Source organism: Paraburkholderia sp. GAS448 (genome assembly GCF_050435685.1).
Taxonomy (GTDB): Bacteria; Pseudomonadota; Gammaproteobacteria; order Burkholderiales; family Burkholderiaceae; genus Paraburkholderia.
This window is the reverse complement of the sequence record NZ_JBNDKT010000020.1, coordinates 1-57671: the sequence shown is the minus strand read 5'-3', so window position 1 is coordinate 57671 and position 57671 is coordinate 1. Positions and strand designations below refer to the sequence as shown.

The 57671-nt window shown below is 59.1% G+C and carries 46 protein-coding genes and 1 pseudogene (1 of these 47 running past the window's edge); 30 read left to right on the top strand and 17 right to left on the bottom strand.

Features of this window, described 5'->3' with window-relative positions:
* From P3T23_RS29660 to P3T23_RS29645, 4 genes are all read left to right on the top strand, one after another.
* Positions 1-376: the 3' end of a WD40/YVTN/BNR-like repeat-containing protein gene (locus tag P3T23_RS29660; protein ID WP_429319654.1), read on the top strand. Its footprint begins 785 nt before the window's first position; the window shows 376 of its 1161 coding nt (coding positions 786-1161); its start codon lies beyond the left edge, outside the window; its stop codon occupies positions 374-376.
* Positions 376-2793, top strand: a complete 2418-nt coding sequence (locus P3T23_RS29655) for an efflux RND transporter permease subunit (RefSeq protein ID WP_429319653.1) — start codon at positions 376-378, stop codon at positions 2791-2793. Before P3T23_RS29660 ends, P3T23_RS29655 begins: the two co-directional genes overlap by 1 nt.
* 448 nt (positions 2794-3241) lie before the next feature.
* Complete coding sequence (locus P3T23_RS29650) at positions 3242-3751, top strand: nuclear transport factor 2 family protein (RefSeq protein WP_429319652.1); 510 nt, start codon at positions 3242-3244, stop codon at positions 3749-3751.
* Positions 3752-3806: 55 nt separating this feature from the next.
* Positions 3807-4532, top strand: coding sequence for an SDR family NAD(P)-dependent oxidoreductase (locus P3T23_RS29645; protein ID WP_429319651.1), 726 nt, complete (start codon positions 3807-3809; stop codon positions 4530-4532).
* 335 nt (positions 4533-4867) lie between these two features.
* Here P3T23_RS29645 and P3T23_RS29640 read toward each other — a convergent pair whose 3' ends face one another.
* Positions 4868-6088 (bottom strand): TetR/AcrR family transcriptional regulator, encoded by a 1221-nt coding sequence (locus tag P3T23_RS29640; RefSeq protein WP_429319650.1) that lies wholly within the window; start codon positions 6086-6088, stop codon positions 4868-4870.
* A gap of 905 nt (positions 6089-6993) precedes the next feature.
* On the opposite strand from P3T23_RS29640, the gene P3T23_RS29635 reads away from it, so the two are divergent.
* The 12 genes from P3T23_RS29635 to P3T23_RS29580 all read left to right on the top strand — a co-directional run bounded on the left by P3T23_RS29635 (position 6994) and on the right by P3T23_RS29580 (position 20660).
* On the top strand, positions 6994-7752 hold the full coding sequence (locus P3T23_RS29635; protein WP_429319649.1) for an SDR family NAD(P)-dependent oxidoreductase: 759 nt from the start codon (positions 6994-6996) through the stop codon (positions 7750-7752).
* 650 nt (positions 7753-8402) lie between these two features.
* Positions 8403-9539, top strand: a complete 1137-nt coding sequence (locus P3T23_RS29630) for a serine hydrolase domain-containing protein (RefSeq protein WP_429319648.1) — start codon at positions 8403-8405, stop codon at positions 9537-9539.
* 102 nt (positions 9540-9641) lie between these two features.
* Positions 9642-10757, top strand: a complete 1116-nt coding sequence (locus P3T23_RS29625; RefSeq protein WP_429319647.1) for a zinc-binding dehydrogenase — start codon at positions 9642-9644, stop codon at positions 10755-10757.
* 316 nt (positions 10758-11073) lie between these two features.
* Positions 11074-11868, top strand: a complete 795-nt coding sequence (locus P3T23_RS29620; protein WP_429319646.1) for an enoyl-CoA hydratase-related protein — start codon at positions 11074-11076, stop codon at positions 11866-11868.
* 123 nt (positions 11869-11991) lie between these two features.
* A complete protein-coding gene (locus tag P3T23_RS29615; RefSeq protein ID WP_429319645.1) occupies positions 11992-14100 on the top strand; it encodes a 3-hydroxyacyl-CoA dehydrogenase NAD-binding domain-containing protein in 2109 nt (702 codons plus the stop codon).
* Between the two features lie 68 nt (positions 14101-14168).
* On the top strand, positions 14169-14954 hold the full coding sequence (locus P3T23_RS29610) for an SDR family oxidoreductase (protein ID WP_429319644.1): 786 nt from the start codon (positions 14169-14171) through the stop codon (positions 14952-14954).
* A gap of 30 nt (positions 14955-14984) precedes the next feature.
* Positions 14985-15776 carry an enoyl-CoA hydratase/isomerase family protein gene (locus tag P3T23_RS29605; protein WP_429319643.1) on the top strand — a complete coding sequence of 264 codons (792 nt, stop codon included), beginning with the start codon at positions 14985-14987 and terminating at the stop codon, positions 15774-15776.
* Between the two features lie 72 nt (positions 15777-15848).
* Positions 15849-16991: an acyl-CoA dehydrogenase family protein gene (locus P3T23_RS29600; protein WP_429319642.1), complete on the top strand. Its 1143-nt coding sequence runs from the start codon at positions 15849-15851 to the stop codon at positions 16989-16991.
* Positions 16992-17002: 11 nt separating this feature from the next.
* A complete protein-coding gene (locus P3T23_RS29595; protein WP_429319641.1) occupies positions 17003-18262 on the top strand; it encodes an acyl-CoA dehydrogenase family protein in 1260 nt (419 codons plus the stop codon).
* Positions 18263-18298: 36 nt separating this feature from the next.
* Entirely contained in the window at positions 18299-19069 is a 771-nt protein-coding gene (locus P3T23_RS29590; RefSeq protein ID WP_429319640.1) for an SDR family NAD(P)-dependent oxidoreductase, read from the top strand.
* A gap of 139 nt (positions 19070-19208) precedes the next feature.
* The gene (locus P3T23_RS29585; RefSeq protein WP_429319737.1) at positions 19209-20357 is read left to right on the top strand and encodes an acyl-CoA dehydrogenase family protein; all 1149 of its coding nucleotides are present in this window, start codon (positions 19209-19211) and stop codon (positions 20355-20357) included.
* 120 nt (positions 20358-20477) lie between these two features.
* Positions 20478-20660, top strand: coding sequence for a hypothetical protein (locus P3T23_RS29580; RefSeq protein ID WP_429319639.1), 183 nt, complete (start codon positions 20478-20480; stop codon positions 20658-20660).
* Between the two features lie 245 nt (positions 20661-20905).
* On the opposite strand, the gene P3T23_RS29575 is transcribed toward P3T23_RS29580, so the two are convergent.
* Both P3T23_RS29575 and P3T23_RS29570 read right to left on the bottom strand, forming a co-directional pair.
* Positions 20906-22267: an MFS transporter gene (locus tag P3T23_RS29575; RefSeq protein WP_429319638.1), complete on the bottom strand. Its 1362-nt coding sequence runs from the start codon at positions 22265-22267 to the stop codon at positions 20906-20908.
* Between the two features lie 320 nt (positions 22268-22587).
* Positions 22588-23694 (bottom strand): porin, encoded by a 1107-nt coding sequence (locus tag P3T23_RS29570; protein ID WP_429319637.1) that lies wholly within the window; start codon positions 23692-23694, stop codon positions 22588-22590.
* Positions 23695-24608: 914 nt separating this feature from the next.
* On the opposite strand from P3T23_RS29570, the gene P3T23_RS29565 reads away from it, so the two are divergent.
* Complete coding sequence (locus tag P3T23_RS29565) at positions 24609-25634, top strand: AraC family transcriptional regulator (RefSeq protein WP_429319636.1); 1026 nt, start codon at positions 24609-24611, stop codon at positions 25632-25634.
* A 19-nt stretch (positions 25635-25653) separates the two neighbouring features.
* On the opposite strand, the gene P3T23_RS29560 is transcribed toward P3T23_RS29565, so the two are convergent.
* From P3T23_RS29560 to P3T23_RS29510, 11 genes are all read right to left on the bottom strand, one after another.
* Positions 25654-26580: a 3-hydroxyacyl-CoA dehydrogenase gene (locus P3T23_RS29560; RefSeq protein ID WP_429319635.1), complete on the bottom strand. Its 927-nt coding sequence runs from the start codon at positions 26578-26580 to the stop codon at positions 25654-25656.
* 62 nt (positions 26581-26642) lie between these two features.
* Positions 26643-27524 (bottom strand): alpha/beta fold hydrolase, encoded by an 882-nt coding sequence (locus tag P3T23_RS29555; protein ID WP_429319634.1) that lies wholly within the window; start codon positions 27522-27524, stop codon positions 26643-26645.
* Between the two features lie 50 nt (positions 27525-27574).
* The gene (locus P3T23_RS29550) at positions 27575-28081 is read right to left on the bottom strand and encodes a 2,4'-dihydroxyacetophenone dioxygenase family protein (protein ID WP_429319633.1); all 507 of its coding nucleotides are present in this window, start codon (positions 28079-28081) and stop codon (positions 27575-27577) included.
* Between the two features lie 285 nt (positions 28082-28366).
* Positions 28367-29302, bottom strand: a complete 936-nt coding sequence (locus P3T23_RS29545) for an electron transfer flavoprotein subunit alpha/FixB family protein (protein ID WP_429319632.1) — start codon at positions 29300-29302, stop codon at positions 28367-28369.
* 133 nt (positions 29303-29435) lie between these two features.
* Positions 29436-30185, bottom strand: coding sequence for an electron transfer flavoprotein subunit beta/FixA family protein (locus P3T23_RS29540; protein ID WP_429319631.1), 750 nt, complete (start codon positions 30183-30185; stop codon positions 29436-29438).
* Positions 30186-30442: 257 nt separating this feature from the next.
* The gene (locus tag P3T23_RS29535) at positions 30443-31651 is read right to left on the bottom strand and encodes a CaiB/BaiF CoA transferase family protein (protein WP_429319630.1); all 1209 of its coding nucleotides are present in this window, start codon (positions 31649-31651) and stop codon (positions 30443-30445) included.
* Between the two features lie 144 nt (positions 31652-31795).
* The gene (locus P3T23_RS29530; protein ID WP_429319629.1) at positions 31796-32926 is read right to left on the bottom strand and encodes an acyl-CoA dehydrogenase family protein; all 1131 of its coding nucleotides are present in this window, start codon (positions 32924-32926) and stop codon (positions 31796-31798) included.
* Positions 32927-32939: 13 nt separating this feature from the next.
* On the bottom strand, positions 32940-34148 hold the full coding sequence (locus P3T23_RS29525) for an acyl-CoA dehydrogenase family protein (RefSeq protein WP_429319628.1): 1209 nt from the start codon (positions 34146-34148) through the stop codon (positions 32940-32942).
* A 13-nt stretch (positions 34149-34161) separates the two neighbouring features.
* The gene (locus P3T23_RS29520) at positions 34162-35343 is read right to left on the bottom strand and encodes an acetyl-CoA C-acyltransferase (RefSeq protein ID WP_429319627.1); all 1182 of its coding nucleotides are present in this window, start codon (positions 35341-35343) and stop codon (positions 34162-34164) included.
* 28 nt (positions 35344-35371) lie between these two features.
* On the bottom strand, positions 35372-37492 hold the full coding sequence (locus P3T23_RS29515) for a 3-hydroxyacyl-CoA dehydrogenase NAD-binding domain-containing protein (protein ID WP_429319626.1): 2121 nt from the start codon (positions 37490-37492) through the stop codon (positions 35372-35374).
* Between the two features lie 229 nt (positions 37493-37721).
* Entirely contained in the window at positions 37722-38633 is a 912-nt protein-coding gene (locus P3T23_RS29510; protein WP_429319625.1) for a LysR family transcriptional regulator, read from the bottom strand.
* 116 nt (positions 38634-38749) lie between these two features.
* Here P3T23_RS29510 and P3T23_RS29505 point away from each other — a divergent pair, with 116 nt between their 5' ends.
* The 4 genes from P3T23_RS29505 to P3T23_RS29490 all read left to right on the top strand — a co-directional run bounded on the left by P3T23_RS29505 (position 38750) and on the right by P3T23_RS29490 (position 44272).
* The gene (locus tag P3T23_RS29505) at positions 38750-38908 is read left to right on the top strand and encodes a hypothetical protein (protein WP_429319624.1); all 159 of its coding nucleotides are present in this window, start codon (positions 38750-38752) and stop codon (positions 38906-38908) included.
* Between the two features lie 263 nt (positions 38909-39171).
* Positions 39172-39993 carry an SDR family oxidoreductase gene (locus P3T23_RS29500; RefSeq protein ID WP_429319623.1) on the top strand — a complete coding sequence of 274 codons (822 nt, stop codon included), beginning with the start codon at positions 39172-39174 and terminating at the stop codon, positions 39991-39993.
* 480 nt (positions 39994-40473) lie between these two features.
* The gene (locus tag P3T23_RS29495) at positions 40474-42627 is read left to right on the top strand and encodes a sigma 54-interacting transcriptional regulator (RefSeq protein ID WP_429319622.1); all 2154 of its coding nucleotides are present in this window, start codon (positions 40474-40476) and stop codon (positions 42625-42627) included.
* Between the two features lie 229 nt (positions 42628-42856).
* Positions 42857-44272 (top strand): aldehyde dehydrogenase family protein, encoded by a 1416-nt coding sequence (locus tag P3T23_RS29490; RefSeq protein WP_429319621.1) that lies wholly within the window; start codon positions 42857-42859, stop codon positions 44270-44272.
* Between the two features lie 92 nt (positions 44273-44364).
* On the opposite strand, the gene P3T23_RS29485 is transcribed toward P3T23_RS29490, so the two are convergent.
* Both P3T23_RS29485 and P3T23_RS29480 read right to left on the bottom strand, forming a co-directional pair.
* On the bottom strand, positions 44365-46116 hold the full coding sequence (locus P3T23_RS29485; protein WP_429319620.1) for an aldehyde dehydrogenase family protein: 1752 nt from the start codon (positions 46114-46116) through the stop codon (positions 44365-44367).
* 92 nt (positions 46117-46208) lie between these two features.
* A complete protein-coding gene (locus tag P3T23_RS29480) occupies positions 46209-46802 on the bottom strand; it encodes a TetR/AcrR family transcriptional regulator (protein WP_429319619.1) in 594 nt (197 codons plus the stop codon).
* 410 nt (positions 46803-47212) lie between these two features.
* On the opposite strand from P3T23_RS29480, the gene P3T23_RS29475 reads away from it, so the two are divergent.
* The 8 genes from P3T23_RS29475 to P3T23_RS29440 all read left to right on the top strand — a co-directional run bounded on the left by P3T23_RS29475 (position 47213) and on the right by P3T23_RS29440 (position 55751).
* Complete coding sequence (locus P3T23_RS29475) at positions 47213-47719, top strand: 2,4'-dihydroxyacetophenone dioxygenase family protein (protein ID WP_429319618.1); 507 nt, start codon at positions 47213-47215, stop codon at positions 47717-47719.
* 296 nt (positions 47720-48015) lie between these two features.
* Positions 48016-49665: a fatty acid--CoA ligase gene (locus P3T23_RS29470; protein ID WP_429319617.1), complete on the top strand. Its 1650-nt coding sequence runs from the start codon at positions 48016-48018 to the stop codon at positions 49663-49665.
* Between the two features lie 25 nt (positions 49666-49690).
* Positions 49691-50155 (top strand): MaoC family dehydratase, encoded by a 465-nt coding sequence (locus tag P3T23_RS29465; RefSeq protein WP_429319616.1) that lies wholly within the window; start codon positions 49691-49693, stop codon positions 50153-50155.
* Positions 50156-50203: 48 nt separating this feature from the next.
* Positions 50204-51910 carry an alpha/beta fold hydrolase gene (locus P3T23_RS29460; protein WP_429319615.1) on the top strand — a complete coding sequence of 569 codons (1707 nt, stop codon included), beginning with the start codon at positions 50204-50206 and terminating at the stop codon, positions 51908-51910.
* A 259-nt stretch (positions 51911-52169) separates the two neighbouring features.
* The gene (phaZ, locus tag P3T23_RS29455) at positions 52170-53003 is read left to right on the top strand and encodes a poly(3-hydroxyalkanoate) depolymerase (RefSeq protein ID WP_429319614.1); all 834 of its coding nucleotides are present in this window, start codon (positions 52170-52172) and stop codon (positions 53001-53003) included.
* 83 nt (positions 53004-53086) lie between these two features.
* Positions 53087-54289, top strand: a complete 1203-nt coding sequence (locus tag P3T23_RS29450; protein ID WP_429319613.1) for a DUF445 domain-containing protein — start codon at positions 53087-53089, stop codon at positions 54287-54289.
* 343 nt (positions 54290-54632) lie between these two features.
* On the top strand, positions 54633-54950 hold the full coding sequence (locus tag P3T23_RS29445) for a DUF4148 domain-containing protein (RefSeq protein WP_429319612.1): 318 nt from the start codon (positions 54633-54635) through the stop codon (positions 54948-54950).
* 423 nt (positions 54951-55373) lie between these two features.
* On the top strand, positions 55374-55751 hold the full coding sequence (locus P3T23_RS29440) for a copper resistance CopC family protein (protein WP_429319611.1): 378 nt from the start codon (positions 55374-55376) through the stop codon (positions 55749-55751).
* 197 nt (positions 55752-55948) lie between these two features.
* Here P3T23_RS29440 and P3T23_RS29435 read toward each other — a convergent pair whose 3' ends face one another.
* Positions 55949-56692, bottom strand: a complete 744-nt coding sequence (locus P3T23_RS29435) for a hypothetical protein (protein WP_429319610.1) — start codon at positions 56690-56692, stop codon at positions 55949-55951.
* Between the two features lie 716 nt (positions 56693-57408).
* Here P3T23_RS29435 and P3T23_RS29430 point away from each other — a divergent pair.
* A pseudogene (locus P3T23_RS29430) lies at positions 57409-57671 on the top strand (metallophosphoesterase); the annotation flags it as partial.

Here is a 57671-nt window from a genome sequence, read left to right as displayed (position 1 = left end):
CCCGGGGTACAAAGGAAGTTTCTTCCATATTGTGGGTAACGAGCGCTTTTTGTTGGCAATTGGGCTGAATGGGACGGCATTTCGCAGCGTTGACGGCGGTCAAAAATGGGAGGCGGTGAATACGGGCGTGCGAACCAATCTGACGTCCGCCGCTCTGTCTGTCGATGACAAAGTCGTCGTGCTCACAGGGGAGAGCGGTCAGGTGATCTATAGCACAGACGACGCCCGGACCTTTGGCCCGCTGCACGTAGACAAGCCAATGCTGTTTGCCGATGTCGTGGCCGGCAGTGGCGACTGGTTTGTATTCGCGGGCTATCAGGGTATCGAGCGTAAGAAATTTCGCCCAGTGCAGAATTTGACCGGAGGTAAGGTGTGATGGCCGCAGTTTTCAGACCGGGTTCGATGTCCGTAATTAGTGATCCAGACAGATTTGATAGCCGATCCGGCATCTTGCTGGAGCGATTGATTTTTAATAATCGCCGTTTGGTCGTTATCCTCTGTGTGCTGTTGACCTTGTTTCTGGGCTACGAGGCAATCAGGATCAGAGTCAATGCGAGCTTTGAGAACATGCTGCCTCAGTCACAGCCATACATCAAGAATTACCTCGAGAACCGGACCTCGTTGGCGAGCCTTGGTAATGCAATTCGCATTGACGTCGAAAACACCAGGGGCGATATCTACGACCCGCACTATCTTCAGGTGCTGCAACGTGTCAATGACGCGGCCTATCTCATGCCGGGTGTCGATCGTGCTTTCATGAAATCGCTGTGGACGCCATCGGTACGGTGGACAGATTTCACGGAGGAGGGTTTCACAGGCGGCCCCGTGATGCCGGGCGATTTCAATGGTTCGAAAGAAATGAGCCGCAGGCTGCAATTCAATGTCGCGCGTGCGGGGTTGATCGGAAGCCTGGTTGCCAACGACCAGCGATCGAGCACGGTATTCGTGCCACTATTGGACACTGATCCGCAGACCGGCAAGCCTCTCGACTACGCGAGAATATCGCATTACCTTGAGGATAAGATCCGCGTCAATCAAACCGACTCAGTCCATATTCACGTCGTTGGTTTCGCGAAGCTTGTGGGGGACATGATCGATGGTCTCACGCAGGTGATGACCTATTTTGCAGCTTCGCTAGTCATAGCGGGCGTAATCATCCTGTTCTATACACGATGCATGCGAAGCACGGTGCTTATACTTTCGTGTTCGCTGATGGCCGTGCTCTGGCAACTGGGGCTAACTCGTCTGTTCGGCTTCGATCTCGATCCCTATTCGATACTTGTGCCGTTCCTGGTATTTGCAATTGGTGTATCGCATGGTGCGCAGAAGATGAACGGCATCATGCTCGACATAGGGGCGGGTACGCACAAATATGTTGCCGCCCGATATACGTTTCGGCGCCTATTCCTCGCCGGGCTTACCGCCCTGGTTGCCGATGCGGTAAGTTTCGCGGTACTCGCCGTCATTGATATCCCTGTCATACGGAATCTGGCGATCACCGCGAGCGTGGGTGTTGCGGTGCTCGTCGTCACCAATCTCGTACTGCTGCCGGTGTTGCTGTCGTTCACAGGCGTGAGCCCCGTTGCGGTGCGGCGCCTGATGCAGCGGTCGGAAGAGTCGAGCGGATCACCCTGGATCGAGAAATTGACCTGCTTTACGCAAAGGCGATACGCCACGTGTGCGTTGTTGGTCGCAGCATGCCTGGGCGCGGGCGCGTACGCGATCAGCCAGCACCTCAGAGTTGGTGACGTGGATGCCGGGGCGCCGGAGCTACGCGCGGATTCACGTTATAACCACGACGACGCTTTCTTCACGAAGCACTATGGGCTGTCGAGCGATCAGTTCGTTGTTATCGTCAAGACTCCTCCTGGCGGTGTCGGAACATATCGGACCCTAATCGAGGAGGACCGTCTGGAGCAGGTGCTTCGCGGGCTGCCATCCGTGCAGACGGTCGTCTCAGCATCGAACCTGGTACGCTTCGCGACCGCTGGCAACTACGAGGGCTCGCCGAAATGGCTCACGATCAACCGTGACCCATCAGTGGTTGCGCCGGCAATCAATATCGTGTCGGACAGCAATCCAGAATTGATTAACAAGGAATGGTCCGTCGGAACGGTGATTGCGTATCTAACGGATCACAAGGCGGAGACCCTGAGAAAGGTGGTCGAGGCGGTCGAGAGTTTCAGTCATACCCACAATGACAGCCAGCTCAAGTTCCTGCTCGGAGCGGGATCGGCGGGCATCGAAGCGGCGACGAACATCACCGTGGAAAAAGCCAACAGAAACATGTTGTACCTCGTCTACGGTGCGGTCATCGTTCTTTGTATGGTGACGTTTCGCGATTGGCGCGCGGTACTGGTCGCGATCATTCCACTGGCGTTGACGTCGATTATGTGCGAGGCGTTAATGGTGATGCTGAACATCGGTACAAAGGTTGCAACCTTGCCCGTGATCGCCCTCGGAGTCGGCATCGGTGTGGATTATGCACTTTACCTGCTAAGCGTTCAGTTGGCGCAGCAGCGCGCAGGCCTTCCGTTGAGAGAAGCGTACGCGAATGCGGTCGGGTTCACGGGCAGGGTGGTCGCGCTAGTCGGCATCACGCTTGCAACAGGGGTTGGCATATGGAGCTTGTCGCCAATCAAGTTTCAAGCCGATATGGGTATTTTGCTGGCGTTCATGTTTATATGGAACATGATTGGCGCGTTGATTCTCATTCCCGCACTATCACACTTTCTGCTAGTTCGCGTGTCACCGATTGAACGTGTGGCCTCGCTGCCAGGGGGAAGGGCATGACGGACATGGGTGACAAGGTCGTAATCGTCACTGGGGCAGCCAGTGGGCAAGGTGCCAAGGTTGCACTCACGGATATCAACGAGACTGGCGCCGCTCTAGCGGCAGATCTGGGAAGTGCCGGTCACTTTGTTCGCCATCCACGCAGGGGCACCCCGATAGTGCGTAGTCGTTTCGTAGCTACTGCAGGGCGTTGCTGATGCCGATCATTCGAAAAAAATGTCGAATCCATGGCAGCGCATCCGGCTCCTGGTCGAGTTCGGCCTGAACACCAGCGCCTGCATTGCCGCATAACTGAGGGGCCGTGGCCGGATGATGCGCGGTGCTCGACGGGTTGCCCGCTGACAGGCTGAAGCGAATGGTCGGTATAGATTTGGAATGCTCCAGATTCGGCGCGGGTTTGGTTTCCTATTGCTTGAATTAAGAAGCAGTTTAGACAACGGAGGCTGTGATGATTGATAACCGACTTGAGATTCTGTTGGACAAGCAGGCAATAACTGAGGTAATGCATCGCTATTGCCGCGGATTGGATAGGTTCGACATCGACTTGCTCCGAAGTGTCTTCTGGCCAGATGGCCAGGACTTCCATGGTGCGTTCGACGGGAGCGCATCGGACTTCTGTGCGTTCGTCGAAAGCAATGCGGGAGAGGGCTCGGTGATCAAGGTGACGCAGCATTCGTTGTCTAATGTGTTGATTGAACATGCTGGACAAACGGCACATGCCGAGAGCTATTTTCTTGCATACCATAGATTGGAGGGCGAAACCGCCGAGGACGAGTTTGTGGGTGGGCGATACGTCGATCTCTTCGAGAAGCGCGGAGACGAATGGCGTATAAAGATTCGGCGGACAATTTACGACTGGGCACGCAAAGAGCCGGCGACTGAGCGTTTGTGGGATCGATGGCCAGCCGCCTATGTCTTCGGCACCCGCAATCGTCAAGATCCGGTGTACTCACGTTAAACATTTGAATCGCTCAACACGGAGCGCCAACCCAGATTAACCATAGGAGCGGACAATGGGTACACTAAGTGGAAAAGTTGCGATTATCACGGGCGGCAGTCGCGGACAGGGAGCAGCTGAGGCGCGTCTATTCGCTAGCGAAGGGGCCCGTGTGGTCATCACCGATGTCAATGACGCCGGCCGCGAATTGGCGGCGGAGATAGGTGAATTGGCTTTTTTCAAACATCATGACGTAAGCGACGAAGCAAGCTGGGCCGATACAGTTGCTGAGACGCTGCAGCGATTCGGTCGCGTCGATATTCTTGTCAACAATGCAGGACTCTATGAGCCGGCCACTCTTACGGACACGACCCGGGAGCTATGGGATCTTGTCTACCGGGTGAATCAGCTAGGCGTTTTCCTTGGGATGAAGGCGGTTGCCAATGCTATGGCCGAGGGCGGTGGCGGATCGATTGTAAATGTTTCATCGCAGGCGGGGATCTCTAAAGGGCCTGGAATGTTCGCTTATGGGAGTTCCAAGTGGGCCGTTCGCGGCATGTCGCAATACGCCGCACTCGACTATGCACCCCTTAAAATACGCGTTAACGCAATATTCCCTGGTGCTATTGATACACCGATGCTCCTCAAGAACCCCCCGGAGTTCATGGAGATGGTTAAGGCCAATATTCCGATGAAACGGCTCGGCACGCCGCTTGAGATTGCGAATGCCGCGCTTTTCCTCGCCTCTGACGCATCGAGCTATATGACCGGTTCCGAGATCGCTGTCAACGGAGGATTATGAAGCCTCTCGGAACGGGTGGTAGCTTGGCAATGCTTTTCCAATGCAGCCAACGCCTTTCAAGCAGAGCCGGAGTTGGATCGCCCCGTTCCCTTTCGTAATCGTCCGAAATGCACATAGGCGGATTGTCGACCGGCTTGTGAGTCGACAATCCGTTTGGCATAGGTGTCTATAACAACTGGTTGCGGCTTCTTCGAATCCAGGAATTTATCGGCCAGGTGTAGTCATTGACCCGGCGTCTTGATTGGACGATAACCGCTCTGCGCGGCGAGCCTGAGGACATTTTCGAATACGGTCAACGTGTAGAAGAGGTGAGGGACGCGACGACGTCAATGGAATCAGAGCGTCCTGTAAGACGCCTGCTCGCTATTCAAGCTGGTCTTGTGTGGGCGAAGTCCGAGAAGCAAGAGCCGACTGATTTCGGCCGCAACGTCTGACACTGAGCGTTTGCCATTGTCTTTCGACGATATCAAGTAGTTGAAGGAACCTGCGGATGCCTGCTTGACGGGTTCAAAGTCCAGGCGTCTCAAGCTCCCGTCCCTGACGCCACGCTCGGCCAGTTTCACTGACCTGGCCCACAACTCGCCCGCGCGCCGAACAATCTCCTTTTGAAGCTGCTTGGACAACATTTCAGCACCGGTGCTCATCCAAAGAGGGGAAATGTCTTCAAGCTGGGCTTCCACGTTCAATTCGATCGCTATTACCGTGCATTCGAGGCCCGTCGAACCGTTCTCCGCCACCGACATGATCTGCTCATAGATATTGAAAGCACGCTCATAACAATAGGCAACGAGAGCTGGCTTGCTTTGGAAGTAGTGGTAAACGACGCCCTTCGTGGCGCCTAGTTCTAGTGCGACGTCGTCCAAAGAAACGCCATCTATTCCTCGACTATTGAAAAGCCGCGACGCTACCAGAGCGAGCAACTCACGACGATCGTCCCAATCAGAAACATGCGGATTTTGGATCACGTCCTGGATACGCTGTCGCGACGGCAGGACCTCCATCCCTTCAGACGCCATTCCATCTGTTATGAGGTCGGGAATGGCATTTGCCATACGACCCGCAAAGTCCTCGTCGGGGGCACTTATCCATAAGAGAGATAACGTTGACCACGACAAAATGCCCAATATGGCCTGGCATACAACTTCGACGTCGCAATTTCTGATGGACTTGTCCTTGATTCCCTCCCTGATCAGTAGCGCCAACGCCTCAACGTTTTCTGACCGCAAATTCTCGACCAAGTCCTGCTGGGTTTGCGAAAGAAAGGCAAGTTCGGTCAGGACAGCCCGGGGTTGGTTAATGCTCGAATCAAGCGCCAGGCGAAGAAATGTTACGACCTTACCTAAACCATTTGCATTCGCTTGCGCAGCGCGATCGAGATCCTCGCGAAGCAACGCGATGCTTCGCGAGTAACATTGATACACAAGATCCTGCCGATCGATGCAATAGTTATAAAGGGCAGCTCGGCCGAGCCCAACACGGCGGGCGATCGCCGTTAGGCTGGCCCCTGCAACTCCAGAACGGTTAAATTCCACCGTCGCTTCATCGAGGACAGCCATATGTCGCGCTGCACGCGCCGCGTCTGCTAATGACCGCATCACATTTCCAGACCAAGAATCGCGACCGGATGAATGAAGTTGGTCGACCCCGTCACAAGGCTATTGAAGAACCGGTACAGCCAATTACCTTGCATTTCGCGGTCGAAGTGTTTTTCAAATGCTGTAGAAGACGCGAACCTGGATCGATGAAAATGCCAATTGACTTCGATCAAATCACAGGGGGATGTCCACGCCCGAGACCTCCGAACACAGAAAACCTACCATATGTTCTGCTCCCTGGAATCCATCTTCGGCCCTAAGGGTGCAGCCACACAATCGCGCGAAGGGTTGCTTGATCCGGGCCGCTCGTGGGTTAAAGCGAAAAAACTTTACCGCCTCTTGTCAGGCTATTTTGCGTGGTTCGCACACTGTTGACAAGGAACTTTTAATCACCGGAACTGCGGTAATAGCGCACCGACCGTCGATCTGCTGCGGCATGTGGTGCTTTCGGGTAAATGCTGTACCGGGGAGAGGGCGCCATGGCATTTGCGACGCGTGTGACCAGCAACTAGTCTTCGTCGCCGCTTGTCGCGACTCCGCCGATGGAGAGTTCCTACGCGGGTACCCTACGAGCTCTAAACCGAATCGTTCTGGACGCTTCGGTATCTCTACGGTGATGCACCAAAAGCCATTGCCGCTCACTCACTCGGCTTCGGCCGTGTAAGGCGAGTCAGGAACCCCTTCTACTCAACACCCTGCATCGATGCCTTCCCTATTCCGGTACCTCGCTTCGGGGCTGCAACTCGATAAAATAAACATCCTATGTAGTCACGAACATTGACAGCACGGTATGTTGCGACTATCCTGAAGTTGAAGGCTGTTTAGACCGTCTGGATCTTATTTAGAGCTTGGAGCAAGGGAAAATCATGAAGATTGTGGAGACTGCCGTCGTCACAGGCGGAGCGTCGGGTCTCGGTCGTGCCACGGCCGAGCGCCTTGTTCAGGCCGGAGCAAAGGTGGTAATCGTGGATTTACCAGGGTCGGAGGGGGCGGTCGTCGCGTCGGAGATCGGGGCAGTGGCATTCGTGGCGGCCGATGTCACCTCTGAGAGTCAAATGGAAGCTGCATTCACAGCGGCCGAGGAGTTTGGTCCGGTCCGGGCGACGGTTCACTGCGCAGGTCGTGGTGGAGCATTGCGGACGCTTGATAAGGAAGGGCGGCCGGGATCACTGGAGACTTACGCTGCGATTGTGACGACCAATCTCGTCGGAAGTTTCAATGTTCTCCGTCTTGCTGCGGCCAGCATGGCAAAAGCAGATCCGATCGACGGGGAACGAGGTGTCATTGTTCTGACGGCTTCGGTGGCGGCCTACGAAGGCCAAATTGGCCAGATCCCTTATGCATCTGCCAAGGCGGGCATTGTCGGAATGACGCTCGTCGCGGCACGCGACCTGGCGAATCGGGCAATCCGGGTATGCAGTATTGCTCCCGGCATCTTCGATACGCCGATGCTGGCGCGCGTTGCTCCGCAAGTACGGGAAGCGCTCGGGCAATCCGTACCGCACCCTGCTCGACTGGGCCGGCCCGAGGAGTATGCATCGCTTGCGGAACATATCATCGCGAATTCGATGCTGAATGGCGAAACCATTCGTTTGGACGGGGCGCTTCGAATGGCGCCACGGTAGTCCGGGTTGGCGACCCGGGAGGAAGCACGATCTCGACCGTGAAGCATTGGATGTCTACTCACTTGAGAGCGGCCGTCGAGCAATCTCCGCAGTCGAAAGTGGGGTTTTCGACGCAGAGATAGGTCGCTTCTGAATGAAAAACTATCTACTGAACTATTCGTAAATGCATGACATGAGATTACGACCATGGATACAGGCAAAAGATCCCTGCGTTCGCAGGTTGATAAATGGCTTGCGCTTGCACCTACGCGGGTAAGTCCCTTGCGTGTCGCCCGATTTGGGCGCACAGCCAAAGGTGTGCGCTATGTGTGCGTCGAGGTGGTGAGGCTCGCTGGTCCCCTGACCATCGCTTTCTTTCACCACGAGGACGGAAACTGGCGCGTGTTCCCGCCCGAGAGCGGCCGTTACGGAAAGAGAAATGCTTAGGCACAGATCCGCGAGGCATGGGTAAGCACTTCGAGTTCATGCCTCGCAATCGTGGCTTTTGATCCGCCGTGAGCAACGCACGAGGGTTTCAACGGGGCGTCAGGAAACTATTTGATTCCCAGTAGAAAAGCGAATTGATGGTCGTGCATTGAACGAATGAACAGGATGGCGCCTATCAAACGCTATCCTCCAGAAAACCAGATTACATCTTAAGGTGGACACGAATGAATTCGCCTATCGTTGATATACACGGATTTTGTTCTCCGAAATTTGACCGCGTCCAGGAGGTGTTCGTCGAGAACTTCCGCGAACATGGGGAACTAGGCGCTGACTTCGCACTGATAGTCGGAGGAGAAGTGGTTGTCGATATGTGGGCTGGGCATCGGGACGTGGCGCGCCAGCAGCCGTGGGAGCGCAACACGATAACGAATGTCTGGTCTACAACCAAGGGTGTGATGGCGGCGTGTTTTGCAATTCTGGTTGATCGCGGTCTCATGTCGTACGACGACGAGGTGCGGCAGTATTGGCCGGAGTTCGCTGAAGCAGGAAAGTCCAAGGTGACGATCGGAATGCTGCTTGCGCATCAGGCAGGGCTGAGTGGTTTCACGACGCCCGCCACGATAGATGATCTCTTGTCTGGAGAGGTGGCTGCACAGCGGCTGGCTGCTCAGGCACCCATTTGGGAGCCCGGGACCACGGCGGGCTATCACGGCATGACTCTCGGGATTCTTGCTACCGCGCTTTTCTCCCGGATTGAGGGGCGGTCGATCAAGCAGTTCGTTGCGGAGGAGTTTGCTGCTGAGTTTGACCTGGACATTTCGATCGGTGTGCCGCCGAAAGACGAGGATCGTGTGGCTGAAATGTTACCTGTGCCAGATTTGAATGGGTTAAAACTGGATCCTGAAAATCGCGCCCAGCAGGCAGCGTTCACGAATCCATTTACCCCCGCCTCTCTTTCAAACGATGTCGCCTGGCGTGCTGCCGATCTGCCGTCTGCGAACGGGTACAGCAACGCGGGCGCGCTGGCTCGTTTGTACGATCTGCTTCTGCGGCAGCGCAAAGACGGAAAGGTGCTAGTACGACGTGCAGCGGTGGAACAGGCGGCGCGCAGTCGATTCGAAGGTACGGACCTGGTCAAGGGTAGCTATACGCGGTGGGGCGCGGGATTCTGGTTGAATCCCGGACGGCTGTATGGACCGAATCTTGAAGCATTTGGACACAGCGGTTGGGGTGGGTCGTTCGCATTCGCCGATCCAGTGGCTGACCTGGCGGTTGGTTACACCATGAATCGTATGAGCGACCAATTTGACCTCGACCCGCGTCGACGTGGATTGATCGATGCACTCTATGCCTGTCTGTGAAAAGCAAATGCCACGAAGACGCGAAGCCGCCCTTTTCGCACTCTTGAGAGCTTTCGGCGATGATTGTGAGCAGACCACGGATTGAAATCAAGGAGGCCGCGAATGCCTCAGACCTTTAGGCAGTGGATTTACGCCAAACCTGTGGTGAACGATACGCTCGAACTGGAACAGTTCGAGATGCGAGAATGCACGATTCCGGAACTTGAACCCGGACAAGCTCTGGTCCGGGTGGTTCTCGTCAATGTTCATTCGGCCACTCGCATGCGGATGGCCAGAGGGATCACGAAACCTGGCGAAACTGACCCGTCGAACTATGCATGTGCGGTGGTGATCAAGTCACGTGATCCTGCCTTCAAAGAGGGTGATGTCATTACATGCCAGACGGGCTGGCAAGATTTTCAGGTGATCTCGAGCTCCGATAAGGCCATCGGTTACCCATCCCCGAGCGAACTGGTCAAGGCGTTAAACGGCACCAATTCACAATGGACCTACGCCTTCAGGCCCGCGATGGTGAAGATGTGGTCGCCTGCGGTGCTGATGGAAATGTTCGGCACCTCTGGCATGACCGCGTACTTCGGGGTGCGAGAGTGTGGTCCGCTCATGCCGTCCGATAAGGTCGCCGTGGCTGGTACCGCCGGCTCTGTGGGCTCGATTGCGGCTCAGCTTGCGAAGATTTCCGGAAGCTACGTGGTTGGGTTTGCCGGTGGTTCTGACCGATGCCAATGGGTCGTCGATACTCTGGGTATTGACAGTTGCATAGACTATCGATCGGGCAACCTCAAAGCCGAAATTGCTGACGCCTTCCCCGACGGGATTGACGTCTATTTTGACGGTGTAGGTGGGACGCTTACCGAAGCCGTAGTCGGACTGATGAATCGCAATGGGCGCATGGTGTCCTACGGGGCGGCCGCCGCACTCTATGCCGACAAATTTGACAGTGGCAGTGTACCCACGACACTGCGTCAGATGGTCGGGATTACAGATGAGATCGAGACGATTCTTCGCGAACGGAACATCAAGTCGGAGGCCTGGATTGTCGATGCGTTCTATCACGAGCGCCATCGCGCGGAAGACGACCTGTCCCGTCTGATGCTCGCAGGGAGACTAAAGCCCATCAGAAATATGGTAGTGGGTTTTGAGAATCTGCCAAACGCAATAGTCGGGATGTATCGAACAGGCCACGCCGGGAAGCTGCAAGTGGAATTTGGCACGTTGTGACGAATGGCGAAATGCCGTCCAGATCTATCGACCTGTCTGCTACTCCGGTTGGTTGGGCACGAGACCGCCGAAGGATGAAGCGAAACGCATCCGTAGTGGCTATTCGTTCCGGTAACTGATTTTGGACAGATGCAAGACACGCGGATACATCGATTCGGAATTGACTTTCGATGTCGGGATCAGGTACCTGTTCGCCCAGCAACCCCAATCGAGCCCGGGGCGTACGCCAACGCCATCGCGGCGGCATTTCCCGAGAGTTAAGGTTATTTGCCGGGCATTTAAGGGACTCTCGAAAAGTAGATAGAGGAGACGTTTGATGTCTGAAGCATTGGTAAATTACACCCTGGAGCATGATGTCGCGATCCTCCGATTGAACGACCCCAAAACCCTCAATGCATTCTCGGAGGCCATGGCCGATCAACTCAAGGAAGCCTTTACTCGCGCCGAAGCAGAGGCTCGCGCCATCGTCCTGACCGGGGAGGGGCGAGGGTTTTCCTCGGGTGTGAACCTTGTCACCGGAGCGGCAGGAAAATCTGTCGATGAGCGCGATGCGGGAGAGCGGCTTGAGCGGCAGTTTAATCCACTCATGCTGCATCTTCGCGATCTCGCCATTCCTATCGTGACTGCGGTCAATGGACCTGCCGCCGGAGTCGGATGTGCTTTCGCATTGGCGGGCGATATCGTCATTGCCGCAGAGAGCGCCTATTTCCTGCAAGCCTTCTCACGCGTCGGACTTGTGCCTGACGGTGGGTCTGCGTATCTGCTCGCGTCGGCAGCTGGGCGCGTTCGGGCAATGGAGATGATGCTTCTGGCGGAAAAGATCAGTGCCGAACAGGCAAAGAGCTGGGGCTTGATCAATCGCGTTGTGCCTGATGGCGAAGCAGTCTCCACGGCACTCGAGATTGCAGTTCGGCTCGCGAGTGGGCCGACTGAGACGTTTCGGCTGATTCGGAAGCTGGCCTGGTCAGCTTTGGATGAACCGTTCTCCAATCAACTGGTGCTTGAGCGGGAAGCTCAACGCATCGCGGGCAAGAATCCGGACTTCGACGAGGGTGTTGCCGCGTTTCGTGAGAAGCGTCCTGCAAACTTTAAAGGGCATGCGCGGCGATAAGATGCGGCGGCATCAGAGTGAGCAGCGTTCTCTCAGATTCGGTAGTAGCACCCAAAGAGTCCTGGTGGACTTGACCGACCTGATCGAAGTTGCATACATAACACTGGAAGACTGGTTTAGACCATGAGTATCATCAATGCTGTCGTTGATGTCTCGATCGAGCGCAATGTTGCAATCGTCACGGTAGACTCGCCGCCGGTAAACGCTTTGTCGGCTGAAGTCCGCAGGGGATTGGTCGATGCGTTCAGACGCGCGAGCGCCGACCGGGAAGCACAGGCAATCGTTCTCGTCTGTAAAGGTAGAACCTTTATCGTTGGTGCGGATATCACTGAATTCGGCAAACCTATAGTCGAATCAGGTCTGCGCGAAGTGCAAGAGACGTTGGAGGGCATATCGAAACCTGTCATTGCGGCAATTCACGGCACCGCGCTCGGCGGCGGATTGGAACTCGCTCTGGTTGCACATTTTCGTGTCGCAGTCCCATCGGCCAAGGCCGGCTGGCCTGAAGTCAATATCGGACTCTTGCCCGGTGCTGGAGGAACGCAGCGTCTGCCGCGTATCGTGGGCGTTGAAAGGGCGCTGGATCTGCTTACTTCCGGACGGCAAATTTCTGCGAAGACTGCTGTTGCGATAGGTTTGTTTGACGAGCTGGTCGATGAAGACAACCTACGTGACGGCGCTATCGATTTCGCAAAACGTGTTATCGCCAAGGGCGTGAAGCTAAGGAAATTGTCCGACCTCAATGACAAGCTTGAGGAAGCGCGCCAAAGGCCGGAAATTTTTCACGAGTTTCGGGCGGAGAACGCCCGGAAATTCCGAGGATTCCATGCGCCGGAAGCGAATATCAAAGCCATCGAAGCGGCGGTGAATCTTTCGTTCAAAGAGGGTCTGGATGAGGAGCGACGACTGTTTCGAACGTTGCTGAACGGGACTCAATCCAAAGCGCAGCGTTATGCATTTTTTGCAGAGCGTAAGGTCGCTACGGTTCCTGACATACCTGTCAGAACGGAAAAGCGAAAAATCGAGCACGTCGGTGTAATAGGTGCGAAGACGATGGGCCCGGACATTGCGATGAATTTTCTCAATGTCGGGATTCCGGTAACTATGATCGACACGGATCAGACGGCTCTGCGAAGAGGTTGCTCTGCGATACAACGGAGCTATGAGATTGCCGCAAAGAAGGGACAGTTGACGCAACAGGATATTAACCACCGAACAAATCTGTTGAACACTTCGATAAAGCTCGACAGCGTTAGCGGCTGCGAGCTGATCATTGAAGCAGTGTCTGAGCGCCTGGATCTGAAGGTCGACTTGTTCAGAAAGCTGGACAGCCTTGCCACGCCGGGCACGATTCTCGCGACTAGCATTTCTTCCCTCGACATTGACGAGATTGCTGCAGCGACGACTCGAGCGCGAGATGTTATCGGCCTGCATTTTTTCTCGCCAGCCAACGACAGGGGGTTGCTTGAAGTTATTCGCGGTGCGAAAACAGACGCGACGGTCATCGCGACGGTTATAGAGCTGGGCAAGAAGATCCGCAAGGTACCTGTAGTCGTCAAGAATTGCTATGGACTTGTCGGAGATCGAATGCTTGCGCAGCAGACGATCGAAGTGCAGAACCTGCTGCTCGAAGGCGCGTTGCCCTGGGATATCGATCGTGTCATCTATGATTTCGGGATTCCCATGGGGCCCCTTGCACGGCGTGATTTGGCCGGCCTTGATGACGGACTGGATCAGGACGTGACGGTTGCCTCGCCGGTTTGCGAAGCCCTTTGTGAAATGGGTCGCGTGGGTCTGAAGGTTGGGTCTGGCTATTACGACTACGACCACAACGGCAGGAGGAAACCTTCCGCAGTTGTCGAGAGAGTTGTGCGCGATCTTGCATTGAACCGGCAAATCCCCCAGCGTTCGATTTCGAATCAGGAGATCCTTGAACGCTGCCTTTACCCGATGATCAATGAGGGTGCAAAGATTCTGGAAGAGGGAATTGCCGTACGTGCTTCCGATATTGACACGGTATGGATCAAGCGCTATGGCTGGCCCGTGTATCGAGGGGGGCCTATGTTTTGGGCGGATCTTGTGGGGTTGGACGTGATTCTCGCAAAGATGCGTGAATTCGAAAATCGTTACGGCGAGCGGTTCAAGCCGGCGGCGCTCCTTGAGTATCTTGTGTCGGAAGGCAGGAGCTTCATGGATGAAGTGATCAATGAGGCTGTTTCGGATGAAAGTTAACGCTGATAGATAGAACACATTTTAAAAAATTAGCGATCCAAATTATTGTAATAAAGGTGACACCTCAAGTGGACGTTTATTCTGAGAACATTTTATCTGGACGCAGCGCGTTTATCGCGGGCGGCACCAGCGGAATCAACCTGGGCATCGCAAAGCGTCTTGCGCAACTCGGCGCGCGCGTGGCGGTGGCTGGCCGGAACCCGGATAAGGCTGCAGCTGCAGCTGCGGAGATCGGCACAGGTGCGCTCGGCCGTTCGTGTGACGTTCGTGATTTCGACGCAACCAGGGCCGTCCTGGAAGATGTTGCAACAGCATTTGATGGGCTCGACATCGTGATTTCCGGGGCGGCGGGAAACTTCACAGCACCGGCGCGTGGAATGTCGGCCAAGGGGTTTCGCGCGGTTGTAGATATTGATCTCAACGGTACGTTCAACGTGTTCCGCGCGTGCTATGACCTCTTGAATCGACCTGGGGCCTCGCTGATTGCTATCACCGCTAATCAGGCGGTCAACGCGACCATGATGCAGGCACACGCCTGCGCCGCAAAGGCGGGAATCAATCAGCTACTGCGCGTGCTGGCGATGGAGTGGGGCCCGCATGGCGTCAGGGTGAATGGGATATCACCGGGGCCGATCCGTGGAACGGAAGGCATGGCACGACTTGCACCGACGGATGAAGCGGCTGCCGAAAGAGCGGCGCGCATTCCGATGCGCCGCTTCGGTGAGGCAAAAGAAGTAGCCGACAGTGCTGTCTTTTTGTGTACCGACGCGGCGTCCTATATCACCGGCACGATCCTGAATTGCGATGGTGGTTCCGGACTCGGTGATTCGAGCGAGAACAACCTGACAGCTTGAGTGGGTTAATTTCCACCGGGAGATAGAACGATGAGGGAGTACGAACATCTGCTTGTTCGCAAGGAGGGGGCCGTGCTATGGGTCACAATGAATCGGCCGGACCAGTTGAACGCACTGAATCCAAAGCTGGTGGAGGAGCTTCGTTCACTCTTTTCCGAACTGTACTGGCGCCGCGACGTTCGGGTCGTTGTGCTGGCCGGTGCCGGCCGGGCATTCTGTGCAGGTCTTGACCTCAAGGAGCGCAGAACGGGCGGTTACAACAGCGTTTCCGAACACATGGATGGTCAACGCGGCATTTCCGAAATTGTCATGGCGATGCGGCGCTGCCCACAACCGATTGTGGCGCTTGTCAACGGCGCAGCGTGCGGTGGGGGTTTTGCATTAGCGCTTGCGTCGGACGTGCGCGTCGCCACACCGTCAGCCCGGATGAACGCAGCATTCATCCGCATCGGTCTTAGTGCCTGTGATGTAGGCGTTTCCTACTTTCTTCCGCGAATGGTCGGCGCTTCGATTGCGGCGGAGTTCATGTTGACCGGTCGCTTCATGGACGCCGAGCGAGCGCGCGAACTCGGACTATTCAGCCGGATTGTGGAGCCGGACGCCCTTGAGGACGAGGGTCGCGCGTTGGTCAAGGATATGCTGAATGCCACGCCATTGGGACTGCGCCTGACGAAGGACGTTCTGAACTATGCAGTCGACGCGCAAGGGCTGGAATCGGTAATAGCAATGGAAGACCGCAACCAGGTGCTCTGCGCGCGTGACGATAACTACAAGGAGGGTATCGCCGCCTTCTTTGAGAACCGTCCACCAAACTATTCGTAAAACGAACGTGGATTTTCACTGGGTGAATTTTCAGACGGGTGAGGATGCCCATGGTCAAGAGGGTCAATAGCGATGAATCTGGATTTCTCCGACGAACAGATCATGTTGCGGGATCAATTGCGCCGGTTTCTGACCGATCGGTGTCCGATCTCGGTCGTGCGGTCCGTCCTGGAGGGCAAGGACTCGTTCGATCGCGGGTTATACAAGGAATTGGCCGGAATTGGGGTTTTGGGGGCCGCAATTCCGGAGGCCTATCGTGGCGAGGGACTCGGTTTTCTCGAGTTATGTATCCTGGCGGAGGAACTAGGGCGATGTCTTGCTCCAGTACCGGTCTTATCGTCTATTTATCTTGCGGCTCAATTCCTGTTGCTGGCGGGATCCGATGCGCAAAAGTCGCGGTGGCTCCCCGGAATAGCAAGTGGCGACATCGTTGGAACGTTTGCAATGGCGGAATTCCCAGGGCGGGATGGTGCCGCGGAGGGGACGCGCACGATTGCGAAGCACGGCAGCATACGCGGTGTCAAAGTTCCTGTGCCTGATGGCGATACAGCCGACTTTGCGATAGTGGCTGCACACGATCACACATACGGGGCATCGAATGACATATCGCTGTTTCTTGTAGATTTGAGCGGACCCGGCGTCGTGCGTGAGTTGGTGCAGAACATTGATCCGACCCGGAGTCAGGCCAGATTGACATTCGACGGTGCGCCTGCGGAGCCTCTCGGCAATGTGGGCGAGGGTCGGACGGCGATCGAACGCGTTCTCGACCGAGCGGCTATTTTGATCGCCTTCGAGCAGGTGGGGGGGGCCGATCGTTCGATCGAACTGGCGCGGGATTATGCCCTCGATCGAATGGCTTTTGGCCGCCAGATCGGGTCATTTCAGGCAATCAAACACATGCTGGCCGACATGTACGTGTCGGCAACGCTGGCGCGTTCAAATGCGTACTACGGAGCTTGGGCGCTGTCTGCAGAAGCAGCGGAATTGCCGGTCGCCGCGGCAAACGCACGGGTGTCGGCGACGCAGGCGTTTCAGCACTGCGCCAGGAACAGTATTCAGGTGCACGGCGGCGCGGGTTTCACCTGGGAATTTGACTGTCACCTCTATTACCGCCGTTCCAACGCACTCAGTCTTGCCGTGGGTTCGCTTTGGACGTGGGAAGACCGTCTGATTGAGCGAATGGTGTCCCGTGAGCGCGATTTGGCACCTAACTGAGGTGAATTAACATGGATTTCAGCGACACCCTAGCAGAGGCGGACTTTAGACGGCGCGCGCGGGAATGGATCGACGCGAACGCACCGAGCCATCTCGACGCGGAACTGCTTAAGGCGAGCTTCGGACATAGCGGCGTCACGAGTGAGGACCCGATCCTTGCTTCGAAAGCCTGGCAGAAAAAGAAGGCCCAAGGCGGCTTTGCCTGTCTCCAATGGCCGAAGGAGTACGGCGGTGCAGGCTTGGGTCCGATTGAGCGAGTGATCTGGAATCAGGAAGAGGGGATCTACACAGCGCTTAGCCGTCTGTTCAACATTGGCCATGGCATGTGCGGGCCGACGATGATCGCCTGGGCTGACGAGGTCCATAACCGACGCCTGCTGCCATCACTTGCCTCAGGCGAGCAAATCTGGTGTCAGCTGTTCTCCGAGCCGTCAGCGGGGTCAGACCTTGCAGGGTTGAGGACGAGGGCAGCACCGATGCCTGATGGCTCCGGAGATTGGATCGTAAGCGGGCAGAAAGTATGGACTAGCGGCGCGCACTACGCGGACTATGGCCTGTTGTTGACTCGTACGGACTCGAACCTGCCCAAACATAAAGGGCTCACCATGTTCTTCGTGGACATGCGTTCCGAGGGAATCGAAGTGCGCCCCATCAAGCAGGCAAGTGGCAATTCCGACTTTAACGAGGTCTATTTCACGGACGTGCGGATTCCCGATAGTCAACGTTTGGGTGCGGTGGGCCAGGGTTGGGAAGTCTCTCTCACGACGCTCATGAACGAGAGACTGTCGATTGGATCGGGGATGCCCACCGGCTTTCCAGAACTGTTCAGGTACTGCATGAATGCTCAACTCGACGGGCATCCTGCAATCGACAATCCGATGGTTAGAGCGCGGCTCGCGAGCTTTGCGACGCGTGCGAACGGTCTGAAATATACCGCGATGAGGTCGATTACCGCCCTGTCCAAGGGGCAATTGCCAGGACCCGAGAACTCTATAGGCAAGCTGGTTGCCGGAACGACGATGCAGGAACTCGCGATGTTCGCCCTGGACTTGCAAGGGCCGGCGGGCGTGATGACCAACGCGGACGAAGCGGCGTCGGGCGGGCGTTTCCAGGCAATGCTTATGCGTTCGCCGGGAACCAGGATTGAGGGCGGAACAGACGAAATACTTCGCAATATCATCGCGGAACGCGTTCTGGGGTTGCCCAGCGAGGTTCGCGTGGACAAGTCGATACCTTTTTCCGAAATACCGACCCGAGGACGCAGCAACTGAACGAACTGAGCCCTTTAAACAAGAGTGGAGACTAACATGATGCCATCAACCAACTTTTCGATTGACCTTTCAGGGCAGACTGCATTTGTTACGGGCGCATCGTCGGGACTGGGGCGTCGTTTCGCGCAGACGCTCGCCAGTTGCGGTGCGCGGGTTGCCTTGGCAGCCCGAAGGCTCGAACGACTGGAGGAGCTGGCGAGCGAGATCCGAAGCGCTGGGGGTGAGGCGGTGACTATCCGGCTTGATGTTACGGATGCAGCGCAACTGATCGAGGCAGTCGGGGAAGCCGGGAAGGTGCTTGGTCCCGTATCCATACTCGTCAACAACGCGGGGATTCCAGATGCAACCCATGCCACCAGGATGTCGGTGGAATTGATCGACCGCGTCCTCGCTACGAATGTGCGCGCTCCCTACATCCTTTCTTGCGAAGTTGCGCGCAGGCTGATGGCCGCACGACTTCCTGGCCGGATCGTCAACATCTCTTCGATGACTGCCTTCGATTATGGTGGGAATGGGGCGGCGCTGTATTCAATCAGCAAGGCGGCAGTAGTACGAATGACCGAGGCATTGGCGGTCGAATGGGCAAAGTTCGGCATAAACGTGAACGCCATTGCACCTGGCATGTTTGAGTCGGAGATGATGAGTGGAATGCTGCAACGGGTCGGCGAGGTGACCGATCGTTTTCCACGTCGTCGGATGGGCGACCCTCGACAGCTTGACAGTACGCTGCTGTACCTGGTGTCACCATCGTCCGATTTCGTTACCGGTACGATCTTGAAGGTCGACGACGGTCAGCATCCACGTTGAGCAACTTATGAGTGTCTGACGACCACTGCATCCTTCGTTGGCGGCAGTTTCAGGTCTCGCCAGACAGCCTGCGGACGGACGCCGGCGTTGGTTGTCCGTCATTTCGAACCAAATCTGCAGCTAACCTGGGATGGATTCTATGTCGGAAAGTCGAAGCCCGTGGATCACGGATGATCTCGCGATCTTCCAGGATGCGATCCGGAAATTTATCGAACGCGAACTCCTACCGAATGAGGAGCGCTGGTGCAATCAGCACCACGTGGATCGCGAAGCATGGCGCAAAGCCGGCGAGGTTGGCATGTTATGCGCAAGCATTCCAGAGGAATATGGGGGAGGCGGAGGAACGTTTGCTCACGAGGTGATTATCATGTTCGAGCAAGCGAAAGCGCTGGCGAGCAGTCTCGGTAACAGTGTGCATAGCGGCATCGTTGCGCACTATATCTTGAGGTACGGGACGGAAGCACAAAAGCAACGGTGGCTTCCCAGGATGGCCACGGGGGAGATGATCGGCGCCATCGCGATGTCGGAACCCGGCGCGGGGTCCGATTTGAAGTCCATCAAGACAAGGGCTGTACGTGACGGAGATCACTACGTGATCAATGGCTCGAAAACGTTCATCTCAAACGGTCTGAACGCGGATCTTGTTTGCGTCGTCGCCAAAACGGATCCGGGGTTGGGCACAAAAGGTGTCTCGATTGTCGTCGTCGAAACCGCAGATCTGCCGGGCTTTCGTCGGGGGCGGGTGTTGGAGAAAATCGGTCTGAAAGGACAGGACACCACGGAACTGTTCTTCGACGATGTACGTGTTTCGACCGAGAACTTACTGGGCAACGAAGAGGGCAGGGGCTTCTACCAGCTCATGCAGCAATTGCCGCAAGAGCGGATGATCATCGCCGTAGCCGCCTTGGCGGCAATGGAGCGAGCGCTTGAGGAAACCATCGCCTACGTGCGTCAGCGCAAGGTGTTTGGCGCGGAGCTTATCAGTCTGCAAAATACGCGCTTCAAGTTGGCGGAATGCAAGACGAACGCGACCATTGCGCGCGCGTTTGTCGATAGCTGTATGGAAAAAGTGCTGCGTGGTGAACTCGATCCGGAGACGGCCGCCATGGCGAAGTGGTGGTGCACTCAGAAAAGTTGCGAAATCATTGACGAGTGCCTGCAACTACATGGTGGATACGGTTACATGGCCGAATATCCGATCGCGAAGCTCTATGTCAATGCGAGAGTCGGAAAGATCTACGGTGGCTCGAATGAAATCATGAAAGAGTTGATCGCCCGGACGTTGTAGCACGCCTCTTTAAATTAAGGTACATCCGGTCACTCGGTGACCGGGTAGGCCTCTTTTAATGTCAGGTCCTCCTTTCGGTTCTCGGTGCTGAGGCTTATATGATGCGGTTGACATGTAGCTTTGCGGCAAGATCCGAATCGCGCAATTTTCCGCAAACTTGTCGGCGTCTCCGAGGAAGGGCGCAGTTTTGCGTTCAGGCAGGTCCGTTTGCAGGACGGCGCCGGCTGGCTGGGCGTCGGGTATGGCATGGATCTGGCAAGGCTCGGCTGCACGGAAGGTGGCTTTTGCCTGTCGATTTTCTGACAAGGCTCTCAGGCCGATCGTGCCATGTCTTCGAGAGCGGAACCGGATTTTTTGGGCAATGGGTGGCCCAAATCTTGACCATTTCAGATCAGGCGCTTCGCCGAAGGTCACAATGGCGACGCATGCCGACCAGCGGCGCTGCTCGTTGAACTGGCCCGCAACGAGCCAGCGGCTGAGCGATGTCGCGCGTTGAAGATGCCGCCCGAGGCGGGGCATCGCGACGCTGCAAACCTGTTCGCACGGTGTCAACGCGGATGGTCCGCTCGAGCTGGGCTTTCATACCGCACGCCCTTTGCTGAACGCGCCGAGACTAGCAGGATGATCCCGGCCAGCAGGTACTGCCCGACCACCACATACATGCTGTAGACCGTGCTGCCGGTGTGCTGTGTGATCAGCCCGTTGATCGTCGGGCTCACCGCTGGGCCAAGGTTGCCGAGGCTGCTAATCAGTGCGATGCCTGCGGCGGCGGAACCTCCCGACAGACACTCGCTAACCAGCGTGAAGAAAACTGGCGTCGCAGCGGCGATGCCGATTACGGCGAATGACAGCGCCATCAGCCCGCCCACCAGGTTGCCCTGAAGCAGTGTGGTGCTCCACAGGCCGAGTGCCGCGACGGCAACACAGGCCGCGAAATGCCAGCGGCGCTCATGCAGTCGGTCAGAACTGCGGCCAATGAGGATCATGCCAATCACGCCGCATCCGTTCGGGATCACCGCCAGGGTACCGACCACCAGCACGTCCTTGACCCCCCAGCTCTGGATCAAGGTCGGAGCCCAGAACACTATCGTATAGGTCGCCCCGAGCAGCAGAAAATACACCAGCGACAGCAGCCAGACCTTGGGGTTGCGCAGGATCTCCCCCAACTTCGGGTGGATCTCGCTCTGAGCATTATTCCTGTCGTGTTCGAGACTGGAACACACGAGGCCTTTCTCGGCAGGCAAAAGCCATTTCGCGTCCGCCGGCTTGTCCTCCAGAAACAGGAAGATAAGGATGCCGAGTACTACCGCGGGAAGTCCCTGAAGCAGAAACAGCCACTGCCAGCCGAACGAGCCGTTGACACCATGCAGGTACTTCAGGATCGCGCCGCTCAGCGGCCCCGCGATCACGCCGCCAATGGTTGTCGCCGACATGAAGATTGCGATCGCCTGGCCGCGACGCACCGGTGGATACCACCATGTGAAGTACAGAATGATGCCGGGGAAGAAGCCTGCCTCGAAGACACCAAGCAGGAAGCGGGCGACATAGAACTCTGTCGGCGTTGCGACGAACATTGTCGCGGCAGCGACGATTCCCCAGCACACCATGATTCGCAGCAACGTCTTGCGTGCACCAATTCTCGCTAGTAGCAGGTTGCTTGGAACTTCGAAAAGAAAGTAGCCGAGAAAGAAGATGCCGGCACCGATGCCATAGACCGCGTTGTTCCACGGCAGCGTCTGTTTCATCTGTAGCTGCGCGTAGCCTATGTTGACGCGATCCAGGTAAGCGATCATGTACGAGACCATCAGTATCGGCAGGATTCGCCAACTGATCTTTAGAAATACTGCATCGGTCGCCTTGGCAAGCGAGGATTGCGATGGCGGAACGCTGGTAATCGCGGCAGATTTCATGAATTGTCTCCTTTCGGGCTTAAGCCTGGTGTCGTCGCGGCCGCTGGGACGCTGCTGCGGCGGTGCTGTCGCTACAATTGGAAAGCGTGTGCCGTGCCGCTGTTTCGGTGCGGGCGCGAGGCCGGCGGGACGGCCGTCACGCCTGCTTGCCTGACGACGATCCACACCGGGTCGGCCAGCTTGAATGGCATCTGCGCAAGCTTGCGGTTAACACACTGACCGGGCGTAGTCGCCTGGCGAACAACGCCTTCACATCTTCGTACCGGTCGCTTTGGTCGCGTTGCGGTCGGCATGCCCCGGCCGCAGTCGTCCGGAAGCGTTCAGAACGAGTGGCGAATGCCGAGGTCGGCAGCGAACTGGGAGCCAGGTACGCCGAAGAGCGCGCCGTTGATCGCGAGGCCGGTATTCATGCCCCCATGATTGTTGACGTAGGCGACCTGGCTATAGAGCGTGGTGCGCCTGGACAACGAGTATTCGACGCCGAGCGAGCCGAGGATCGAATGGTTGTTCGAGTCGTTGCCGTCGCGGGTGTACCAGGCGCCTCCGTCGATGGAGAGGAAGGGTGTGAGCTTGTAGGCGAGGCCGCCGGAGATCACGCGGTTGTCGAAGGAGCCAGCGACCTTGTAGAGGGTGTAGGCGGCTTTGACCGTCAGGCGCTCGAAGTAGTAGGTGGCGCCGATGTTCCGCCCCGAGAAGGCGATGGTGCTGGGGTTCGGGATGGCGGCTGCGGAGCCGCCGGGGTTGCCGCTATACATCGCGGCGGTGAGAAGCAAGCCGCTGTAGTGAAAGACGAGCCCGGCCGAATACTGTTGTCCGGCTTTGAAGTCTCCCGGAGATCCACCGAATGCGTACATCGCACGGCCCTGGATACCGGCGATCTCGGGCGACGTGTACATGATGGAGTTGGGGTTGAAAAGGCCGGTGACGATGACGTTGTCGACGTAGCTGACGAGCCCGCTGCCAAATTGTTTGAAGTCGCGGGGGTCATTCGTGTCGACGGACAACAGGAAAGGCGAATACTGGAGACCCGCAGTGAGGGTACCGAAGCCGCCGGTGACGCCGACCCACGCCTGGCGGCCAAAGAACTCGCCGTTGGAGTTCCCGAATCCCCCATTGGAGATGTCGATGCCGCTTTCGAGGTCGAAGATGGTGGCGAGTCCACCGCCGAGATCCTCGGTTCCGCGCAGGCCGAAACGGGACGCGTTTTCGCCGGCGGATTGGAGGGAAAACTGGTGTCCTTCGCTGGCACCGGTGGCGAGGTTGAACGTCCTGCTGGTATAGAGGATCGAGGCGTCGGTGATGCCGTAGAGGGTGACATTACTTTGCGCGTGGGCGGCGGGTGCACCGGCCAATGTGACGGCAAGTGTACAGGCGCCGCCGACGGCGGCGTTTCGAATGGCGTGAGTGCCGGGAATCTTTTTCGTCATGAAGGGAGTCTCCTGTAGTTCATATTTGTGAATGAATGGCGTGGTACCGGGGTGAACAGAGGTGTGGTTTGGCGTCGTCTCGTTGAGTGGAACGTTGCGCGTAGACGCGACCAGACTGACATCTTGTACATGTCGTCGTACATTGTGGAGACCTAATCATGCTGCATGTACTCGCCGATCTTTTCGCCTCTGTTTTAGCAGATCAACTCGGAACCAGGCACCCGCCACGTCACAAGTAGACCCGCTCGCAACAACGAATCTCCGTGCTCCCGCTCGTACAGCCCAAACGTCCCGACCACGTGATGCGGCGATCACCCTGCGTAGATCGTTGTCGATTCGACAGCGTCGCTGTTGCACAATCTCCGGTCACTATTTACGCGCAATTCGCCCGTGGGAACTTGACCCGTGCCGCCGGTATTTGTACTTTGAGCGCCACATCTCGCCAGACAGCGTGCCAGGTAGTCGGATCATCGACGACGGCCCGTGCAACGACGTGCGTCACGGTGTGCCGAACGCCATCCTGAAGCTGGCCGACTTTCGTCGATTGGGAGCCGCGCGGGCGTGATCTACCTGCGCGGATGGAGGGGCTATTCCATTTGCTGAAGTCGCTCGTCCTGCGTAAAGAGCGCAGTTTCGCGGTATAACAAACGGCGTCACGGTGCTCATTTGCTCTTCAAGCCCGCCAGCGCTAAAAGGAAAAAATCGGCGCGAGTGGGGCACCATGCCGAAGGCGCGTACTCTTTTATTCGCCAACGCGATACCATCGGGTAAATTCCCTCGCGCGGCGCGTTTGAGCAGAATGGCGAGATCTTCGCGCTAGCGAAGTTTGTGCTTGCTGTCTGCGGCGCGCTTCGGTGCCCGCATGTGCACTACCTGCCGCGGCGAACCATCTCAAGTGACGACCCGTATATAGAATGCAAGGCTACCTACCCAGTGTTGTGTTGACCGGAGCTGCTGATCTGCTCGAGGTACTCGGCGTTCAACCCGGGTCGGTTGCGGCCGGAGCCGATCTGCCGGAGCTTGCGCTCCGCTCCGCCGATGTGCCGATCCGGGGTGCGCAAGTGCTTCGATTCCTTTCGCTGGCTGCTGAAGTTACGCAATGCCGGAACTTTGGACTGAGACTCGCCGAATATCAGGGCCTGGCGGTCCTGGGGCCGATCCTTGTCATGATGCATGGCGCGCGCACGATCGGCGAGGCAATGGATACGCTTGCCGAGTTCTACGTGCTACATACATCGATGTCTTCCATACGGGCTGTGCGGGACGAGCAGGGGATGGTTTTGACTTACGACCTTGAAAACGCTTCTGGTCCTGGAGAAGTTCAGGCGGTCGAACTGGGTCTCGCCAATGGTATGCAGTATTTGCGGACCATCTGCGGTACCGCCTGGCAACCGGCCGTTGTGCAATTCCGCCATTCGGCGCCTGCGGACTGCACCATGCACAGGCGCACGTTCGGACCGTCCCTGAACTTCGATCAGGACAGAAATGCGATTGTCCTCGATCGCGGAACGGTGACACGTCCGGTGACGCAACTCCGCCGTAACGCGCATCGTGTGCTCGAGGCACATTTGCGGCGAGAAAGGGCCCAGGTGGAGGCGCTATGGGCGGTACGCACGCAAACGATGATTCGCGCACTTTTGCCTTTCACTGACAGTTCGCTCGGCGCCATAGCGCGAGCGCTTGCCATTTCGCCGCGCTCCTTGCAACGTCGCCTCCTGGAGGCCCGCACGACATTCGATGAACTGCGGGAACAAGTTCGCGAAGATCTCGCCCTGAAGTATGTGCAGCAGTCAAACCTGCGTCTCGCCGAGATCTCCGAACTACTCGGTTATTCGCAGCAAAGCGCGTTTAGCCGTGCGTTCAAGCGACTACGGGGCGTCACGCCCCGGCAGTTTCGAGCAGCGCGTCATGCGGCTGACCCCGGACGTTCTGCTGAGTAGCAATAGCCCGCCCTGGGTTTCACGCGGCGACGAACGTTGGATTCAGGAATTCCGGATCGGGATATCGATAGAAGCCGCGTCCCACTGCCTCGCCGATATACCCGGTATCGATGAAATGCGTTTTCACGTATTCCGCAATGCGCCGATGCGTCGAATCGCCCGTGCGTTCCGCGAGAGCGCGCGTGACGTTATAGACGGTCGTCATGCCGATTCCGTCGAGAATGCCGAATGGGCCAATTCGATCCGCCTTCGCAATCATCCACGCCTTGTCGATCGTCTGCACGTCGGCGACCTCGTTGACCAGCAGACCCAGCGCGGCGATCAGCATCGGAATGAGCATGGTATTCAGCAGGTAACCGGGCTGCTCCTTGCGCAGCGGTAAAGGCACCATGCCAATACGGTGTGCGAACTGCACCATGTGCGCGAATACGGCGGGGTCGGTGCCCGGATGTCCCATGATTTCGGCGATGTTGTTCTTCCACACTTCGTGCGCGAAATGCAGGCTCAACACGCGCTCGGGCCGGTCGGTGAACATGGCGAACTGGCTCGGCACCAGCGTCGACGAGTTGCTCGCAAAGATGGTGCCGGCCGGCGCTACAGCTGAGAGTGAACGGTAGAAAGACTGCTTGATTGCCAGATCCTCGGGGATGGCTTCGATGACGAGGTCCGTGCCGGCAACGGCCGAACCGAGGTCGGTATTGCCCTCGATGCGTGCCAGCGTGGCTTCGATCTGCTCGCGAGAAGCGCCGAGGTCCGCAGCGTAGATGCGCCCTAGCGCATCAAAACGGGCGTTCGCGCGATCCAGGCAGGCGGTATCGACGTCGTAGGCTACGACGTCGATACCGGAAAACGCGCACTGAAAGGCGATTTGCGCGCCCAGCACGCCGGTGCCGGCCACCATGACGCGTGCGATCGGCTGGTTGTCGTTTAGGGAAGGAGTAGGCATGAGTGACGGGTACGGTGCGTATCGTATATTGGATGGGTCGGACCTTTTGCCGGTACGAGGATTCACGCCAACGGCGAGGCGGCGAGATGGTCGAGCAGCAATGGGATGATCCGGTCCTGCGCTTCTTCCGGGAGCCAGTGACTTGCCCCCTCGAGTATTTCGAAACGGTAAGGCCCGTCGACAAAGCCGCCCGTGAGCAGTGCGGCTTCGCGCCCCAGGGCGCGGTCTTCGGATCCCCAGATGTAGAGCGTCGGGACGGCAACGCGGCCTGCGGGAAAAGACAGGTCGTCAGGGAGCGCGCGATACCAGTTCAACGTCGCGGAAAGCGCGCCCGGTTCGCTGAGACGCCGCACGTTTTCGTCGACGAGCGAAGCTGGAACGCGTCCCGCGTATGCGGCCCGCAGCACCGCCGCTCCGTCCGCCAGCAGGCGTTGCTCTGCGACACCCCCTGGTTGACGAAAGGCGCGAACATAATCCAGGCGCTGGTATTGGTCTTCATGATGGAGCGCCGCTTGCAGCGCTAACGGATGTGGCGTCGCCAGCACGGACAGCGAACTCACGCGGCGTGCATACGTCGAGGCGAGCCCCCACGCAACCAGTCCGCCCCAGTCGTGGGCAATCAGATGGAAGCGTCCTGCGCCCAGTTGATTGGCGAATGCCAGGGCGTCCGACTGGAGATGCCCGGCTGCGTAGGACGCAATGTCCCTTGACCGGGCGTTCTCAGCGTAGCCGCGCTGATCCACAGCGACTGCCCGGTAGCCTGCCGCGCCGAGCGCGACCAGAATCTCGCGCCAACAGTCGGCGAATTCCGGCCAGCCGTGCAGCAGGAGAACGCACTCCCCGCTCCGCGGCCCCGCGGCCAGAGCTGTGTGGGTATGTGGCCCACAGGCCAGTGTCAGCGCCTCCAGGGACGGAAGCGGTGCGGAGGGTGCAAGGTGGGTCATCGACGTGATGTCCGTGAGGCAGGTGCGTGGATCATGTGCGTCGACGTCGCTTAGCGGCCGCCCTGGCAGCCGATCAGGTCGATCTCGGGCAACTCATTGGCTTTGCAGTAGTCCTGATAGCGGCTCAAGGCTGTCCGCCACGTCTCGACGAACGTGACCTTGCCGTCTTCGTCGAGGAAGTGGAGCTCACCGGTCGAGACCACGAGCGCCATACCATTGTCGTCGTCGGAGAGATTCGTGAACGAGTGTGACGACTCCGACGGCTCAAAAACGAAATCGCCGGCTTGCGCGATCCAGTCGTGCTGGTCGTATTTCCAGCGACCGCTGAGTGTGTAGACCATCACCGTGCCGGTATGGCGATGAATATGCGCGCCTTCGCCTTTGGCCGCCTTCATGAGCAATACCACTTCGCCCGTGACGGGATTGATCTTGAAGTATTTGAGCAGAATTTTGTCGTTGACAGGGGCGAAGGGAACCCACGGCGTGGCGTTTCCAGCGATATGGACCGTGTCGATCGCCGAAACATCGTTGAGGACTTGCGTAGCTTCTGTGTTCATGGAATACGTCTCCGATTGTGTTGGGGGCTGGGCGTGCGCAGCGCGAACCGTGCGCAATCTCCAGTTCCTATTCAATCGAAAGTCACCCGTGCGAGCTTGACCTGTGCCGCCCAAATTTGTACTTCACGCGCCAATTGTTCCTCCCGTGGATGAGGAGAGTGCAGTCCTGCAAAAGGCAATCCGTAAGCGCCTCAAGGAAGTGGCGTTGAGGTCGGGTGTCCGGTGAGGCGAGGGCGGCTGTTCTGGCGCAGCGCTCCCGTATTGGATCCTCTGCGCTTCTGTTGTTTATCCCAACTCGCTCACCAACTCCGGCACCACGGTGAACAGATCGCCTACCAGGCCGTAATCGGCCACGCTGAAGATCGGCGCTTCCGGGTCCTTGTTGATCGCCACGATCACCTTCGAGTCCTTCATCCCGGCCAGATGCTGGATCGCGCCCGAGATACCGACCGCCACATACAGCTGCGGCGCGACGATCTTGCCCGTCTGGCCCACCTGGTAGTCGTTCGGCACGAAGCCCGCATCGACTGCTGCGCGCGATGCGCCCAGCGCTGCATTCAGCTTGTCCGCCAGCGGTTCCAGCACCTTCGTGTAGTTCTCGCCGCTGCCGAGGCCGCGACCACCCGACACGATGATGTGCGCTGCAGTCAGCTCCGGACGGTCCAGCTTCGTCACTTCGCGGCTCACGAACTGCGACAGGCCGCTGTCGGCCGCCGCTTCGATCTTCTCGACCGCTGCGCTGCCGCCTTCGGCTGCCACCGGGTCGAAACCGGTCGTGCGCACCGTGATGACCTTGATCGGGTCTGCGGACTGCACCGTGGCGATCGCATTGCCCGCGTAGATCGGGCGCTCGAATGTGTCAGCGGAATCCACCGCGGTGATGTCGCTGATCTGCGCGACATCCAGCTTCGCCGCGATACGCGGCGCGATGTTCTTGCCGGAAGCCGTGGCCGGCGCGAGGATGTGCGTGTAACCCTTCGCGATGTTTAGCACCGTCGCTTCGACGTTTTCCGCCAGACCTGCTTCCAGTTGCGGCGCGTCAGCGAGCAGCACTTTCGATACGCCTGTGATCTTCGCTGCCGCTTCAGCCGCGCCCTGCGCGTTGTGACCGGCGACCAGCACGTGGATGTCGCCACCGATCTTCTGCGCGGCCGCCACCGTGTTCAGCGTCGCCGCCTTGATCGACGCGCCGTCGTGTTCCGCTATTACCAGATTCGTCATTTCTTCCGTCTCCTGTGTCGACCAGAGTTAGCGCTTTAGCGCCTACTTTGGTCCCATGCAGAGCGTCGACCAGAGTTGGCGCTTTAGCGCCTACTTTGGTCCCATGCAGAGCACTTACTCTGGTCCCATGTCCTTAGAGCACCTTGGCTTCAGTCTTCAGCTTCTCGACCAGCGTCTTCACATCCGGCACCTTCACGCCGGCGCTGCGCTTCGGCGGCTCCACCACCTTCAGCGTCTTAAGGCGCGGGGTCACATCGACACCGAGGTCCTCGGGCTTGAGCGTCTCCAGCGGCTTTTTCTTCGCCTTCATGATGTTGGGCAGCGTCACGTAGCGCGGCTCATTGAGGCGCAGGTCGGTGGTGATCACCGCCGGCAGCGTCAGCGACAGCGTTTCCGCGCCGCCATCCACTTCACGCGACACGGTCGCCTTGCCATCCGCCACCACCACCTTCGAGGCAAACGTCGCCTGCGGCAGGTTCGCCAGCGCGGCGAGCATCTGGCCGGTCTGGTTCGAGTCGTCGTCGATGGCCTGCTTGCCGAGAATAACGAGCGAAGGCTGTTCCTTGTCGACCAGCGCCTTCAGCAGCTTGGCCACCGCCAGCGGCTGCAGGTCTTCGTTCGACTCGATCAGGATTGCGCGGTCCGCACCGATCGCCAGCGCCGTGCGCAGCGTTTCCTGCGACTGCGTGACGCCGCAGGACACCGCGATCACTTCAGTCGCCACGCCCGCTTCCTTCAGACGCACGGCTTCCTCAACCGCGATCTCGTCGAACGGGTTCATCGACATCTTCACATTGGCAATGTCGACGCCCGTGCCGTCCGACTTGACCCGGACTTTCACGTTGTAATCGACCACTCTCTTCACAGGCACCAGTATCTTCATGCTGCTCTCCTCTAATTGATGATCGAAGTCTGCACGATCCGTGCGACGTCCGTAAGCCCGGATCAGTTGATCTCCCCACGCGCCAGCGCCTGCCGTATGTCGTTCTCGAAGCGGTTCACAATGTCGGCGAGCGGTTAGGTCCAGTCGAAGAACGCGAGCGACTGTCCTGCGGCGAGCAGACCCTGCGACCATTCGCCGGAGGCGCCCATCGCGAGCGCCGCGGCGAGTTGCGAGCCCGCAGTGAGGCGCAATGCGCGTCAAACGACGCCGTCAGCCTTCAACCGCGAGAGCCGGTCGTCCGACATCCCGAGCATCGACTGAAGAACGTCCTTCGTGCCTTCCCCGAGTTGCGGCGGGGCCCTTCGTACCGGCAGGCGCGCACCGTCGAAGCGGTAGGGCGGAGCGAGGACATGCGTGCTGCCGGCCTCCGGATGCGGCTGCGTCGTCACGAGCCCGGCGTCCGTCGCGCGCCTGGAGGTGAGCGCCTCGTGAAGACCGAGCACTTCGCCACATGGAATGCCGGCCTGAGTCAGGCGCTCCAGCAACACCCGGCGCTCTCTCCGGGCGATCTCGCGGTTGAGCTCGGGCACGAGGGCCTCTCGGTTCGCCGCACGGCCGATATTTGTCTGGAACCGCTCGTCCTCCGCAAGATCCGGGCGTTCGATCACATCGCGACAGAAGCGCGTGAACTGACTGTTGTTGCCGACCGTGATGACGAGCGGTCCATCGGCCGCGTCGAATACACCGTAAGGCACGATCGAAGGATGCGCGTTTCCGTAGCGTGGCGGATCCTCGCCCATGATCAGCGCTTCCAGCCCGTAGTACGAGGTGATCATCAAGCCGCAATCGAACAGCGCCATCTCGATGTGGCGTCCCTTGCCGGTTTTCTGACTTTCGAAGAGCGCGGCGAGTACCGCCTGGGCGGAGTACATCCCGGTGAAGATGTCGACGGCGGCAACACCGAACTTTAAAGGCGGCCGATCGGCTTCACCGTTGAGCGCCATCAGCCCCGCTTCCCCTTGAATCAGCAGATCGTAGCCGGGACGCGTAGCTTCCGGTCCGGTGCGGTCGTAGCCGGAAATCGAGCAGTAAATCAGGTCCTCGTTTTCCTGTTTCAGCTGCTCGTATCCGAGGCCCAGCTTTTCCGCGCCGCCGAACTTGAAGTTCTGGATCACGACGTCGCACGCCTGCGCCAGCTCCCGCGCGATCTGCTGGCCCTCGGCGGTTTGCAGGTCGAGGGTCACGGAGCGCTTGTTGCGGTTGACGCTGTTGAAATAGGCCGTCTCGGTCGAACCGACGCGCAAGCCCCAATCGCGGGTGTCGTCGCCGCGCTTCGGGTGCTCGACCTTGATGACTTCGGCGCCGAGGTCACCCAGAACCATGCCGCACCACGGTCCGGCAAGTATCCGGGAGAGATCAAGAACGCGAATGCCGGCGAGCGGCAGTGAGGAGGTCAGGTTCGACATGGCAAATCCAGATTGACAGGGGGTCGTGGCGAGGAGGGCACTTCTGGTGCGACTGCCCGGCTGTCCCGCGACGCAACGCGAAGAAGTCGGCGGGACATTTGTCGAAGACGGCGCGGGATCCCTTCGGCCGCTTCGTTCATGGTCTTAACTCCGGCCGAACGCGATGTAGCGCTCGAGATGATGGTCTTCATCGCCCAGTTGATGGTCGATCATGACGAGGCGCTTGGCGTAATGCGCGAGCGGCAGTTCCCACGTCATGCCGATACCGCCATGCAGCTGAATACACTCCTCGGCGACGAGCGCTCCGATGCGGCCGATGCTGTACTTCGCTGCCGACAGCGCGCGCTCACGCGCGACGCCGCCCGTGCCGAGCGCGGCGGCGGCGTTGATGACCGCCGAGCGCGCCTGCTCGATTTCCAGCAGCAGGTCGGCCATGCGGTGCTGCAGTGCCTGGAAGCTGCCGATCGCGACGCCGAACTGCTTGCGCGTGCGCAAATATTCGAGCGTGAAGTCCTTCGCGACATCCATCGCGCCGAGTGCCTCCGCGCACAGCGCCAGCACGCCGAACCCGATGCTGTATTCGAGTGTCGCGAATCCCGCGTCCTGCGGGCCGAGCAATGCATCATCGCCGACACACACGTCGTCGAGCACGACTTCGGCGGCTCGTCCGCCATCGATCTTGCGATAACCTCGTACCGTGAGGCCCGCTGCATCGCGCGGGACGAGAAAGAGCGAGATGCCGTCTTCGGCGTCGTCGGCGCCGCTCGTGCGTGCCGAGACGAGCAGGACGCCGGCCTCCTCGGCCTGCTGCACGACAGCCTTGGCACCAGCCAGTACCCAGCCGTTCGCGCGGCGCACGGCACGGGTTGTCACGTTGGATAGCTCGTAATGCGAGCCGGGCTCCTCATGTGCAAGTGCTGCGACAACGCTGCCGTCGATCAGATTCGCAATGAGCGCTTTCTGCGCATCGTTGCCTGCGTGGGCGACAGCCCGTCCGACGATCAGCGCGCCGAGGAACGGTTCGACCACAAGGCCGCGTCCGAGGCTCTCGAACACGACGGCGATATCGAAGCCGTCGCCGCCGAAGCCGCCCTCGGCCTCGCTGAACAACGCGCCGATAATGCCCAGTTCAGCGAATTGGCCCCACAGTTCGCGGCTAAATCCCACGTCGCTGCGCGCGAGCTTGTCGCGCGTCTCGAAGCCGTACTGTTCGCTGACAAACCGGTTCAACGTATCCGCCAGCATGCGGCGGTCTTCGGTATGCTGAAAATTCATGGTGAGCGCCCCCTTACAGTCCCAGGATCATCTTCGAGATGATGTTCTTCTGGATTTCGTTGGAGCCGCCGAAGATCGACAGCTTGCGGTTGTTGAAGTAGAGCGCGGCCGCGCTCGCGGCTTCTTCGGGGCCGACGGGCGGCTCGTCGTAGCCGTCGTGAAGGGCGTCCTCGATGAACGGCTGCGCATACGGCCCCATCGCACGGCGCAACAGCGACGAGATCTCCTGGCGAATTTCGGTGCCGCGAATCTTCAGCATCGAACTTTCCGCGCCCGGCACGCCGCCGCCGGCCACCGCCGCGATCACGCGCAGGTTGGTGGTCTTCATGTTTTCCAGGTCGATCTCGACGCGCGCGAGACGGGTCGCAAATAGCGGATCGTCGGCAAGCGGGCGGCCGTTGCGTAGAACCTTGGCCGCGACCTTGCGCAGACGCTCCAGTGCCGCGACCGAGAAGCCGACCCCCGCGATATTGGTGCGCTCGTAGGTCAGCAGGTACTTCGCGTAGGTCCAGCCCTTGTTCTCTTCGCCGACGAGGTTTTCCGCCGGCACGCGCACGTCGGTGAAGAACACTTCGTTGATCTCGTGTTCGCCGTCGAGCGTGATGATCGGGCGCACTTCGACGCCCGGCGTGTTCATGTCCACGAGCAGGAAGCTGATACCTTCCTGCTTGCGCACATCGGTTGCCGTGCGCACCAGACAGAAGATCATGTTTGCGTGCTGGCCGAGTGTGGTCCACGTCTTCTGGCCGTTGACGATGTAGTGCGCGCCGTTCGCATCGGTGCCGCGCACCGCGGTGGTCTTCACCGATGCCAGATCGGAGCCGGCGCCCGGTTCCGAATAGCCCTGGCACCACCAGTCCGAACCATCGAGAATGCGCGGCAGCCAGTAGCCCTTCTGCGCCTCGCTGCCGAACTTGATGAGCACCGGCCCGAGCATGTTCACGCCGAACGGCACGATGCGCGGTGCGCCCGCGAGCGCACATTCGTTCTCGAAGATGAATTTCTGCACGGCGTTCCAGCCGGGGCCGCCGTACTCCTTCGGCCAATGATTGGCGAGCCAGCCTTGTGCATTGAGAATCGCGTGCCACTCGGCCATGTCGTCGCGCGTGAGCCGCTTGCCGTTGCGGACCTTGTCGGAGAGCCGCTGCGGCAGCTTCGCCTGCAGGAAGCGCGCAACGCTCTGGCGAAAACCTTCCTCTTCGGGCGTGAAATTAAGATCCATGATTTCGCTTCTCTCAATAGATTTCGAAGAGCCCTGCGGCACCCATGCCGCCGGCGATGCACATCGTGACGACCGCGTACTTCACGCCACGTCGACGGCCCTCGATGAGGACGTGTCCGGCGAGGCGCGAGCCGGTCATGCCGAACGGATGGCCGATGGAAATCGCGCCGCCGTTCACATTCAGGCGTTCCTGGGGAATGCCGAGGCGCTGCTGGCAATAGATCGCCTGCGACGCGAACGCTTCGTTGAGTTCCCACAGGCCGATGTCGTCCATCGTGAGGCCGTGGCGCGCGAGCAGCTTCGGCACGGCGAACACCGGGCCGATGCCCATTTCGTCCGGTTCGCAACCTGCCACCGCGAGGCCGCGGAATGCGCCGAGGGGGATAAGGTTGGCGCGCTCGGCGGTCTTGGCTTCCATCATCACGCAGGCGGATGCGCCGTCGGACAGTTGCGACGCGTTGCCCGCCGTGACGAACTTTTCTGGCCCCTTGACTGGCGCGAGCTTCGCGAGCGCCTCGTAAGTCGTGCCGCGGCGATTGCAGGTATCGGCGGCAACCGTGGCCTCGCGCTGACTGACGGCGCCGGTTTCCTTGTCGGTAACGGCCATCGTGGTGGTGACCGGCACGATCTCGTCGGCGAAACGCCCGGCGAGTTGGGCCTCTTCAGTCTTGCGCTGGCTTTCGGCCGAAAAGCGATCCTGCGCTTCGCGGCTGACACCGTAGCGCTGCGCGACGATATCCGCGGTATCGATCATCGCGAGATAGAGCGCCGGCTTGTGCTCGACGATCCACGGATCGAGCCCGCTCGCGCCGTCCTCGCGGGTGCGGATGCCGGAGATGCTTTCGACACCGCCCGCGATCAGGGCGGGCGCCCCGTCGATGACGATACGGCCTGCGGCAATGGAGATCGCCTGAAGACCGGATGCACAGAAGCGGTTCACGGTGGCGCCTGCGATCGACAGCGGCAACCCCGCGCGAATCACGGTCTGGCGCGCCACGTTACGGCCGGTGATGCCTTCCGGATAGCCACAGCCGAGGATCGCATCCTCGATCAGTTCCGGGTCGATACCCGCGCGTTCCACGGCGGCGCGCACGGCGAAAGACGCGAGGGTCGGGCCAGGGGTGATGTTGAATTCGCCGCGATGCGCCTTCGTCATCGGCGTGCGTGCGGTGGAGACAATGACGGCTTCGCGCATGGTCGGAGTCCTGAAGCGGATAAATGGGTCAAGCGGATTGATTGAGGCTGGCAAAGTCGGCGTCGCGCTCGACGAGATCGACGATGAGCGGCGACGGTTGCCAGAACAGCGGGTCTTCCTGCGCGAACTCGCGGATGTCGGCCAGCACTGTGGCGAGGCCAACGCTGTCGGCGTACTTCATTGGGCCGCCGCGATAGCGCGGAAAGCCGTAGCCGGAGAGGAACGTGACGTCCACGTCGAGCGGCCGCAGCGCAACGCCCTGATGCACGACGTTCGCGCCTTCGTTGATCATGGCTGCCATGTAGCGCCGCATGATGTCCTCGTCGGTGAAGGCGCACGGTGTGATGCCGGCGCGCTCGCGCTCGGCATCGATGATGGCTTCGACTTCGGGGTCGGGCGTGCCGACGCGCCCGCCGTCCGTGTACAGGTAGTAGCCGCGCCCGGTTTTCTGGCCGAACCATCCGCGCTCGCAGATGCGATCGGCGATTTGCACATAGCGCGCATTCGGATCGCGCGTGGCGGCGCGGCGCTTGCGCGTAGCCCAGCCGATGTCGCCGCCTGCGAGGTCCGCCACCTGGAACGGTCCCATCGGAAAGCCGAACTCGCGCACGGCGCGGTCGATCTGGTAGGGCGACGCGCCGTCTTCCATCATGTAATCAGCGGCGGCGCGATACACCGCGAGCACGCGGTTGCCGATGAAGCCGTCGCACACGCCCGCACGCACCGGCACCTTGCGCAGCTTCTTCGCCAGCTCGAAGGCGGTGGCGACCACATCTGAGCTGACCTGCGAGGGCACCACGACTTCCAGCAGCTTCATGATGTTGGCGGGTGAAAAGAAATGCAGCCCGATCACATCCGCCGGACGCGAGACGCTGGTGGCGATGGCGTCGACGTCGAGATACGACGTGTTGGTCGCGAGGACCGCACCCGGCTTGCAGACGCGATCGAGTTCGGCGAACACGGTCTGCTTGACCGCCATGTCCTCGAACACGGCCTCGATGACCAGATCGACGGCGGCGAGCGCGTCATAGGAGGTGCTGCCCGTCCACCGGCTCATTGCCGCGGCCTTGTCTTCGGGCGTCATGCGGCTCTTCGCAATCAGGCCGTCATAGACCTTTTCGATGTGTGCCCGGCCGCGAGCCAGCGACGCTTCATCGCGCTCCACCATGGTGACGGGGAGGCCGGCGTCGAGCGCCGCGACTGCGATCCCCGCGCCCATTGTGCCGCCGCCGACTACACCGACGCTCGCGATGCGGCGTGGCCTGGCCGTGCGCGTTTCCGGCGCCTTGAGTACTTCGCGTTCGGCGAAGAATGCGTGGATCAACCCAGCCCGCTGGGGGCTGTCGATGCATTGCAGGAACAGTTGGCGCTCATGTCGCAGGCCGTCGTCGAATGACTGTTCGAGCGCAGCCTGTACGGCGTCGACGATTTTCAGCGGCGAGAACAGGCCACGCGATTTTTTCGACGTTTCGGCGCGCGCCGCTTCGATTGCAGCGCGACTGGCCGCGCGGTCGTCGAGTCCGGCGGCGTCGCGGGTGCGTCGCGCTGGGGCGTGGGCGGCGAGCAATTCGCGCGTATAGATGAGGCCCTCGGCCAGCACGTCGTCGGTCTGGCCGATCAGGTCGATGAGACCCAGCGCGTGTGCTTCCTCGGCGTCGACGTGACGGCCGCTCAACATCAGGTCCAATGCGGCTTTGGCGCCAATGAGACGCGGCGCGCGCTGCGTGCCGCCAGCACCCGGCAGCAGGCCGAGGGTGACCTCAGGCAAGCCGAGTCTCGCGGTAGCGGTGGCGATCCGGTAGTGGGCCGCGAGTGCGATTTCGAGTCCGCCACCGAGCGCGGCGCCGCGGATTGCCGCGACGACAGGCTTGCGGCAAGCCTCGATCCGGTTGCAGACCTCGGGCAATGACGGCGGGAGTAGCGGCAGGCCGAACTCACGGATGTCGGCGCCGCCGATAAAGTTGCGTCCCGCACCCACGATCAGGACGGCCTCGACGGCAGGATCTGTATGGGCGGCTTCGATCGCGGCGAACAGGCCGCGTCGTACGTGGATGCCGAGAGCGTTGACCGGCGGGTGGTCGAGGGTCACGACGAGAATCCTGTCGCGCAGTTCGGACGTAACGATGTCCTCAGACAATTCGGGATTCACTATCCTTGTCTCCGTGTATTGGCTTTTGATCTGGACGAATCTTGGGATAATCCGGTCACATTGACAATTCCACTGGGGATTGACGAACTGTTAACTGAAAGTTGACGTTTGGCCTACCGCAAAGCCTTACGGGTTGGATTGCCCCGATATGGGAATTTGCGGCCCGACGGCGCGCTAAGGGTGAGGTGACGGATTCGAGCGCGGCGGCGGACCGCCCGAGCGCACTACTTCAGGCCCATGTCTGTGCGAGCGAAAGGATTTCGTCGCGCAGGTAGTCGATCAGGGCTTGCGTCGATGGCGATGGATAGCGGTTGGGCAGGGTGACGATATACAGCGTGTTCTGCTGACCGGCGACACGGTATTGCGGCAGGATCGGCAGCAGTCCGCGGCTCATCGGCGCATGCGGCACGTAGGCCGGCAATAGCCCAATACCCATGCCCTGAGACACGGCCTCAGCCAGGAACGGGTAGTCCGACGACTGCAACGCAGGTTGCATCGTTATGGTGTGGACATCGGCTTCGTTCTCCCGGTGCGTGAGCGTCATCGTCACGCGCCGGCCCGGATAGGGCGAACCGACCAGTGTCTGCCTTTCGAGGTCTTCGGCACACGCGATCGGACCGTGCTTCTCCACATAGCTCGCCGATGCATACAGGTTCCAGTCAATCGAGCATATGTTGCGAGCCACATAGTCCAGCGGGGGTGTCGACGTGATTTTCACCGCCACGTCGACTTCTGCGGCGATCAGGTCGTCGATGCGGTTGTTGAACGTGACATTGAGCATGATGCCCGGATGCGCGCGCGCGAATTCGAGCAGCTTCGAACCGATGAACATCCTGCCGAAGCCGGTCGGCACACTGATCCGCACCCGGCCGCGTAGTGTTTGCCCGAGGCTGTCGATCGATGCTCGCGCCGTGCCCAGATCCTCGAGCATGCGCTGGCCGCAGTCGTACAGCGTGTGTCCGGCTTGCGTGAGTTCGATACTTCGCGTCGAGCGACGCAGGAGTTGTGCGCCGGTTTCGCGTTCCAGCAGTTTCAGCCGCTGGCTGACATTGGCGCGTGTCATGCCAAGTTGGCGCGCGGCGGCGCTGAGACTGCGCGATTCCACAATCTCGACGAACAGGCCGATCAGATTCAGGTCCATGGGGCGGTTGTCAATTCAGCCTGAACAGGCGTCGCTATATTAGGTCTATTGTCGCCGCTTGGATAGCAGTCGTCCTGAAAGGCCCAGTCGCCCGGTGTAATGGTCTGGATTTGATGGTGGCCGAACCGCTGCCCGCGCGGCTGCTGCTCGGCTCGGACGCCTGGCAGGTCGTCGAAGCCGAGGAACAGGCGCGCCGCGAGACGATGCCGCGCTGGAAGCCGGTGACCCTCGCTGCCGATTTCGACGCGGCATCGCCCGAGTGGCCGTCGGAGTAAGGCCACTCGCATTGTCCTGACCGGAGCGACTGGCATGGTACGTGAGTGTCTGGAAGCCGGGGGCGTCAGCGAAATCGTCGTGCCCGGCCGTCGTGCACTGCCACGACCTCGGCCCAGGAAATTATCAGGGTCTGGTTTCAGACTTCGATAACCCCGGAGCGGCTTAATGATGTATTTCACGCGATGAGTCGTTTCGGTATGAGGGCATTATCGTATTTCAGATTTCATCTTATTGTCACAGACCTTATTACGTGGAGATTATCATGGCGAAAACAATGCTGATTACCGGCAGTTCGTCCGGCGTGGGGGCGGCCACTGCAAAGCTATTCGCGGAACGCGGATTTAATGTCGTAGCTACTATGCGAAATCCCGGAAATTCTCCGGATTTTGGCAACCTCTCTAATATGGTTGTAGAGCGGCTTGATGTGGAAGATGTGGCAAGTATTGACCGTGCAATTAAGGTTGCTCAGGAGAAATTTGGCCACATTGACCTCGTAATTAATAATGCAGGCTATGGTCAATATGGGGTCTTTGAAAAAACACCGATGGAAAAGATTCGGAAAAATTTTGAGGTCAATGTTTTTGGTGTAATGAATGTGATGCAAGGAATTATTCCGATCTTTCGTCAGCAAAAAGGAGGGATTATTCTGAATGTTAGTTCCTGTGGAGGGCTGATCGGCATACCGGCATCGTCAGCCTATATTTCCACGAAATTCGCTCTAGAGGGTTTTATTGAAGCGGTGTCACACGAACTGGCATCCCAAAATATTATCACCAAACTTTACGAACCCGGTGCGATTCTGTCTCCGTTCCACGAAAGGTCCGCGCGCGAACATATTGGTGATGGTGGGATTGAGAGTTACGATCAATTCCTTGAAAGCACAAATGCATCATTGGCAAAACTGGCAGCCGGTGCGGCGACTACTGAAAAGGTTGCGGAAGATATCTACGCTGCAGCCACCGATGGAACTGACAGGCTTCGCTATTGTGCCCCTTATGGTGTTGAACAACTTGTCAAGGCAAAGCGCGAACTCGATGACGAAGGATATGAGAGTTTTGTTCGCTCGGTGTTTCCCGGTAAGTAATATTTATAAGGCTGCGTTCCAATCAGTTGAAATTGGTTGTAGACAATCGGCGTCAATCGAGGATGTGTTTGTATATATCCCGGTTGGCGTCGATTCACAAAATCCTGGTTCCATGTCGGTCAATTTTTGTCGTCGAATTGAAGCTGTTGTGTATTCGTAGCGCTGACAACTCACCCACCTTGTCGGCCTCGAGTTGACCGATCGCGGTGAATACAACGTCAACGTTTGTGATGCGTAGTATTTTCGGCATTTGCATAACTCGCCTATGCGCCAACTGACCAAGGCGCAAGTGACGGAATCTACAGATGCTTAACCAACTAATGATTGGCGAAATCTCGCCAATGACGATATGCTGAACAACAAGCGCACTGTCTCCGGGAAGCGGGAGTCCCGTCATCGGCACTGACTCCCAGAAACCGGATGGGGAGCGCCTGAACAACGGTTAGCGCTCTCACCGGTTCTCGCGCCGACGGATGCCTCATGAATGATTTCATCAGGGAATCGCTGCAATTCACCTTGAATCTGATTCCGGCGCACATCTGGTACGCGGATCCGTCCGGTGCCCTTGCGTTCCTGAATGAACGAAGCGCGGATTACCTGGGTCTCGCGAAGGACCATCCTCTTCGGTTCGGCATTGAGACAGGCGCGGCATGGGACGCCCATCTCGCGTTTCTCCATCCGGACGATCGCGAGGCCGCACGCAACGTCTGGTCAGAATGCGTCAGATCGGGATCCGCAGGTGAAGTGACTTTTCGGATGCGTAACGCTGAAGGCGGATATCGCTGGTTCCTCAGTCGCGCTGAACCTCGCCGGGCGAATGATGGAACGCTGCGTGGCTGGATTGGCATCAACGTCGATATTGAAGAACGAAAGCGGGCCGAGTTCTACCTGGCGGAAGGTCAGCGCCTTGCACACACCGGCAGCTGGGCATTCAACGCTGCCGGCTTTGAATACTGGTCTGCCGGGTTGTTTCAGATCCATGGCCTTGAGCCGGGCGGCAAGGCGCCGAATATTCCGGAATATATGGCGCTCGTGCACCCCGATGATCGAGACTTCGTGGCGCACGAAATTCGGAAGATGCTGGCAGACCATCGTGGCTTCGACTTCACAAAACGGATTGTGCGGCCTGATGGAGGCACTCGTCATATCCGTTGCGTCGGTAGGCCGGCAACCGACGGCGGGACTTTCCGGGGGTTCGTCGGAACCGGGATGGATGTAACGGAGCAGGAGCAACTCGCGCAGGCGTTGCGCAAGAGCGAGGAGGAACTCCGGCAGATTGTGGATCTCGCGCCGCAACACGTGGGCGTACTGGGCCCGAACGGCGAGCGCCTCTACGCGAACCGTACGGCGCTCGCCTATCTCGGCACCCCTCTGGACGATTGGTTGCACGGAGCCATTGGATCTCACATTCATCCTGACGATCGCGAACGGTTAATCGCGTTTGCAAGTCGTTTGTCGGTCGGTTCCGTCCCTGAGGTGGAATTGCGCCTGCGTAAGAACGACGGAAGCTATCGCTGGTTTCTGGCTCGTTATAACCCGGTCTGCGACGAGCACGGACGGCTGCTCCGCTGGTATGTTGCATGTACGGATATCGAGGAGCGCAAGCGGGCCGAGGAGAGACTGCAACAGGAAAATGTGGCGCTTCGCGAGGAAATCGACAAGACCTCCATGTTCGAAGAGATTGTCGGTACTTCGCCCGCGCTGGCGGCCGTGCTTGGACGAGTTTCCAAGGTCGCAGCCAGCGATTCGACGGTATTGATCACTGGCGAGACCGGGACCGGCAAGGAGCTCGTCGCCCGTGCGATTCACCGGCGTTCGCGCCGCTCCTCAAGGGCATTCGTGGCCGTGAACTGCGCCGCGATTCCGCGCGAGCTGATTGCCTCAGAACTGTTTGGGCATGAGAAGGGGGCCTTCACAGGTGCCACCCAGCGGCGACTCGGCCGCTTTGAGCTCGCCGACGGCGGAACGATCTTTCTGGATGAGGTCGGCGAACTGTTGCCCGACACGCAGGTCGCGTTGCTGAGGGTACTGCAGGAACGCGAGTTTGAGCGCGTTGGGGGCAGGGAGGCTATCCGCGTCGACGTTCGCGTTATCGCGGCTACCAATCGTGATTTGAGTGAAGCCGTGGCCGATGGAAGCTTCCGCCGGGACCTTTTCTATCGTCTGAACGTTTTCCCTGTTGAGATGCCGCCGTTGCGGGAGCGTATACAGGACATTCCCCTGCTGGTGGAGTATTTCATCGACCACTACGCGCGCAAGGCGGGCAAAGCATTCAAGCGCGTCAACAAGCGGACACTGCATCGCCTTCAATCCTATCCCTGGCCGGGGAACGTGCGCGAACTGCAGAACGTCATTGAGCGGTCAGTGATTGTGTGCGACTCCGAAGAATTCATGATCGACGATAGCTGGCTGCCGACACGACCACCGGTCGACAGCCGGCTCGCCCTGTCAAGCACGCTAGCGGCACATGAGAAGACGATCATCGAGGACGCGCTGCGCGCCTGTGACGGCCGGGTCTATGGATCGTCCGGGGCGGCGACACGGCTCGGCATTCCGCGCTCGACGCTCGAATCGAAGATTCGCGCGCTACGGATCGACAAGAGCCGCTTTCGGCAGCGGCCGGCGAACAGCTAAGCAGTCGGCTGTTGTACAGGAGTTCGCCATTGGCGAAATATCGCCAAAGTGCAACCTTAAAGTCCTTGTAAATCCAACATATTGCCGTTGGCTCAGTAATTGCCTCAGAGATCGCATGGCCCCTGCTGAAGCATCGCAGCAGGGGCAGAGCGGACGATCGTGAGGCATTCTGTTGTTCACTCGCGCCATCGTCCTTCGTCCCGACCGCAGGTCATTAAGGAAAGGCGCGATGAAAACAATCACTCAACACTACATCGATGGGGCGTTCGTTGAATCCCACGGCCGCGAGGTCATGGTCAGCGTCAACCCGGCCAACGATACAGCGATCGCCTACGCAATGATGGGCGATGCGGAAGATGCGCGACGCGCCATCGGCGCAGCCAGGCATGCTTTTCCCGGCTTCGCCCGGACGACCAGGGAAGAGCGCGCGACGTTGTTGCGCCGACTGCATGAGGTCGTCGCGGCGCGCATCGACGATCTGACGTTGGCCATGGTCGATGAGTATGGCGGCACCGTCCAATTCTCCTCGCTCATTGTACGGATGGCTGCCGACTCGTTCTTGCACGCAGAGAAGGCGCTCCACCAACTGCCGTTGGTTCGGACCTGGGGTCAGACGACGGTGACCCTGGAGCCGGTCGGCGTCGCCGGACTGATCACGGCCTGGAATTCGAATGCGCTGTTTATCTGTCTCAAGCTGGCCTCGGCCATTGCCGCCGGGTGCACGGTCGTCGTCAAGCCCAGCGAGCTCAGCGCGTTGCAGACGCACGTGTTGCTGAAATGCCTGCACGAGGCACGACTGCCGCCGGGCGTGTGCAATGTCGTCACGGGTCGCGGGGAGGACGTTGGGGCCGAGTTGGTACGCAATCCTGACGTGGCCAAGATTTCGTTCACAGGCTCGGTTGCCGTTGGCGAGAGGATCATGCGCGACGGCGCCGCGACGATGAAGCGGGTCACCCTCGAACTGGGTGGCAAGTCGCCCAACATCCTGCTTGACGACGTTGTGCTGGACAAGGCGATTCCGACTGCTCTGGGCATCGCCTTCCTGAACAGCGGTCAAGCCTGCGCGGCAGGGACGCGGCTCCTCGTGCCGAAGAGTCGGCTCAACGAGGTCAAGCGCGCCATTGTGGATGCGATGTCGGCCTTTCCCGTTGGCGATCCGGCCGACCCGAAGACTGCTGTCGGACCGATGGTGACCCAGAAGCAGTATGAGCGCGTGCAGTCCTATATCCACAAAGGTATCGCCGAGGGTGCAGAAGTACTGGTCGGCGGCGAAGGCCATCCGCCGGGTCTCGAGAAAGGTTGCTTCGTGAAGCCAACGGTGTTTGTCAATGTCACGAATGACATGACGATCGCCCAGGAGGAGATCTTTGGCCCCGTCCTGTGTGTCATCGCCTACGAAACCGATGAAGAGGCGGTCAGGATTGCAAACGAGTCACGATACGGCCTCCACGCCTTCGTGAGCGGGACCAACCTGGAACGCGCACGCCGCGTGGCTTCCCAGCTCCGCGCCGGCCGCATAGCGATCAACGGTATGCGTGATGACCCACAGGCCCCTTGGGGTGGATTCAAGCACTCGGGCGTCGGCCGGGAATTCGGCACGTACGGGATAGAAGCGTTTCTCGAACCGCGGGCCATCCTGGAGTGACCGTTCTTGCCGTGCCTGAACGAATCGAATAAGGAAACCCATTCATGGTAGAGCACGCATCCATCTCCCAGCGAAGCTGCTGTTCTTTTGAGTCACCCGCGCATCGCGCTGACGAAGATGCCAAGAAGTTTGAACAGAGACGGGCGCGCCTGAAATGCCAATAATTTGCGAACCGTCGTGGCAGAGGTCCGGTTACCAATGAACCACGGCGGTCTGGGCAGCATGGCGAATGTTCCGTGTAACAATGCTCTCGGGAACGGTCGGAACGGCGCGCGAACCACAGACCGCTGTGGGCGGTCGAATAGAAAGCAGTTGTGTACGACCCCGCGCCCACTTTGAATGTCGTTCACGGGGTGACCGGGAAATGCGCCCCAAGGCGTCTGCGCCAACAAAAATCCGAGGCCAGTCCAGGCATTGACCGCAATGGTGCCGTAACGGAGACCAGTGAGTAGGGCTTCGAAGCGTGAGCCCAGGGATTTTTCAGTCGCCGGATCGATGATGACGTTTGCGCCAAGCGTGCCGTGAAGCTTCGTGTTGGCAAAGTCGATTGCCGATTCGAGGAACGCTGCCGGTTCGGCGCCCGGCAAGAACACGACAGTGAGAGCTGGACCGAAAACTTCGGTTCGGAACGCGTATTCGTCGTGTACGCCGGTGCCATCCAGGACAGCAACCAATCGTGGCGCATCAGAGTCCCGCGCAAGCGACAACGCCGCTGGATAATGCTCGCGGAAGGCCGCCAAACGATCGCTGCTTCCCGGGTAGTAAAGTGGCCTGGTTCGCGCGGAAGAAAAAACCTTCTTGAATTCCGAAAGTAGTGCCTCTGCCTGCGGCCAGTCCTGCGGCAAGATAAGGACTTGGCTTGCTACGCAGTTGAATCCGGAATTGTGTAGCTTCTGGGTCGCTATATGCTCAGCCTGGAAGCGAATGTCCGCCTCTGTCCAGTTCCCTGGGACGACAATCGTCGGACAGACTGCGCCGAGTTCGCTCGTGATGGGACGATTGTTCAGGCGGATATCTTGCGCCTTGCGTGTCGCACCTGCCTCTCCAGTGCCGAAGACGATTGCGTCGTGGGACGCGGCGCTTCCGGTAATGTGCAATGTCTCCACAAGGGGATGGCCTGTGAGAAAAACGCCGACATCCGTGCCGCCATTGACAATCGCCAACACGCCTTCGTCAATAAAGGCTGCAAAGATTTTCTCGAAAACAGGCAAGAGGTACGCCGTGACCGGGTTTAGCTTGAGGACGACAACACTGTGTTCAGCGTACAGCTTGTACAGAGCGTCTAGCGGCGCGATGCTGGTAATGTTACCGGCTCCGAGAACCAGTGAAAGTGAGCCGACGCTGGATTGGCGCGCGGGGTCATAGGCGCTCGCAACGAATCGGCGAAGGTTCGATGGCAGTACGTCGGGTTCCATCCAAACCTCTGCACTGACACCACTCAACAGCAAACGATCAGTCAGCGTCGTAGGAAACACTTGAACTGCTGTCTGGTTCGCCGCGGTTGTGCGTACTTTCATTGCATCGAGAAAGCGAAGACCATCCAGCTGCGTTAGCGTGCAAAGCAGGACATCGATTGCCGTCAGGGCTGCCCACGGCCCCGACGTCCATTCTTCACCAACGAGCGGGGAATCAGCAGGCAAACCCTTTGCTGCGGAAGCGAGCCTACCCCATTCATCCGCGTTTTCGACTAACGCTTCGCGAATCAGCTTCAATAACTCAACGCGACGGCTCACGGGCGTCGTCGCCCATTTTTCCTTGTTCGCAGATACGGCTGCTACGATCCGGTCGACCTGTTGCAGGCTGGAGTTGAGTGCGTCGTCGGCAACTTGCGTTGAACTCTTCATCGATCTGATCCCTAACCCGGGTCTCGAGCGCCCGAGGTCCGGCATTATTGGGACGATCGTCCTAATTTGTCAATTTATTTTGGACAAGCGACCTATTTTGTGGTGGTCGGAACCGCTGCAACTAGCAGGTGCCGTATGGTGCGCCGAAATCGCTTGCCTTCGGGGTCCTCTCCAGAGAGTGTCATTTGCAGTGCATTGAAAAAGTGCGCATCAAGCAGGAGAAATGTCTGATGGATCGTTCCGCGTGATGCCTCAGGCTGCTGCAGGTGAAGCAGGGTAGATGTGGCGTTCTCCAGGTCCCGCTCGATCTCCGAGGTGGCCGCGCGCAAACCTGGATTGAACAGTGCTTGAGCGCGTAGGTCGTACCAGAGACGATGAATCGTCGCGTCGCGTGTAGCGGCTACGACTAGCAGGTCGATGACAGAGGTTACGCGGTTCTTCGTGGCGCCTTCCTGCTCCATCGCTTCCACAAGACGACCAATGAAGCGGGTCTTGTAGCGACGTATCGTGTAGAGAATGAGGTCGGTCTTGCTCTCAAAGTAATAGTGCAGCTGCCCTAAGTTGATCTCTGCAGCTTCCGCGATGTCGCGCAGCGACGTTTCGGCGTACCCGTGTTCCGCAAAGCACCTGATCGCGTGGTCAGCGATCTCGATTCGACGATTTTCGCGCTTTTCGGTTTGTCGCATGTCGTAGTATTCCCGTTGTTTGTGCCTCGTTCTCTGGCCTTTCCCCCACTCTTTTGAAGGGGAGTCATTGCGTCAACTTTGCGTGTCGCGCGTTCACGCGTGCGCACGAGTAGTTGAGTCGTGCTGCTTCTCGAATGGGGAGCAGGCAGGGTGCCAGCAGGATTCTACTTGAACGGACTTGACGAAGGCACGGCCAGGGCAGTCGCGTTCGGGGCGGTTTGATTTGTGTTTAGAGGTGAACATTGGCGGTTGGACACTTTCGGAAAGAACAGGCGAGTGGCGCGTGAAGTACAAATTTGGGCGGCACAGGTCAAGCTCGCACGGGTGACTTTCGATTGAATAGGAACTGGAGATTGCGCACGGTTCGCGCTGCGCACGCCCAGCCCCCAACACAATCGGAGACGTATTCCATGAACACAGAAGCTACGCAAGTCCTCAACGATGTTTCGGCGATCGACACGGTCCATATCGCTGGAAACGCCACGCCGTGGGTCCCCTTCGCCCCTGTCAACGACAAAATTCTGCTCAAATACTTCAAGATCAATCCCGTCACGGGCGAAGTGGTATTGCTCATGAAGGCGGCCAAAGGCGAAGGCGCGCATATTCATCGCCATACCGGCACGGTGATGGTCTACACACTCAGCGGTCGCTGGAAATACGACCAGCACGACTGGATCGCACAAGCCGGCGATTTCGTTTTTGAGCCGTCGGAGTCGTCACACTCGTTCACGAATCTCTCCGACGACGACAATGGTATGGCGCTCGTGGTGTCGACCGGTGAGCTCCACTTCCTCGACGAAGACGGCAAGGTCACGTTCGTCGAGACGTGGCGGACAGCCTTGAGCCGCTATCAGGACTACTGCCAAGCCAATGAGTTGCCCGAGATCGACCTGATCGGCTGCCAGGGCGGCCGCTAGGCGACGTCGACGGAGGCTACCGGGCAGTCGCTGTGGATCAGCGCGGCCATGCTGAGAACGCCCGGCCAAAGGACATTGCGTCCTGCGCGGCCGGGCATCTCCAGTCGGACGTCCTGGCATTCGCCAATCAACTGGGCGCAGGACGCTTCCATTTGATTGCCCGCGACTGGGCCCATGCCCTCAATAGTTTGCCCGCATAACCCGGCTCGAGAGCATCGCCGAGATGCCACTACACGGACGCCGCTGGTGGATGCATTCGTGAGCCGGTACCCACTATCGCAACCAGGGAGATGTAGATGCTCGACGAGGCGATAAGCCCGACACCGTCAGCCTATGCTTATCCATTGCTGATCAAGCACCTGCTGCATACGCCACTCGCCCACGCACCGAACCAGGAGATCGTGTACAGAGGGCAGAAACGGTTGACCTACCGGACGCTGGGCGAACGCATTGCGCGGCTCGCGAGCGGTCTGAGCGGACTCGGAGCGCAGCATGGCAGTACCGTCGCGGTCATGGACTGGGACAGTCATCGCTATCTCGAATGCTACTTCGCCATCCCGATGATGGGTGCCGTCTTGCAGACGGTGAACGTGCGGCTCTCGCCCTCGGAAATCGCCTACACCATCAATCACGCCGGCGCGGAGATCCTGCTCGTTCACACCGATTTTCTGCCTGTGGTCGAAGCGATCAAGGACAGGCTCGAAACGGTGCGCACATTCGTCTGGATTGAAGAAGAAGGCAGCGAAGCGTGCGCGCACACGATTCCGTTCGCCGACGAATATGAGTGCATGCTTGCCCGGAGCGCGTCCAGCTATGCGTTCCCGGATTTCGACGAGAACACACGGGCCACCACGTTCTACACGACAGGCACCACCGGCTTGCCCAAGGGTGTCTACTTCTCGCATCGGCAACTGGTGCTGCACACGATTACCGGCATGGCTGCGCTGGCGAGCCCGGTGTCGGGGCAACGCTTTCATTGTGGCGACGTGTACATGCCGCTCACGCCGATGTTTCATGTCCACGCCTGGGGCATGCCCTACATCGCCACGGTGCTCGGTGTGAAGCAGGTTTATCCAGGGCGCTATGTACCGGAGCGGCTCGTGCAACTGGTGCGCGACGAAGAGGTCTCGTTCTCGCACTGTGTCGGCACGATTCTGCACATGCTGTTGAGCTGTCCAGAGGCAAAGGATGTCGATCTGGGCAAGTGGAAGGTCATCATCGGCGGCGGCGCATTGCCTCATGGCCTCGCGCGCGCCGCACTCGACCGTGGCATCGATATCTTCACCGGCTACGGCATGTCCGAGACGTGCCCCATCCTGAGCCTCGCGCAGTTGAGGCCGGGCAGCGGGCAGACCGACACGGAAGAGGAGGTGCGCTTACGCTGCAAGACCGGTTATCCCGTGCCGCTCGTCGACTTGCGCATCGTGAATGAGGACATGGAAGACGTCGCGCACGACGGCAAGGCGTTTGGCGAGATCGTCGTGCGCGCACCGTGGCTTACCCAGGGCTATCTGAAGAATCCGGAGGCGTCCGGGCAGCTCTGGGAAGGCGGCTATCTGCATACCCAGGATATTGCCAACATCGACCCTACGGGCAATCTGCAGATCACCGATCGCATCAAGGACGTGATCAAGTCAGGCGGTGAGTGGGTTTCGTCGCTCGAAATCGAGAGCCTGATTTCGCAGCATCCGGGTGTCGCGGAAGTTGCCGTGATCGGTGTCAAGGACGAAAAGTGGGGCGAACGGCCCGTGGCGCTGGTTGTACCCAGGAAGGACCTCGCCACAACGCTTACGGAGGAGGATGTCAAGAAGCACGTCTTCACGTTTAGCGAAAAAGGGCAGATCTCGAAGTACGCGGTGCCGCAGATCGTCAGGTTCGTCGAGGCGCTCGAAAAAACGAGCGTGGGCAAGATGAACAAGAAGCGCCTGCGTGAACAGTTTATCTGATCGTTGAATTGGAGGAGACAACACGATGAGCATCCTGGGATATAGCGTAGCAACGCTTGACAAGTTCGTTGGTCAGGAGTTGGGCGTATCGGATTGGGTCACCATCGATCAGGCGCGGATCGACACCTTCGCGCAATGTACGGGCGACAACCAATGGATCCACGTAGACATGGAGCGTGCGGCACGCGAGAGCCCGTTCGGCGGCACGATTGCCCACGGTTATCTGACGCTTTCGTTGCTCGCATCTCTGGCGATGGAAGTCGGTCTCATCCCCGCGGACGCGTCGGCGGGCCTGAACTACGGGCTGGACAAAGTGCGCTTCATCACGCCGGTGAGAGCGGGTGCCCGGGTGCGAAGCCGCATCGTGTTGCTCGAGGTCGACAGGAAGAACAAGGGCCGCGTCATCCTGAAGACTTCAAACGAATTGCAGATCGAGGGCGCGGACAAGCCGGCGCTGATCGCAGAAACACTGGCGTTGCTGGTGACGTGACGGGAGCAGAAATTGAAGAAGTCAGGGAAAACGGTTCAGGAGGGTGAAATGGCAACAGTCAATGCGCCCCCGTCGCAAGGCAGCGAGTGCCTGGAGCTCGCCGATCGTGCGACCGGTGGCATGACCAGCCTCAACCCATTCGTCGGCGTGCGTCCGTGCGATATTCTTGCCACCGCCCAGCAGATCGGCGCGCAAGCGATCCGGCATCCGGTGCTGCTGCTTGAGCAGGAAGCGGCGTTGGCGCGCGAGCTGGTTTCGATATTCAGCGGCAATGCTGCGTCGATGCCGCCACAGGGCGACAAACGCTTCGCTGACGCCGCCTGGCGCGACAATTCACTGTACCGCAGCACACTGCAAGGCTACCTTGCCTTGCGCAACGCGCTGACGGGCTTTGTCGATCGTTCGGCGCTCGACGAAAAGAGCAAGGAGCGCGCGCAGTTCGTGCTGTCGCTCGTCACGGACGCAATGGCGCCGACGAATACGCTGTTCGGCAATCCGGCCGCAATCAGGAAGATCGTCGATTCAGGAGGTGCAAGCCTCATTGCCGGCATGAAGAACCTCCTGACGGATACGCTGACCAACCGGGGCATGCCTGCTCAGGTCGACAAGGCCGCATTTGAAGTCGGCAAGAACCTGGGCACCTCACCTGGCGCGGTGGTGTTTCGCAACGAGGTGCTCGAACTCATCCAGTACACGCCGGCGACCCCGAACGTCTATGCGCGTCCGCAGCTGATCGTGCCGCCGCAGATCAACAAGTTCTACATTTTCGACCTGTCCAGGGGCAAAAGCATTGTCGACTATCTGGTGAAGCACGAGTTCCAGGTGTTCGTCGTGAGCTGGCGCAACCCCACTTTGGCGCAGCGCGACTGGGACATGGACACGTATGTCGCCGCGCTGCTTGAAGCCATCACGGCGGTGCGTGACATCACTGGCAGCGCGGACGTGAACCTGCATGGCGCCTGCTCCGGCGGCATGACGATTGCGGCGTTGCTCGGCCACCTGGAAAGCCGTGGCGAACACGTGGTCAATGCCGCCACGCTGATGGTGGCCGTGCTCGATAGTATGGCCGACTCGCAAATGGGTCTCTTTGCCACGCCCGAAGTCGTCGCCGCGGCGAAACAGAACAGCACGGCGAGAGGCGTGCTGGCGGGCGAGGATATGGGGCGCGTGTTCGCATGGATGAGACCCAACGATCTCGTATGGAACTACTGGGTCAACAACTACCTGTTGGGCAATCCGCCGCCGGCCTTCGACATTCTTTACTGGAACAACGACGCCACTCGATTGCCTGCCCGGTTCCACGGCCAGCTGCTCGACATTTTCACGGAAAACCTGTTCAGCAAGCCTCGCGCGCTCACCGTCCTGGGTACGCCGATCGACCTCTCGGGTGTGAAGTGCGACAAGTACGTCGTGGCTGGCGTCACCGATCACATCACGCCATGGAAGGGCGTGTACAACTCGGCGCGCGCATTCGGCGGCAAGACGCGCTTCGTGCTGAGTTCGAGTGGTCACATCCAGAGCCTGATCAATCCTCCGGGCAATCCGAAGGCGAGGTTCTTCCTCAATTCTGAATTGCCTGCAAATCCCGACGAGTGGCTCGCTAAAGCCAAACCGGAAGCGGACTCATGGTGGAGCGACTGGCGACAGTGGCTCGCCGAGCGTTCCGGAGAACGCCGGCCTGCGCCGGAAACGCCAGGCAACGAACAGCACCCGCCGATTGCAGATGCCCCCGGCACCTACGTCGCAGAAATGTAACGTCTGGCTTTACGTCTGCTTGAACACTACGACTTTCATTCACAGACCCCCTTCGGAGAATTTGACATGGAATCAAGCAACACCAAGAGTCTTTTTGTCGACTACGCCCGGTTTTTCGGTCAGTTCAAGTTGCCCGGCATCGACCTCGCCGCCATGCTGGAGCGGCGGCGCAAGGATATCGAGTAACGCGGCATGGCGATACGAACAGGCGCCGACGCCCCGCGCGGCGCCACGCATGACAGTCACGCGGAAAAGAAAAATGCCAAATTACCCTGAGTCTGTCTGCAACATGCACATCCAGACAGTCGATCTGGATGGTCAGACGCTGCGTGTTGGCATCCGGCGCGGCAGCGACGATTACCCGCCCTTGCTCATCTTCAACGGCGTCGGCGCGAATCTCGAACTGGTCGAGCCGTTTGCCTCGGCCCTGGAAGATGTGAGCGTCGTCGTCTTCGACATCCCCGGCGTCGGCGGATCGCCGGTTCCGCGCATGCCGTATCGCTTCTCGACGCTCTCGGTGCTCACCGACAGGCTGTTGTCGAAGCTGGGCTATGAGGGGCCCGTCGATGTGCTCGGCGTATCGTGGGGCGGCGCGCTCGCGCAGCAATTCGCGCATCTGTATCCCGTGCGTTGCCGCAGGCTGATTCTCGCGGCGACCTCGCCAGGCGTCGTCATGGTGCCGGCCAGGATATCGGTGCTCGCGAAGCTCATCGGCCCGCGCCGCTACACGGACCCGGCATACCTCGAGGAGATCGGTGCCGAGATATATGGCGGAGCGTACCGGCGTGATCCTGCGTTGTTGAAGGAGCACAGCCGTCATATCCGTGCGCCGGGGGGGCGCGGATATCTCTATCAACTGCTGGCCGCCTGGGGATGGAGCAGTTTGCCCTGGCTCGGCAGCCTGCGCCAGATGACGCTCGTCATGCACGGTAACGATGACCCGATCGTGCCTTTGGCCAATGCGAAGATTCTCGCAGCCCGCATCCGCGATGCGACGTTGTACGTCATTGACGACGGCCATCTGTTCCTCGTCGCGCGCGCAAAGGACGTTGCTCCCGTGGTGCGAAAATTCCTCCGGCAGGAGACGAATTGAGTTGCCTCACTGATAATGATAAAAGCCTGCAAGCCCTGGCATCCGATGAGGGCGGGATCCGAAAGGAGGCTCGTTCGAGAAGCATGCGGCGCATAGCGACGTGCTTGCTGGGCGCCATGATGGCGCTGCTGCTTGTGTGTGTCGTCTTTCAAGCCGACTATCCCTGGCTGGCGTGGCCGCGGGCGTTTGCGGAGGCTGGCGCGATCGGCGCGATAGCGGACTGGTACGCCGTAGTTGCGTTGTTCCGGCATCCGTTTGGTCTGCCGATCCCGCACACGGCAATCATCGAGCAGAATCACCATCGTATCGCTGAGAGTCTGGGCAGCTTCGTCGAGGAAAATTTCCTGACACCTGAAGTCGTCATCGGCAAGTTGAGCGGCCACGACACAGCCAAAGCGCTGGCGGAGTGGCTCGTCAAGCCGGAAAACGGTAGGGCGATCGCAGACGTGGTTGCAGACTCGCTTTCTGGTTTGCTTGACGGGATTGACGACGAAGACTTCGCGCGATTCCTCGATCGCCTCGTGATCCCGCAACTGCGCACGCTCGATGTGTCTCGCGTCGCGGGCAACATCCTGAAGGTTGTGACGGACGGCAATCGACATCAGCCCCTGCTGGATCGCGGACTTGAGGCGCTGGAGCTTTGGCTGACGAACAACGCAGGCATGCTCAAGGCGAAGTTCAGTGCGGCGTCGCGCTACACGCCTGCGCAACTTGACTCCTACATCGTCAACAAATTCGTCGAAGGTATCATCGGGCTGGTTCACGAGGTGGTCGCGAATCAGGACCATGAACTTCGTCGCCAGTTCGATGAGGCGCTTCAGGATCTGATTCTGCAACTTCAGACATCCCACATCCATCGCCGATTTGGCAAGACGTTGATGCGCGACTGTCTTCGGCATTTCAGGAACGGCCGTCACGCTAGCGCACTCCTGAACCACATCCGCACGCGCGTGACAGCCGAGGTCTATCGCGAGCAGTCGATCGTCCGAAGCGTAACCACCGGCGTGCTGGCTTCGCTCGGCGAGAGCATGAGGCGCTCGCCCGCGCTCCAGCAGAAGTTAAACGCGTGGTGGCTGAATCTCGCGCACAAGCTCGTGGTGCGCTATCGGCGCCAGATTTCGGCGCTCATCACCGGCGTGGTGAAAGGCTGGAATGCCACGGAAGCCAGTCGAAAGATTGAAGCAGAGATTGGCCGCGACCTGCAGTACATCCGTATCAACGGGACGTTCGTTGGTGGCATCGTCGGCGTTTTGCTTCATGCAGCCACGTTGCTTGTGAGCAGATGAATCGAGCATGGCTCAATTGCGGAAATGGGAGGCGCAACTATTTGATAGCGCGCAGCGAGAATGGCCTTGCCACAAGCGAGCAATCAGGATGGCTTCCGACAGGCGCTCAATCTCACCTGGCTGTGGCTTACAGAGCAAGGCTCTGCTTGCAATGGCTCGAGACGCGCAAAACGTCTTTCGCGTTCTATTGCAGTGTTCGCCACAAGCAGGGGTGCGGTCTTGTCCTGCAAACGAGAATAGGGAATAAGGAGGTCGGTTCGGCGGTTTACCGGTGCAGAGCGTCATGCCGCGCAGTCAAGTGGATTGTGGACATCAGTCGCTCAAACATCCAAGGAGTATTGACATGAAATCGAATTCGCCGAAGTGGCTTGTTGTTCATTGCACGCGTGGTTCGCTCATCGTGGGTGCGGTGCTGATGGCAACTTCAGCCTGTGTGTACGCGCAAACGTCGCCGGAACCTGGCGGGCATCAGCTCACCCGTGCAGAGGTGCGGCATGAGCTCCAGGAGTTGGAATCGGTCGGATACCGCCCAGTTCCCAACGACCTCTACTATCCAGGTGACGTTCAGGCGGCGGAGCAAAGGCTGGAGATCAAACGTCAAGCGGAAAAGAATGCACTCACAGGTGGAAACCAGATAGCGCAGACCAAGACCATGCACTGAGTCGGATGGATTGCGGCTACAATCCGCCGCCCCTTGCTCGAAGCTGGATTGGGCCGGTGTGACGTTCGCCAGTCGATGGTCCAGAAGAACGCTTTCGGCTTGACCAGGAGCGCAAGCAAAAAGGTGCGGGTGTCGCCGGAGCGAAACGTTGATCGCGAAGCACTGATCGACCATGCCGAAGTGCGTGACATTGGTTAAATCATGAATACGGGCTCTGGCCGCCGGGTGACTGCGTGGCTCGCCCGGCCGCGCCCGCACCGTATCAGCCTCAGGTCCAGGCAAGGCGCCGCGTTCAGGTAACGACGCTCCGATGTGGCGCCTCCGACTGCTGGCCGGTTCGCTGACTGCTCCGGCTCAATGGCTCGGTGGCTCGCTGTCGATGAAGCTGTTTCCCAACTCTCAACGCAAAACGCTGATCCATCCATGAAAACCTCTTTTCTGAATGCATCGACCGCGCGCGGCCTCGTCGCTGCACTGACACTGGCGATCGCGCAACTGGCACACGCTCACGCTTTCCCGAAACATGAAGTACCTGCCGCTGGCGCCACCGTGTCCAGCTCGCAAAATGCGGTGGCGATCGATTTCGATGACGGACTCGAATCGAAATTCAGTGCAATCACCGTGACTGATGCGCGGGGCAGGTCCGTGACAAGTGGCAAGTCGGTGGTCGATCCGTCAAACGCGAAACATATGTGGGTGGCGTTAAACGCATTGACGCCGGGCGTGTACACGGTCACGTGGGTCGCCGTCGCCGCCGACGGGCACCGTACGGAGGGTGCATACACCTTCACGGTCATGTAGTAATGGGATTACCGGTCGTCGTGGAACCCGGGGTGGCGCCGCCGCGCAGGGCACGCGTCGCCTGGCCGGCTTGTCCCGGCAAGCATGCCGGACGAGGCCGGCCAATACCCAACATAGCGGAGTGAAGAAGATCGCAACGGGGCAGTGGGGCGCTCGGGCGTCCGTTGCCACCCAGCAGCGGCCTTCTCAAGTCTCCGTTAGCGCAGTGAGTCACGCATTCGTCGACGGTCAAACCAGTTGCGAAACTGGCCAGCCACGAAAGCGCTGATGACCAGCGACAGGTAGATGGCTACAAGATTGTGACGCCACGCGTCGAGTGCGAGCTGATGGGCGACAAGTTTCGGGTCGGGCGCCGGGAGCGTGGCATGCAATACCACGACGGCGCGCATCATCCGGACAAAGCCGGCCGCGGACAGCAGTGGCAGAAAGACGAGCAGAGCAAAAAGCGCGGGCTTCGCGCGTTGCACCATCGCGTGGTGGCGCACCCGGAACCACAGTCCGAGGCAACCGTGTATCCACCCCGGCGCGAGCAGCGCGAGTTGCAAGCCTTGCGTGCCGCTCGTGATCAGCGATATTACGATCCGCTCATAGTTCGGTTCGAAACCATAAAGCGAAGCCGCGAGTCGAGTTCCCACCGCATGGCGGATAAGCAGTAAAGGAAGGCTTAGTCCCGCCCAAAGGCGTATCCATTCGGCAGGCGGAAGCGCCCAGTAGCGGCGCCCGTAGATCGTGTGCAGAGCCAGTGCAAAATGCAGGCCGGCCGACCCGTAAAGCACGACCGTTCCGGGCACGCTATGCCAGAGCAGCATCGCCAACGTGAGACCTTGCCCGGCAAGTTCCAGCGACCAGATCCCAAGCGCGTGATTGACCAGGTGGAGAAAAACATAGATCAGCATGACCAGGCCCGATCCGAGTTGCAAACGACGCAGAGTCTGTTTCACCTTCGCCCCCTGACATCAAACGTGTAGAGAGCTGCTTTTCAAGAGCCGAAAAACAGTTGGCAGTAGCTGACTGGACCTACGCATTCATTGCGGCTGGTCTGCGGTAGCGACGAGCATCCTGCCGCCGTCAGTCCCCCTGATACGGCAGCGATCAGAGCTATCGCTCGAATGCGCGACAAAGCCTTCATGCTTACGCGCTGGTGGCGTGAACCTGGGTGGCTGTTCGCCGCCCCCTGTCGGCCGGCTGTCCCCAGGCTGTACGCATTGGGGAACGGGCTGTCGCGAAGATCGAACGGGTTCATTGGCATTTCTCCTGTCTTCAGGTCGGAACGGGCGACCGGCCTGCGAGCCTTCCCTGACGGTGTTGTGCGGTATGCAGGGAGTAGACGCCGTTTCGTCGCCGGATATTCCCGGGCCCTCAAAAGAAGCCATTTGCCCCTGATCGCTGAGTCAGATGACCGCCGCCTGACCAGCATCAAGTCGAGGGAAGCGGGTATCTGCCACGACTTCTGATCACATCGCCGTGGCGCGCCGACCGTTGCGACCCAGGTGCGCGTCACTGCCAACCCCGAGGGCGACCGAACCCACGGGCACATTCGCAATTTCGGGCAGGCGGGAATAAAACGGATGACCCGGCAGTCTTGCTCTTGAACCCAGTCGGGAGGTCCGTTGGATGATCCGGCGGTCTACCTCTTCAACCTAATCGTGAGGGCACTATGTCGTCAGATCTTCCATCCGATCCGTCGCGCCGCGGCGCGTTGAAATGCCTCGCCTTCGGTGGCGTAGGCACCGTGTTTGTCCTGGCCGGCGGTGTTCTCACACCGGTGGAATTAGCCCTCGCCGCAACGGCGAACGATTCGTCAGCTGCTTCGGGCGTCCCCCTGTTCCTGCAGATCAGCGACAGTCATATTGGCTTCAACAAGGAAGCCAATCCGGATGTCGCGGGCACGCTCAGGCAGACGATTGACTTCGTCAACGC

What these genes read in the sequence shown, in the direction of transcription:
- P3T23_RS29655 (WP_429319653.1), top strand. Translation starts at nt 376, where the DNA reads ATGGCCGCAGTTTTCAGACCGGGTTCGATGTCCGTAATTAGTGATCCA.
- P3T23_RS29650 (WP_429319652.1), top strand. Translation starts at nt 3,242, where the DNA reads ATGATTGATAACCGACTTGAGATTCTGTTGGACAAGCAGGCAATAACT.
- P3T23_RS29645 (WP_429319651.1), top strand. Translation starts at nt 3,807, where the DNA reads ATGGGTACACTAAGTGGAAAAGTTGCGATTATCACGGGCGGCAGTCGC.
- P3T23_RS29640 (WP_429319650.1), bottom strand. Translation starts at nt 6,088, where the DNA reads ATGGCTGTCCTCGATGAAGCGACGGTGGAATTTAACCGTTCTGGAGTT.
- P3T23_RS29635 (WP_429319649.1), top strand. Translation starts at nt 6,994, where the DNA reads ATGAAGATTGTGGAGACTGCCGTCGTCACAGGCGGAGCGTCGGGTCTC.
- P3T23_RS29630 (WP_429319648.1), top strand. Translation starts at nt 8,403, where the DNA reads ATGAATTCGCCTATCGTTGATATACACGGATTTTGTTCTCCGAAATTT.
- P3T23_RS29625 (WP_429319647.1), top strand. Translation starts at nt 9,642, where the DNA reads ATGCCTCAGACCTTTAGGCAGTGGATTTACGCCAAACCTGTGGTGAAC.
- P3T23_RS29620 (WP_429319646.1), top strand. Translation starts at nt 11,074, where the DNA reads ATGTCTGAAGCATTGGTAAATTACACCCTGGAGCATGATGTCGCGATC.
- P3T23_RS29615 (WP_429319645.1), top strand. Translation starts at nt 11,992, where the DNA reads ATGAGTATCATCAATGCTGTCGTTGATGTCTCGATCGAGCGCAATGTT.
- P3T23_RS29605 (WP_429319643.1), top strand. Translation starts at nt 14,985, where the DNA reads ATGAGGGAGTACGAACATCTGCTTGTTCGCAAGGAGGGGGCCGTGCTA.
- P3T23_RS29600 (WP_429319642.1), top strand. Translation starts at nt 15,849, where the DNA reads ATGAATCTGGATTTCTCCGACGAACAGATCATGTTGCGGGATCAATTG.
- P3T23_RS29595 (WP_429319641.1), top strand. Translation starts at nt 17,003, where the DNA reads ATGGATTTCAGCGACACCCTAGCAGAGGCGGACTTTAGACGGCGCGCG.
- P3T23_RS29590 (WP_429319640.1), top strand. Translation starts at nt 18,299, where the DNA reads ATGATGCCATCAACCAACTTTTCGATTGACCTTTCAGGGCAGACTGCA.
- P3T23_RS29585 (WP_429319737.1), top strand. Translation starts at nt 19,209, where the DNA reads ATGTCGGAAAGTCGAAGCCCGTGGATCACGGATGATCTCGCGATCTTC.
- P3T23_RS29575 (WP_429319638.1), bottom strand. Translation starts at nt 22,267, where the DNA reads ATGAAATCTGCCGCGATTACCAGCGTTCCGCCATCGCAATCCTCGCTT.
- P3T23_RS29570 (WP_429319637.1), bottom strand. Translation starts at nt 23,694, where the DNA reads ATGACGAAAAAGATTCCCGGCACTCACGCCATTCGAAACGCCGCCGTC.
- P3T23_RS29565 (WP_429319636.1), top strand. Translation starts at nt 24,609, where the DNA reads ATGCAAGGCTACCTACCCAGTGTTGTGTTGACCGGAGCTGCTGATCTG.
- P3T23_RS29560 (WP_429319635.1), bottom strand. Translation starts at nt 26,580, where the DNA reads ATGCCTACTCCTTCCCTAAACGACAACCAGCCGATCGCACGCGTCATG.
- P3T23_RS29555 (WP_429319634.1), bottom strand. Translation starts at nt 27,524, where the DNA reads ATGACCCACCTTGCACCCTCCGCACCGCTTCCGTCCCTGGAGGCGCTG.
- P3T23_RS29550 (WP_429319633.1), bottom strand. Translation starts at nt 28,081, where the DNA reads ATGAACACAGAAGCTACGCAAGTCCTCAACGATGTTTCGGCGATCGAC.
- P3T23_RS29545 (WP_429319632.1), bottom strand. Translation starts at nt 29,302, where the DNA reads ATGACGAATCTGGTAATAGCGGAACACGACGGCGCGTCGATCAAGGCG.
- P3T23_RS29540 (WP_429319631.1), bottom strand. Translation starts at nt 30,185, where the DNA reads ATGAAGATACTGGTGCCTGTGAAGAGAGTGGTCGATTACAACGTGAAA.
- P3T23_RS29535 (WP_429319630.1), bottom strand. Translation starts at nt 31,651, where the DNA reads ATGTCGAACCTGACCTCCTCACTGCCGCTCGCCGGCATTCGCGTTCTT.
- P3T23_RS29530 (WP_429319629.1), bottom strand. Translation starts at nt 32,926, where the DNA reads ATGAATTTTCAGCATACCGAAGACCGCCGCATGCTGGCGGATACGTTG.
- P3T23_RS29525 (WP_429319628.1), bottom strand. Translation starts at nt 34,148, where the DNA reads ATGGATCTTAATTTCACGCCCGAAGAGGAAGGTTTTCGCCAGAGCGTT.
- P3T23_RS29520 (WP_429319627.1), bottom strand. Translation starts at nt 35,343, where the DNA reads ATGCGCGAAGCCGTCATTGTCTCCACCGCACGCACGCCGATGACGAAG.
- P3T23_RS29510 (WP_429319625.1), bottom strand. Translation starts at nt 38,633, where the DNA reads ATGGACCTGAATCTGATCGGCCTGTTCGTCGAGATTGTGGAATCGCGC.
- P3T23_RS29500 (WP_429319623.1), top strand. Translation starts at nt 39,172, where the DNA reads ATGGCGAAAACAATGCTGATTACCGGCAGTTCGTCCGGCGTGGGGGCG.
- P3T23_RS29495 (WP_429319622.1), top strand. Translation starts at nt 40,474, where the DNA reads ATGAATGATTTCATCAGGGAATCGCTGCAATTCACCTTGAATCTGATT.
- P3T23_RS29490 (WP_429319621.1), top strand. Translation starts at nt 42,857, where the DNA reads ATGAAAACAATCACTCAACACTACATCGATGGGGCGTTCGTTGAATCC.
- P3T23_RS29485 (WP_429319620.1), bottom strand. Translation starts at nt 46,116, where the DNA reads ATGAAGAGTTCAACGCAAGTTGCCGACGACGCACTCAACTCCAGCCTG.
- P3T23_RS29480 (WP_429319619.1), bottom strand. Translation starts at nt 46,802, where the DNA reads ATGCGACAAACCGAAAAGCGCGAAAATCGTCGAATCGAGATCGCTGAC.
- P3T23_RS29475 (WP_429319618.1), top strand. Translation starts at nt 47,213, where the DNA reads ATGAACACAGAAGCTACGCAAGTCCTCAACGATGTTTCGGCGATCGAC.
- P3T23_RS29470 (WP_429319617.1), top strand. Translation starts at nt 48,016, where the DNA reads ATGCTCGACGAGGCGATAAGCCCGACACCGTCAGCCTATGCTTATCCA.
- P3T23_RS29465 (WP_429319616.1), top strand. Translation starts at nt 49,691, where the DNA reads ATGAGCATCCTGGGATATAGCGTAGCAACGCTTGACAAGTTCGTTGGT.
- P3T23_RS29460 (WP_429319615.1), top strand. Translation starts at nt 50,204, where the DNA reads ATGGCAACAGTCAATGCGCCCCCGTCGCAAGGCAGCGAGTGCCTGGAG.
- phaZ (WP_429319614.1), top strand. Translation starts at nt 52,170, where the DNA reads ATGCCAAATTACCCTGAGTCTGTCTGCAACATGCACATCCAGACAGTC.
- P3T23_RS29450 (WP_429319613.1), top strand. Translation starts at nt 53,087, where the DNA reads ATGCGGCGCATAGCGACGTGCTTGCTGGGCGCCATGATGGCGCTGCTG.
- P3T23_RS29445 (WP_429319612.1), top strand. Translation starts at nt 54,633, where the DNA reads ATGAAATCGAATTCGCCGAAGTGGCTTGTTGTTCATTGCACGCGTGGT.
- P3T23_RS29440 (WP_429319611.1), top strand. Translation starts at nt 55,374, where the DNA reads ATGAAAACCTCTTTTCTGAATGCATCGACCGCGCGCGGCCTCGTCGCT.